Raw genomic sequence first — 57,671 nt, forward strand, 5'->3', positions numbered from 1 at the left:
GCATATTCCGTAGTCAGCAATAAAACCTACATCCTGGATTTAAGCCGCCCCTTTGACCAGCAAACGCCCGAACCGACACCCGATTTTCCCAATTCCAATGCCTATTTCATCGCCTGGGATTGGTCTCCCGATGGCAAATATCTGGTTGGCAATCAGGGCGAAAACGGCATCGATTCCAGAGGCATTTATATCTATTCGCTCGCCAACAAAACCTATGAAGCGATTTCCGATATCAACTTTTCGGAAATCGTCGGTCGTCCCTTGTGGCTCAATGATTCCCGTCACATCATGTTCAGCACCAGAGAAAAAATTCTGGTTGCCGATATGCAAACCAAAAAGCTTCAGGAAATTTATGCAACCGGTCGAAACGCAATCGAAGTCTATTCGCTGACTAAAGATAATCGCTACATCTATGCTTCGATTGCCAAGCCTGACGCCGACATCTGGATGCTTGCGCTTGAATAAAAAAGTCCGTGCTCGCTGGCATCGAGGTTCATCCACGACACCTCGCCGCAACCAACGGTACGGACTTTTGTTGAACTCGAAGCATTACGCAAACGCGCTGCTCATCGACAACCGGCGCATCAAGATTGGGTGTGAATTTCTACGGTGTACTTTCCGCTGGTTGTGCCTTTCGGAGCCGATACGCCGATGACGATGTTATAAGTATTCATCGTCGGATTTTGAAAAGCGATTTTGCGCTCGCTGGTTTGCACTTTGCCCTTCCACGGACGATCCCATTTGTGGTCGGCTTCGCAGGTGATACAGCGCGGCAAGTTGGGAACCAGGTCAAACGAGTTATTGCCCTGCATATAACCATACAAACTCATATTGGCATCGGCAGCATCGGGTTTTAAGGTTACGGTGAGAATCGAACGCGGCGGAATCGTAGTCGCGTACAACACATGATTGCCGCGAAACTTTTCGTTTTGGGTTGCCGGAAAACAGGCGTTGGAACTATTGGACGCCCAACTCAAATCTTCCATCAAGCTGCCTTCGGCTAAATCGCCAGAGGCTTTCACGGTTTCGTTTGCTTTACTCGAAATCACTTTGACCTGCGCGGGCCAGCCACCTTTTTGCCCGTAAGCCAATGATGAAATCAAAATCATCGTCAACAATCCGACAGTTAATAAACGTTTCATAGTTTCCCCTTTCCTGAATTGACAACTACACAAACACGCATTTGTAGTTTTTGATTGATTACAAACCGACGGCGAAACGAAAACCGCTTCGGCAATCCTACTGCGCCAACGGTTATCGCAACGGTTTATCGGCATCGGCAATCACCTTTTTGCATTTATCAAGCAATCGCAGATTTTGTGTAATCTGGTCTTCGTGTCCGGTTTTGGTATCGCTGTAGTAAGTGAGAATGGTTTCGGCATAATCAATCATCCGGCGATAAAATGCCTGCATCGCCGCCTCTTTGGTTTTGCTCAGTTTGCTTTCAAATATCCCTTTCTCTTTTTCTACACGTTCCTGCGCGGCATCAAATATTCCCTGAACCGTGTTGCGTATCTGATTGCAGTTCTCGGCGTTGGTCAGACGTTGTTCGCAAATGCCGCGAATCTCTTTGATTTTTTCCTTATCCTTTTTGATTCGCGCCTGCGCGAGTGGAATCGTCTGGTCATCACATTTGCGAACCATGCCGTTGTGGCAGAGGCGATTTTTTTCACTCACCAGATTTTTGCAATCCCGCTGAAAGGGAAAAGGAATGGTTTCACAGCCTCTATCTTTTGGTCGGTCTTTGGCGACTTGGGCGGCTGCGCTGTATGCCTTCTCCATCGCCTTATCGTCTGCAAGTGACATCGAGGCGCTCAGATTTACACTCATCAGCAGACCGATAGCCATCGCCATCATCAAAGCGGTCACACACATTCTGTTCATCTGGGGCTCCTTTCTCATTGCCGCTTATTTCGGCGGGACGACGGTGATTGGTTTGGTCACGGCATCGCCAAACCATTTGTTTTGCTTCACCATTTTCCATTCCAGCGTGTAGTTGCCGAGGTAATAAGGTCCGGTGATTTCATATTCAAATTCGTGTCTATCGCCCGGTTTGATTTTGTATTTGAGGTCAACAATCGGCGTCAGTTCATCTCTTTGTGCACTGCTGCCCGATGGACCTCTGAGAATTTTAATCGACAGACGTATGCCGCTGCTGGTGTCCCAGTTGCAACTTCCGTTATTAACCACGGTCACCCGCACGCGATAGGTTTTGTTCACCACGATTTGACTGGGGATAACCACATCGCTTGGACGCATCTGCGCATCCATTTCACACGATTGCGCGTTAGTGATTTGCGACAACAGGAAAATCATTCCCAAGGTTAAAATCGTAAAAGTAGTTTTCGTAATCAGGGTTTTCATTAAATTTGAACTGATTTGCATGCGCTTTCTCCTTTCATTTTCTCCATCTCTTTTTGATTTGAAATTTCTTTCTCTAATCGTTGCGACATTTTCTATGCCTGTAGATATGGCGCGCCAATATGGGCTATTTCGCCAATCCGCCGCCAAAGTCGCGCCAATAACTTCATCACACCATTGCGATAATTCATTCAACACTTTTCACTGTCCATCCGCGCTCTCCATCACTCAAAAAATCCGTTCGCAACCTAGTGCGGGAAGTTCGCGAAATGTATCAAAAATTTTTTTCAATTTTTTTTCGGCGCTTTGATTTGTCTGCCGCGTGTGCAGGCGGATAAATTGACGCGCCTTGCGAAGCCGTATAGAGTGCTCCTTGAAAGGTATGAACAATCAAGAGGTGATGGAATGAAAGCGCGCATGGAGGTTATACAAGGCGACATCACGAAATTGCAGGTCGATGCGATTGTCAATGCTGCAAACAGTTCATTGCTTGGCGGGAGCGGCGTTGATGGCGCGATTCATCGCGCGGCAGGCGCAGACCTGCTGCACGAATGCCGTTTGCTTGGCGGTTGTAAAACCGGGCAGGCAAAAATCACCAAAGGCTATCGCTTGCCCGCGAAATTCGTCATTCACACGGTTGGTCCCGTTTGGCATGGCGGGCATCAACGAGAGCCTGAATTGCTGGCTTCCTGTTATCGGGAAAGTTTAAAACTGACGGTTGCCAATCAAATTCTGACCATCGCTTTCCCGGCAATCAGTTGCGGCATTTATGGCTATCCAATTCCACAAGCCGCGCGCATCGCCATTAATGAAGTGCAGCAGTTCCTTGCCAACCAGCAAACGCTTCAAAAAGTTTTCTTCATCTGTTTTGAAGATGCGGTGTTTGAAATTTATCAGCAAGCCTTTGAAGAGTTGACTGCCTAGCTGGCAGCAATCAAAGCGTTTGCCCGTTGCCTCATTGGTATCCTTGCCAACGAAAAAATCACCTACGAAACAAACGAAAATAACGGAATAAACCAAACGAGTTTTTAATTTGCGCCTCTCCTTTTTTGAGTTGTCGAACCAGTTATTTTTTGTTGCTCTCGCGCATTCATTCATTCCCTGAATTGGTGAACAATCAATCTTTTTTGCAAAAATTTCCGCCAGGTTTCTGAAAATCAGCGGATTTTGAGCATATTCCATAAGCATCATGAAATCGCTGAAACCTCCGATTTATTGCTGTATTTTGCTTGTTTCTCTTTTCCTGAGTCTGAGTTTCTTTGCCCTCGGAACTCAGGGGAAACCAGAAGCGGCTGCTGCCGAAGCGCCAATTGCGCTTCAGCCCTTCCTCACAGGGCTTGCGCAGCCGCTTCTGATTACCAATGCAGGCGATGGCAGCCGTCGCCTCTTCATTGTCGAACGCCACGGCATCATCAAAGTTTTGCAATACGGCGAATCGCAACCCACCATCTTTTTAGACCTCACCGCAAAAGTCCTGATTGATAAATTAGGCGGACTCACGGGATTGACCTTTCACCCGCAATATCGCAACAACGGACGTTTTTTCGTTCACTATACGCGCAGGGATGACACGGCGGTGGTGACTGCCGAATACACAGTCAAAGAGGCAAATCCCGATGTCGCAGACCCGGCGAGCGAAAAGATTTTGATTGTCGAACCCAAGGATGCCGATGGGCATTCGGGCGGCGGACTGACTTTCGCTCCCGACGGATTTCTTTATATCGGCATGGGAGACGGCTCGCTCAGTCAAGACCTCAACAATAACGCACAGAATCTTGACTCGCTTTCAGGCAAAATTCTTCGCATAGATGTTGACCGCGAAAGTGACGGTAAACCCTATTCATCGCCTTCAAGCAATCCATTTTTCGGCGCGAAAACAGGACGTGATGAAATTTTTGCTTACGGCTTTCGCAATCCTTACCGAATCGCTTTCGATTCCGCGACCGGCGAGTTATATGTTGGCGATGTCGGTGAAACCATGCGCGAAGAGATTGATCTCGTGACCCCAGGCAATAACTATGGCTGGCGCGTGAAAGAAGGTACGAGTTGCACGAACTATGACCAGGCGTTGTGCGATTCTCTGCGCTCGGTTGCGCCAATTATCGAATATGAACACGGCACAAGGCGTTGTTCAGTAACCGGCGGTTATGTGTATCGCGGGCGACGCGCCACTTTGCCACAGGGAACCTATGTTTTCGGTGATCTCTGTTCGGGCGAAATCTGGAGCTATCAAGCGGGGCGAACAAGTTTGCTTCTCGACACCGGCATCTTTTTTCTCGCTTCGTTCGGCGAAGATGAAGAGGGCGAACTGTATGTGGTGTCAATCATTGATGGTCGGATTTATAAACTCGTCAATGATGCCGCGATAGAACCGCAAGTGCAGTTGCTTGCGCCCAATATACCGATGAAACTCAAAGGCAATTCCATCACTACGATTAGCTGGCGTACCACAGGCACGGGCATCTATCGTCACGATATTCAATGGACACAGGATGGCGGCGAAAACTGGCAGGACATTACCAGCGGTTTACCGGCTGAATTGTCGAGCTATGAATGGACAGTGCCCAACATCGCAACCAAGAAAGCCCGCGTGCGCGTCATCTCATATGGCAGCGTTACGACCGGACAAGATGAAAGCGATGCCAATTTCAAAATCAGACCGCGCGCTCAATAAAGCGAACGCCTGAACATTCATCGCAGAAATTTTATAACCGGTTGAGCAGCCGTCAAAGAATGCGAGCATTCTTTGCGATAGCCAAGCCTCAGTGAAACGACGTTCCCGACATGGCATAGTAAAAAAATCCGGTGCAGGCGGCATTGAGTAAAAAAACAATGGCTGCGCCGATGATGATGCCTTTGGCGGTCTGTTTTTTACCTTTCATAAAGGCGATGATTACTGCCGGAATCATATACAACAACTGGCTGACACCGACAAATAAAATCAACATCAGCGGTATCTCTTCATTGAACAGATAGGTAACGACAATCATCGGAATCTGAAACAGGTGAAGTAACAAAGATATTATAAAACCGATTAGCGCGTGACCTTCGTTTGGTTGCGCAGACATCGGCGCGCCGTAATAGGGATAAGGTGGTTGATTCGAGGGGTAAGGATTTTGTTCAGACATATCGGCTTCCTTCCTGCATCTCACGCAAAGCGGCAAGTCGCGTGCGCTCCAAATCATCGCGGTAAAACAGATTGTAAGTATCAAACGGAATCAAACGCCCGTCCGGGTGAACAATGTGAACGCACGATTTTTTCACCGAGCGCACATCGAACGAATAAGCATCAATAAATTCCATAATGATCACGCGAAAGAGATTTTCGTAACTGATGCCTTCGGGCACTGCCACTTGTGGCAAACAACAGAGCAAATCGCCGAGCGTCGTCGCCGAAGATTCAGGTGAATGATTCGTGGCAAAGAGTTTGAAAATGTAGTCGCGAATCGCCTGGTCTTCTTCATAGACAATCGTATTGCGGCTGCCGTTAATCAACACCTGCGGGTCAATCATCCCTGTAAGCGGCACGACTTCGCCGCCGAGTTTCAACGCATAAGCCATCGCCAGACTATCCGGGTGACACGGCACAGGAATAATATCTTCGGGGCGAAACACCTGAGTTTGTTCGAGAATTTTCCGGCGCACTTCGGTAAGCGTCAGCCGGTCGGTCGCCGGATTGAATTGCTCTAATCTTCCCGCTGCTTGAATCGGTTGCAAAGTTACGCCACGCACCGAGGGTTGTTTCAGCGCGTATTCGATGATGCGTCCGATTTCATTGTCGTTCAGCCCTTTTTTCAAGGTCACCACCAGCGTTGTCGAAATGCCTAGCTGATTCAAACGTTTCAAAGCCTGCTCGCGTATATCGCGCAAATCTGCGCCTCTGAGTTCCATCAACACTTCGCGCTCGAATGAGTCGAACTGTAAATAGATTTCAAAGCCCGGCATGTAACTCGCCAGACGTTCGGCAAAGGCTTCATCTTTGGCAATGCGAATGCCGTTGGTGTTGAGCATCAAATGGCGAATCGGACGGGCGCGCGCCATATCCATCACTTCAAAAAAATTCGGATGGGTGGTTGGTTCACCGCCCGATAGCTGCACGACATCCGGCTCGCCTTCGTTGCGCACTACCGCATCAAGCATCTTTTCGATTTCCTCAAGCGAGCGATGCGTTAAACGCGCGGGGCTGCTCGACGCATAACAAATCGGGCATTCGAGATTGCAATAATCGTTGATTTCAACCAGCGTCAAACACGAATGCTGTTCGTGGTCTGTGCATAAACCGCAATCATACGGACAGCCCCATCGCACGGGCGTGTTGTAAATCACGGGCATTTCCGGCGGTTTAATAAACACTTCGCGAGAACGGCGATAATAATCGACATCTGTGGCGATGAGCGTTTTTTCAAATCCATGTTCGGCGCAGCGTTTAGTTAAGAAAACTTTGTCGTCTTGAAAAATAATTTTGCCTTCGACTTTGCGATAACAGACCGAGCAAATCGAAATCGCAATATCATAATAGAGATACGGGCGCACGCGCTCTGTCATAAACTCTCGGACTCCTTGATGTGAAACAGATACGGTAAATCCCTCGCATAATACACGAGCGCCAGCAAGCACGCCCATTGAATTGCCGTAAGTCCGCCAAACGCCACCGCCGGTTTAATGAAATCTATCAACAGACGAAATCCCATATAACCGACCATAAACAATTTGAAGGGGTCGCCTTCGCGATGGGCGTGTTGTGACAGGCGATAAATCCAAAAGCCTAGCAACAACAAAAACCCCGCTTCATAAAGTTGAGTCGGATGCCTGCTTACCCCATCACCGAAATCAATACCCGTTGGTAAAGCGGTTGCGATGCCATAGGTTTCATCGCCCAAGCCTGAAAGAAAACAACCGATGCGTCCGATGGCGATGGCAAGCGTCAAGGGAATGGCAAACAAGTCGCCGGTGCGGCGCGTGATGCCGAGAATTTTTTTGGCGATTTCAACGGCGAGGAATCCGCCGAGGAGTCCGCCAACCACGGTTTTGCCTGCCATCAAATAAAATGGGTTGTTCCAGTTCTGCAAAGTGAGCGCGGGATTTTCCAACCAGTAGAGCAGTTTGCTGCCGAGCGCCGCGCCGACCGCTGCGGCAACCACAATCCACAAACGATTGCTGCTGTCGAGATGGTCGCCCGTGTTTTTGCGCAAACGCAGGTAGATGCGAAAGCCGATGAAATAGGCGAGACTTTCAAAAATCCAGTGCGGGTGGATTTGCAGGGAAGCGATTTTAAAATAGACAGGAAAGGTCATGCCGGGAGATGTAAAGGTACATTGATTGAATCAGTTTGCAGTGATTCAAAATAAATTGATGATTAGCTTTTGCATGAATTGAAAATTGATTTCCGCATCTTCTGCGTCCACCTCCGTGTCCTCTGCGGTTTTACTTTCATGAGTAAATTAACCGCAGAGGATACAGAGTTAGACACTGAGAACGCAGAGCATTTCCAGTTGGTGGCTGCTTAACGCCCTTGCGCCTGTTTCAAATAATCCTGTGCCTCGGCAACTTCTTTTATGCCGGCGTCGGCTTTCGACCAAATCTTCAAAAGCTTGGAATAGGCTGTGGTAGCCGCTTTGGTGTCGCCGCTCTGATCGGCGGCGCGCGCCGCGCCGATGAGTGAACGAACGCGATTGGGTTGTCGGGCAAGCGCCACCGAAAATGCCTGCGCCGCTTCTTTCGGGCGATTCGCTCGCAGCAGGATTTCGCCATACAGTTCATGCGACGGTTTGATCAGCGAAGGCGGACCCGATGGCGGCGACATATCTTCTTCCAAGGCGGTTGCCCGTTTCATCAACTCGATTGCCTGTTCGTGCGCGCCTTTCATCGAAGCGGCAAAGGCGCGCACTTCGAGTTGCATAATCTCAATGCTTTTTGCCTGTTGCCCGTTAAATAGTTTTGCGACTTCGGCGAGTTCCGCCGCGTTTCTTTCCGCCTCATCGGTTTTATTCATCGCCGCTGCCGCAAGCCCATTGATAAAGGTCGTCAAATAACGGAAACGTTGCGCCGTGGGTCTAACGGTTTTCGCATCACTTGAACCCATCGTGTGACCTGCGTGTTCACCGGATGCGGGCGCAGGGGTCGCGGCTTTTGCAGTCGATTTTGGCATGGCGTCAAATATTTGTTTGGCATCGCTCCAACGCTCGGTGCCGACAATCAAATCCGCCGACATGGTCACATAATTGTTTTCGTAATAATTCGGGCGCATATCGTTTTCATAATTTGATTTGCGCATGCTTTCGCGCATGACTTCCATAGTCTCTTCGGCTTTTTTGTAGCGCCCCTGTTCAAGGTAGGCATAATTCAACCAGTGGAGGCTGTGATAATCGCGCAAGTAAATCGGCAGATTTTTGCGCTTCACCCAGACATCAGAAGCTTCCCACGCCGATTCGTTCGAGGTGGCGACATTATCCCACATGCCGAGTTGCACGAAGATATGCGAAGGCATATGGCGGGCGTGCGATGATTCGGGGGCGATTTGCGCGTAGCGATATGCCGCAGGCAAGGCGAGGATGGCGTGTTCCGGGTCATCGAATGCATGAATGATGAAATGCGCCGCGCCCGGATGATTGGGATTTTTTTGATAGACTTCCAGAGCGATGGCTCCGGCTTTCATCTGTCGCGCATAGCCTTTATCACCGGCGCGCACGGTGCCAAGCAGCGACAGCGAATAAAAAATTGCTGCCTCAGAATCTTTCGGATAGTCATTGTAAATTTTTTCCATCGCCGCCGCGTAAGCTTTATCGCGTGTGAGTTTGTCGCCTTCGCCGTAAAGCGCGCGCGCCGCGCCGATGAAAGCGCGTTCTTTATCGGTCAGATTTTTCGCATCTTGCAATTTGGTTAGCACTTTGCGTCCCGATTCAGTGTCCTGTTCAGACCACAGCGGATGGTTATGCGCCATGGCTTCGCCCCAGTAACCCATCATAAAATCGGGTTCGATTTTCGTAGCGGCGCGAAACGCTTCGAGGGCTTCTTCAAACCAGAAGGAATGCAATGCCGCGACGCCGCGAATGAAATGTTTCTGGGCTTCGGGGGATTTCGCAGAAGTTGGAAAATCAACACTGCCAAGCGTCGCCTGTTGGGCGTTGGTTTGCGAAGTCAAACTCAACGTCACCAGCAAGGCAACCATCAAGGTGATTGAGCGAAAGTGTTTGATAAGCATAAGACCTCCGGTGCTGGAATATTTAGCGGGTGAAGCGGTGATTGTACGCCCGCCCGCAGGTAAGAGACAACTGCTTGATAGCTTGTCTCAACAGTCAAAGCCGGGTTACGTTTTCGACAAGTTAAAGAGTGGCTCGCCTGCACAGGATGAAAATTTATCTTCCCGAAGATAGCCTTATCTTTTCATTGCAGACAGCATGACTTTATCGAACCGGTTTTAACCCATCTTTTTCATTAACGCCTCATCTCGGTCAGATCATTTATCGATTAAACACAGGCGTCCATCCTTCTTCAAATGTGGTTCCCATCATGAGGCTGATGACTTCGCCGTAATTAGGGGTGGCGTTATTGGCTTTCAAAAATTGCTGGTACATTTCCCATTGAGCTTTGCTGATTTGTTCGTTGATTTGTCGCTTGTTCTCTTCTTCAGCCATCGCCAGCAAATCGGCTTCAACCTGCGGCGAAAATTTCGGCAAGGCTTGGCGCGTCGCTTCATCGGCATCATTTAAAATTCTTTGCAAAGGGATGTGCGAATAGAGCGCCAGCCATCCCGCGTAACGACAGGCGGCGTCTTCGGAACGCAGGAGCGCCAGAAGCCCTATGAAACTGGCTTCCGATTCGGTCGCGTAACCCGCCAGGTGTCCCCATTCGTGCGCTAAGGTAAAGGCGCGGTCGAGCGGATGAAAACCTCTGGCGACGATAGTTTCAAATCCGAAAGGATTCAAAAATCCGCTGATGCCGGTCGATTCGAGATATTTGTCAAACAGGGTTGCTTTGGGCTTTGCAAGCGTGAGGTTAGAAGTTCTGCCCAAGGCTTTCAGCAAGGCGTCATACGAAGGTTGAAGGCGACGCAGCCACTCGCGGTCATCGGGGAAAGCGGTTTGGTGAGCTTTATCGACTTCGGCGTTGGCTTGTTCAATGCACAGGCGAGCGAGTCTGAGTGCCGCGTCTTTATTGATGCGGTCATCGTGGTAATCAAGTTTTTGACTGAGCGGCTGGCGCGCATAGTTAAAGCCCCAGAGCAATTGAAAGAGCAAAAAAATCACTGCCGCAAAAACCATTGTGTTGATCAGCAATCTCGCAGCCGTTTTTAAACGCCTTCCCTTCCCGGCTTTCACCAGACGAACCATCCACCACGCGGGCGCGCCGAAAATGACTGCGACAATCAACAAATCATAAATCGCAAACGGCAGGAGGTTGGTGACGGGTGTAACGAATGATTGCAAGCGCGGATAAAACCCGTTTGCATAAACGCGGTCAACGAAGGCTACAGGCAACTGAAAAACCGTAAGTAAAATTGCGACCATAACGACAGCAATTTTTAAAATCGTTTTTGCCGAAAGTTGCTCTTTGCGAAACACAAAACGTCGCGCCTTTGCGGGTTTAAGTTCTTCTACCGTTGATTTGCTCATGCAGTTTCTATTTGGGTGTTAAAAAATTCATACTATGAGATGTCGCTATCGGTTCTACAAAATCGTGAATTGAATATTTTGCGGTTGTGCCGCTCGAAAAAAAATGCGCCGGCGACAGGGATTCACCTTTTATCATTCATCAAGGCTTACCAGGTACGAAAGAACCATTTTCATCTGCAAATCCGCAATCTGCAATCTGCAATTGGTCGGGTTGCCGCCGCTTTCCGTGCTAAGATAGAATGCCGCTGCCCAAACTGCCTACGACCCGGCGTACAATCGCGGAACCCAACGCATCAGAAGTTGTAGGTCGCGGGGCACATTCCCGCTGCAAAAATCAAAACGAGGTCTAAATATTATGGCAACAAATACCCAAATAGAACCGTCCATTCACACCGGTGCTGATATGGAAAAGCACCCGCCGGGACTTTACGCACTGTTTGCGACAGAGATGTGGGAGCGTTTCAGTTTTTATTCGATGCTCGCGCTCTTTACCCTTTATATGCAGGACTCAAAACAAGGTTTCAGTTGGACTCCCGCGCAAGCAACAGGACTTTATGCAAACTATCTGGCATTCGTCTATGCCAGTCCGCTGGTTGGCGGTTGGCTTGCCGATAAAAAGCTTGGCTATCGAAAAGCGGTAATGATTGGCGGCTTATTTTTTATCGCAGGACACGCACTATTAGCGATTCCAACTTTATGGGCGGTTTACGCAGCACTTTCATGTTTGGTCATCGGTAATGGCTTCTTCAAACCGAATGTATCAACGATGGTCGGCAACCTTTACCCGGAAGGCAGCCATTTAAAAGACCGTGCTTATAATATTTTTTATATGGGAATCAATATTGGTGCCGCCTCAGCGCCCATTGTAATGGAAATCGTCAAAGCCAAATTCGGATTCCACCCAGCGTTCACCGTAGCAGCTTTCGGAATGGTCATTTCAGTTGCCATTCTCTGGAAGTATAAAAATATTGTTGAAGACCCAGCTATGCTGAAAGTGCGTCAAGCAGGAAAGCCGGTCGTTGATGAAAATACTCCTAAACGGGCTATTGATATGGTGCCTGACTGGAAGCGGATCGGCGCACTTGTTGTCGTCTTTCTCATTGTTATTGTCTTCTGGATGATCTTCCATCAAAACGGTTCAACACTCACTTACTGGGCAGATGACAATACAGAATGGAATGTTTCCGGCACCATTTCAAATGCCATCAATCCGGGGTGGATTGTTATATTGACCTTTCCGCTGGTGTGGTTCTGGAAATGGCTTGACAAAAAAGGCAAAGAACCTTCAACACCTACAAAAATTGCAATTGGAATGCTGCTGACAGGCGTATCGTTTTCTATCATGTACGCAGCAGCCAAACAGGGCGAAGCCAAAGAAGTGCGACCTGATATGTATGCTTCGGGGAGGTTCAGAATCACCGAACGCGCACTTGATAGTTTGAAAACGGATGGTATTCCTGAAGAGATTTTGCAAAAGCTTGCAACAGCAAAAGACGTAGAGGAAAAATTCATCGTTAAGGATAAGAAATTTGCTACCGATAAATCCTTTTCAGCCGCCTTTGAAACTATCAAATATGACCTGAAATCCGATGGGCTACCTGATGATGTTTGGGGAAAGTTGAAGGATGCAAAAATTGAAGATGGGGAAATCAGCGGAGATGGTAAATTTGCTTCGGCGCTTGAAACCGCAATACAAAAGCTGCAAGACGAAAATGTGCCTGGTGGCGTTTTAGACAAAATACGTGGCTACAAAAACAAAACCTTTACCGCTCAAGAAAAGCTTCTGGACGGAATTAAAAAAGCGGTGGGCAGTAATCAAGCTGACAAATTTGAAGCGGCGCTTTTGAATCGCGCCTATATTTTCAGGGTTTCCTGGTTCTGGTTGATTCTCGCTTATGCGGTGATTTCACTTGGCGAATTGATGCTGTCGCCGATGGGGTTATCATTGGTGTCGAAAGTTGCGCCGCTTAGAGTGCGTGGGTTGATGATGGGCGGCTGGTTTGTCGCCACGGCAATCGGCAACAAGCTCACGGCAATCGGTGTTTTCTGGACAATCTGGAAACAATCCTCGTTCTTCATCGTCCTGGCTTGTATGGCTTTCGTAATGGCTGTCGTGCTGGCGTTTCTTTTGAAGCCGTTGAAGAAAGCCATGCCCGGCGTGTAAGCGCAAGTAAAACGTAAGAAGTAAACGGCAAAAGTGAAGCGGCAAACTTCAAGCAAGTGGATTTTGCTACCCGGCTTTTGCCTTTTTGTTTGGTCATCCGAATTTTCAGGGAGAAGAAATAATGAATCAGCCTCTGGCGCAAAAAACTTCGATTTTACTGGTCATTTTACTGCTTGCGAGTTCAACTACACTAACGTTCGCGCAGCAGAAACCCAATGCTAAAACCTCCGCTCCAACAGCAAGCACGGCGAAATTTAATCTCACCATTGATAACATTATGCGCGGCAATGAATTCGTCGGCTATGAACCGCGCGCCATTCGCTGGTCGGGCGATAAACTCTATTTTCAATGGAAACAATATAACGACGGGCGCGATAAAGATTTTGACACTTACATGGTCAATGCCGATGGCAGCGGGCTTCGTAAACTCACGGAAGCCGAAGCCAAACTTGCGCCACCCATCGGCGGCGTCGATTCCAAAGACAAACGCTTGACGCTTTACACCAACGCCGGCGACATCTATCTTTACGACCACAAAACCGGCGAGCGCAAACAGATCACCGACACCACCGACAACGAATCGAACGCGCGCTTTACCGCAGATGAAAAGAGCATCTACTTCACGCGCTCGAATAACCTTTTCGTCATGGCGCTTGATTCGGGTTCGCTCGTACAGATGACCAACATCGTCGCGGCAGGCGGCGCAGCGCCACCGGTTGCCGGCGGTTTTGGCGGCGGACGCGGCGGCGGTGGCGCACAAGCGCAACGCGACGGCGCCGGGCGCGGCACAGAAAGCCAGGAGTTCATCAAAAAAGAAGAGCGCGACCTGCTGGACATTACACGCCGTCGCGCCCAGCGTCGCGAAGAAGACGAAGCGCGACGCAAACGCGACAACCCGCGTAAACCCTTTCAACTCGCGCAAACCCAATCGGTCGCCAGCCTGCAACTTTCGCCCGACGCGAAATCGGTGATTGCCGCGATCAGCGAACAGGGCACAGGCGCGCGCAATACCCTGGTGCCGAATTATGTGACCGAATCGGGCTACACCGAAGACATCCCTTCGCGTAACAACGTCGGTGACACGCAAAACCGCAATCGCCTGGTCATCATCGATGTCACAACCGGCGACAGCAAATGGGTCGACCACGGACAGAAACTTATCGCAGGCGGTGAAGCCAAACCCGATACGCAAAGCGAGGCAGAGAGCGATTCAATAGAAGAAGCATCAGACGCGCCCGCCGCTTCACAACAAGGGCGCAGTGCGGCTGCAAATGATCGCGACGTGCAACTCTTTCAAGCCCTGTGGTCAGATGATGGCACCAAAGCCGTGATGATGGCGCGTTCTGCCGACAACAAAGACAAATGGATTTTCGCGCTCGACACTGCGACCGGCAAAACCCGTGTGATTACCACAGACCACGACGACGCCTGGATCAACGGTCCCGGCGCGTTTACCCTCGGTTGGCTCAAAGATAACCAGCGCATCTATTTTCAATCCGAGCGCGACGGTTATTCACATCTCTACACCGTAAACTATGACGGCTCGAACCTGAAACAACTCACCTCCGGCAGATGGGAAGTTACAGGGTTGCAACTTGCCAATGACAAATCGAAGTTTTATCTCACGACCAGCGAAGCGCATCCCGGCGAGCGCCACTTCTATACGATGAGCGTGGATGGCGGCGAACGCGCAAAAATCACGTCAATGCCGGGCGGCAACGCAGCGACGCTGTCACGCGATGAAAGCAAAATCGCTCTGGTCTATTCATTCAGCAACAAACCGCCCGAACTTTTGGTGATGGATAATCGCGCCGGCTCAGAAGCGAAAAAAATCACCTCGTCACCTGCGCCCGAATTCTGGAATTACAACTGGATAGAGCCGCCGATTGTCACTTTCAAAGCGCGCGACGGAGCCGATGTCCATGCGCGATTTTATAAGCCTGCGAATTTCAAACGCGGCGGGCCGGCGGTGATTTTCGTGCATGGCGCGGGCTATGCGCAAAACGTCCATCGTTACTGGGCAAGTTATTACCGCGAATATATGTTTCATCATCTGCTGATGGAAAACGGTTACTGTGTGATCGATGTCGATTATCGTGCATCGTCGGGGTACGGGCGCGATTGGCGCGCGGCGATTTATCGCCATATGGGCGGCAAAGATTTGGACGACCAGGTTGACGCCGCGAAATGGATGATTGCAGAGCACGGCGTTGACCCACGTCGCATTGGCATTTACGGCGGCAGCTACGGCGGGTTCATTACCTTGATGGCGCTGTTTACCGAACCTGAAGTGTTTGCCGCAGGCGCAGCGTTAAGACCGGTGACCGATTGGGCGCATTACAATCACGGCTATACCTCGAACATTTTGAACACTCCGCAAAAAGACGCCGAAGCTTACAGAAAATCTTCGCCGATTTATTTCGCGCAAAATTTGAAAGGCGCATTGCTCATCTGTCATGGCATGGTCGATACCAACGTGCATTTTCAGGATTCGGTGCGATTGGTTCAACGCTTGATTGAACTTCGCAAAGAGAATTGGGAACTCGCGGTTTACCCGGTCGAAGACCACGGTTTTCAGGAGCCGACAAGTTGGGCAGATGAATACAAACGAATTTTCAAATTGTTTGAAATGAATTTGAAAAAAGGCATGACGGCGATGAAGTGATTCTTCTACAATCACAGCCAGAGGGAGCAAATGATGTCAGCAATCGTCTCAACATTAATAGAGCTTGATGATAAGGGAGTTGCGTGGATTAGCGGCACGAAGGTCAAGGTCATTGAATTAGCTGCCGATAAACTCGCACACGGTTCAAGCCCTGAAGAGATGCGCTTTCAGTACCCATATCTTTCTCTGGCACAAATTCATGCGGCTCTCGCTTATTACTATGAGCATCAACTCGAACTCGACTCGGAGATTCAAAGGCAATGGCAAGAGGCGAATGAATTTGCCGCGTTTGAGGCAAACACGCCGCTTCAGCAACGCCTGCGGGAATTGAAACAGCAACGATGAGCGTAAAGTTTTATATGGATGTACACGTTCGTCGCGCTGTAACAGAAGGATTGCGGCTGCGCGGAATAGATGTTCTGACGGCTCAAGAAGACGGCGCAGCAGAATTTGAAGACCCTGCGCTCCTTGACCGCGCAACCGCATTAGGGCGCGTCTTGTTCTCACAAGATAATGATTTGTTACGCGAAGCCAAGCGACGGCAACAAACAAATGGACTTTTTGCCGGAGTGGTTTACGCGCATCAACTGAACATCACCGTAGGCGAATGTATTGCCGATTTAGAACTTATTGCAGGTGCCACCAAGCAAGAGGAATTGGTTAATCAAACAATCTATCTGCCCTTGTAACTGGATAGAGTTGGTCAGAAGTTGGGCAGATGAATACAAACGAATTTTCAAATTGTTTGAAATGAATTTGAAAAAAGGCATGACGGCGATGAAGTGAAGTTTGATTAACAGTAACCAACCGACGGTTTCAATTCCGGTTCTCCCACCGAGGCGCAAAGGACACAAAAGCATACAAACTTTGTGTCCTTTGTCGCATTCATCCGATTGGCTCAGGCAGCATCCGATGTCCGAGTGAATTTTACTTTCGCAAATCATTCACCGCTGCCATTAACTTTTCGACCCGCCGCGCATCAATTGTGTTATGCCAGCGTCCGTCTACTTTGAAATAGGAACCGATGATAAAGCCATCCGCCGCTTCGTAAAACAGGGCGAGATTTTCGGCATCAATGCCCGAACCTAAAACCACCGGCAAGCGGCAATGCGACCTGGCTTCACGAACATCTTCAACTTTCGGCGCTTCGCCTGTAACGTTGCCGGTGATAATCACCGCATCGGCGCGCATAAATTCGACCGTCTCGCAGGTCGCGCCGAGTGTTATATCGGCGGTGATTGCATGCGACGAATGTTTCTTCTTCACATCCGCCCAGACCGCTACACCTTCCGCGCCAATCATTTTCCGATAACGCAACAAACGCGCTGCCGAAGATTCAATCAAGCCTTCATCGGCAACGTGCGCGAAAGCGAAGCCTTCGGCGCGAATGAAATCCAAATTTGCCGCGTGCGCTACCGCCATCGCTTCGAGATTAGCGCCCGCGAGAATTTGAATGCCGACGGGCAAACGGCTTTCGTCTTTTACTGCCGCGCCAATCACGGTCATTGCGGCGACGATTTCCGCGCCGACCGCGCCTCTCAGATAAGGCACATCGTGCATGTTTTCAATGCCGATGGCATCAACGCCACCGTCTCGATAAATCGCCGCTTCACGACGCGCCAGCCGGGCGAGTTCCGCCACACTCAATGAATTTGCAGGCGTACCGGGCAACGCCCCGACGTGAATCATGGCGATGATGGGTTTTAGGTTTGAAAATAAATCGGTCGGCATCACTCATCAAATCGCGTAGCGGTTTCGCGCTCACGCTTCATTGTGTACTAATTTTGGATTGCCTCAAGTTTCAATCAAAGTGGTAGGAAACGAACTTGTCCTTCCCACTCTCCTTCGACACTGCATTCAGCCAACAAAACCAACTCTTCGAGAGCGTCGCCTATCGGTAATTCTTGTGGCACTTCAAATACGCCGGGCATAGGCAATCCGTTGGTAATGCGCTCATACGCCGGGCTTGTCATAGTCGTCACGTCGTGAGTCAAAAGAATTCTGCCTTCTTCGGCTGCCCAAGCCAATACGTCGGTATCTGAGGTTGATCGCAAGCCGACATCTTGCACACGCGCCAAGTCAATTTGCGGCAGGCGGCGCACCAATCCGCGCACAATGCGTCCATCAAAATCTTCATCGGTAAGAAAGCGAATCATGATTTTGCATTTCGGCGAGCCAGCAATCGTTCACGAATGCCTTGTGGAGAGAAGCGATTCTCAACCGCGTTTTTGAGTTCTGCGCGTTGTTGTTTTCGGGTTTGCAAATAATCATCAACCGTTGCGCGGTTCTGCAAATAATAACTGATGACCGCATAGACTTGAACCAGGTCGAGCGTTGAAAACCGCCAGACAATCTCTTCGGCGCTTGCGCCTTCATTAAAAGCGTGGATGACTGAATCCAGCGAGACTCGCGTGTTACCAACCCGCAACACGCCGTCATCATCCGAGCGCAAAGTGACTTTCGGTTCAACGATAGTTGTACTCATGGCTTTTCACCTCGCGCTTGATTGTAGCATGAAAAATTTACCCTTGTATGGTTACGCTTCGCCCGCCAATTCAACAAACCGTCTCATCGCGTTTTACCAGTCAACGCGCCGTCGTATTCCAACAAACCGCGCCGGATTGCCCTGTTGATGGACAAATCAAATTACAGGCGTTCAAATTCCTGTTCGCTCAAGCCTGCTTGGCGAAGGATGCTTCGCAAGGTTCCCGCAGCAATTTCTTTATGTTTAGGAACAATAGCCGCGCGTGTTCCTTCCTGTGTCGTTCGCGCAAACTTGATATGACTGCCGCTTTGCCCGACTTCAATAAAACCGGCGTTTTCAAGTTTGCGTTTGACGACGCGAAAGGGCAGAGCTTTCATGCAACCTTGACCTCGACTTCAAGCGCGTGCATTTGTGGCGTGATTGAAGCGACCGGCGGCGTAAAATGGAGTTCCAGCGCCTCGCGTAAATTCTCAAGGGCTGCCTGTTCGCTTGCGCCCTGACTGGCAACATCCACTTCCGCGCATTGCGCGATGAACCATTTTCCTTCTTGCCAAACGCTGGCGGTAAATATCCGTTTCATGTTTGCTGCATCTCCTTTTTCTTCAACATCACCCAACAGCTTTTTACCTCATCGGGTTTTGCGAATCAATGCGCCGTCGTATTTCAAAATCCCTGCCGCTTGTGAATATAGTCCTCCCTGACGGTCGGGCTACTACCACGCGCTATCAAGACGCGATCAAGCAGTAGCCCGACCGTCAGGGAGGGCTTAACGTCATTAGTCAAATTTTGGGAGTTCATCACCTTGCCCATATAAAACATAATCAATTGCCTGCTCAACCTGACGTTCCGTCCAAAGATAAGGCGTACTCCCATGTCTTGCCCATATCTTTTCATCTGAGGATAGAACGTCAGCTTTACGGAGATGACGAGTGGCATAGGCTTTGAACGCATTCAACACCGGCTCAGGCTTACAACTCGCCGATACCACGCTATGCACATGATTGGTTCGCACATTGAATGCCAACAAGCGATAGCCACGATGTTCGCACACTTCCTGAATGGCTTTCTCGATGATTGCCCGCCTGGAAGCATCAAGCTGCTTGGGAGAGTATTTGAGTTGCGCCGCTTCTTTTTTTGCCAGAGCGTGATTCGGCTTTATTTTAGGCGTACCATAGATATGGTGCCCGCGACGATCCATCGAACCCCGCACATCGCCATGCAACCAAGTGCCATAACATCTGAAGGAAATCAAATATGCCATAGGGAAATTGTGCATCCTCTACCTCCAATCTCCTACCTCAACCATCCGGCAGACATGAGCACAGCAACCCGATCATCAACAGGCTTGCTGAGTCTTGCAGTTGCAGTAGCCCGACTGTCAGGGAGGGCTATATTGGATAGAGACTCAGCCAAGCCCTCCCTGACGGTCGGGCTACTGCTCAAGCGGCACGCCGTAGAGCGCCGCGACTCGTTCATCAATCTCACGCTCGATTTTGATAATCGTTTCGGTGAACGCATAAGTTTCATCGCGGACGTTGTTGAAGAGTTTATCGAGTCTGTCTTGCTGTGAACGATTCGGTTTAAGGCGACGCATAAATTCCGTTTCTGTCAAAGCCCAAGGCTGTTCAAGCGGATTGCGACTGCTTGATGCGGCAGGCGATATGCCTAAATCTAAAAGGAATCGTTCAACCCGCTTGCGCCTTTTTGTATGCAGGTCTTGCGTCTCTTTCGCAAGCTTGGCAATCACATCCCGCTCGGTTGTCGACGCATCTGGGATTGGCAGATTCTCCATATATTGCCCAAAGAAGCGCATATAACCACCGCGGATTTCGCTACTGATTTCCCGAAAATAATTTTCTATCGCTGAAGAATTCAATACCCCTAATAGAAACCAATCTTCAAGCGGGATAAAATACGTTGTGTTACTACTGTAATAGCCTTTACTGTCCATCGCGAATCGAATTTCTTTGGCAATGTCGGGAAATATGATTTTTGGGCGGGTGAAGAAAGCGGTGTATGCTACTTGCGGCTGTTGTAATTCATACCATTTCTGTCGGGTAGCCCGATTCTCAAGTCTTTCTCGGAATGGTCGCAAATAATCACAGACTACAGGATAGAGTCGAATGTCTATACCATGTGGCAAATAAATCAAGTATGTGTCGTGAAATTGGATCTCGTATCGGCGAACATCATCCCCTTTTAGTAGAGGTTTAATCACCTCCTGGCAGTTTTTATCTTGAGCAATTAAATCTTCCCCTACTTGGCGATTAATGATAAACGCATCATTCAACCCGGTTTTAACACCCCAGCCTACAAGCACATTTATAATTTCCTTTAATCGTGTTCCTCGTACGCTCATTCCTGTAATATCGCTAGATACTGCAAGACGAGGTTTCCCATTTCTAAATTGGGTTGCTGAAATTCGTTGAGCAACTCGAATCACATACTCGCGAATACCTTCACTATAACAGGTTTGCAAATCTTCAACCGTTGCAGTCGTAGTTGGGACGTTATCTCGTTCCCGCTTTTGCCAAATAAAAATTGCGGGATATGCAGTTGCCTTAAAAACGGGCAAGTCTCCGAAATCAACGATGAGGTGAAATGCTTGTTTATCGAGCAAGTGTTGCCGAAGGTTTTCACCATATCCAGCGCGAAGCCATTTATTTGAAGAGATGAAAGCACCAACTCCGCCTTGTCTTAAAAGCTGATGTGCACGGTCATAAAAATAAACATATAAGTCAGCGCGTTCTGCATGAACATCAGGAAAATTTTGTTTCAATAGCGGTTTGATCGGCTTGAAAAGTTCCATACGAACATACGGCGGATTGGCAAGCACAATATCAAACCCTGCGTTGTTTTCATTCGCTGCGCGAATGGCTTCGCGCATTTCCGGCTCGAAGACTTCGGCAAACTCCACTGCCCAATCAAATCCCGGCTCGCCTTCGTCTTTTACACTCTCCCAAGTCTTCAATGTCCGCTTCAATACCTCTACCTGTTTTTGCAACGTTGCGGCTTTCGCATGATTTTTTTCGGCGACGGCTTTGCGTATCTGTTGATTCAATCCTTCGATTTGCGCTTTCGCCAAATCCAATTTCTCTTTGCCCGGACGTTTCGGTTGATGTTTGAGGGCAAGAGCAATTTCGGCTTTGAGAGCGTCAATCTGTTTGCGCAATTCTTTTTTTCGCTCAGGCGCATCGCAACGCATAAACTCGCTTTTCAATTTGCGAACTTCCTGAATCAGATAACCCCGACTCAAATCCAATTGCTGCTCGGTATCTTTGGGCGAAGGCGCAATCAAACTGTCGCCGCAACCGATTTTGAAATCAAGGTTGGGCAAAGGTTGCGGCTTCTGTGAATCAATCGCCAGACTGAGCCATAAACGTAAGCAGGCAATCTGCACCGCAAAACGGTCTTTATCTACGCCGTAAAGATTGTTTTCAATTATCGAGCGTTTGCGCTCGTAAATTGATTCATCATCGAGTTGATTGCTTTTGAACAACGCGCCGCGCAGCCGCAAAAGTTCCTGCATCATGCCGAGCAGATACGCGCCGCTGCCGCAAGCCGGGTCGCAAACGCGCACCCGTTTCAAAGCTTCAAGCGTGGCTTCTGCATCTTTCAAACCGCCGGTGTCTTCCTCATCAACAAAGCGCGCGACCGCTTCAACCGGCGTATGCGTCGCTTCAGCAAGGTAATACTTCAAAGCTTCGCGGCACATAAACGAAACAATCGGACGCGGCGTGTAATAACTGCCCGATTCATGGCGACCCGTAACAAGTTCTTCAAAGACTTTGCCGAGCATTTCCGGGTCAACTGCGACCTGCACATCGAGCGGCGTAGATTCCGTGACGGTGAAATTGTAACGCTCGAAAAGGTCTAATATTTGCGCGAATGCCTGATTCGAGATTTCAACATTGCCTGCCTGTAAAATATTTTCTTTCGATAAGCTTGTCTCATCTTCTTCAGCGTCGAATAGCCCGCCATTTAAGTAAGGCACAATGCCCCGTTTGCTTATTAGAAATTGTTCATGCTGGGGATTGCTCATTTGCCCGGCATTGCCCATGCCATGAAAGAACAGCCAGTAAAGCCGGTCATTCAAAAAATTTTCATTCGCATTTTGCGCGGCGTTAAACAAAGCGCGCAGATAATTTTTATCGCCTTCAAATAAAAGCCAGCCTTTTTTCTGAATGAAGTAAATAAACATCAGGCGATTAAACAGGCGTTGCGTGTACAGGCGACAGGGTTCTTCTTGTTTGATGGTTTTGCGGACTTCGGTTTCAACATCATTGAAAACTTTGCGATAGTCCGCGAAGAATTTGTCGGTGACGGCTTCAACATCAAACGCGGCGCGCCATTGTTTGAGCCATGATTCCTTATTGGTCGGGTCTGCCGGATAACTGAGCGCGGGCAGATTGTGTTCACAAAGCGTGCGAATGTGCGTGTCGCCTTGTTGCCAACCGAAAATTGCCAGCGTAGCGCGGTTGGTGTCTTCGCCGCGAAAATATGCAAAGTCGAATTTGTTGAAGTTGTGGCTGGTGAGAATGAACAGCAGGTCTCCGAGTTCAAATCGTTGTCTGTCCGATTCATTGGCGGAGGCGCGCTTTTTCTTGACCAGTCCGCGTAACACACCGCGCAACGCGACAACCGAAGGTTTCTGTTCACCAAAATCAATCCAAAAAATCCCCCACGGTTGATTGCTGTGCATTGGCGCGATCTGTTTAATGCTATTGATTTTCGCCGAGTGTTTGGCATCAAGTCGGAATTCTTCAGCCTCATATTCATAGAGCGCATCTTCAACATCTTCGATACCGTCTAATTCCCATTCGAGAACATCACGCAAATAGTCAATCAACCCGATGAAATTTTTGACTTGGTTAATGCGTTCGATTCCGTTGATCATCTTTAATTATCTCCTACGCTGAAAAGTAGCCCGACCGTCAGGGAGGGCTGATCAAAGCGGCAGTAGCCCGACCGTCAGGGAGGGCTGGCAGATACACTAAGCCCGCGCTGACGCTTGGGCTACTGCTTGGTCGCTGGCGCGACGTTTTGGCAATAGCCGTGCGCTCGAATAGCATCCCGCCGATTTTCTTTTCAAGGGCGCGCGTGCTCCATCTCTCGATGCGGCACATTTCTGCGTAGAATTCCCGTTTTAGTGGGTCATCTATGTAAGCGAGTCGGCGAAAATGAGTCCAACTCAATTGTCTACTCAGTGCGTAGACAATTTGTTCATCAGAGAAACCCTCTGCGACACGCATCATGTGAAAGAGGTTCTCTTTGGTGTAGCCCTTGCCATATGCAGCCGTTAATTGTCTCGACAGCGTTGAGACAATTTCTTCGCCGTATTCGGCGCGCTTGAAATTTAAAATCTCCGAGCGGATGCGCGAGCCGATCTGCCAGTAGAGCATCACGGTTCCGGCATTGACGGCTTGCGCGACCTGCCTGCGCGCTTCGTCAATCAACTGGCGGATGTCGCCAAGCAAGCGCGTCGCCATAACTTCCGCTTTGTCTTTGCGCGAAGCGCTTGCCGGTTTCAGAGATTGCCCATTTTTCTTTACGGTTTTCTTTGTCGCCATACAGATACTGCCCGAAACGGATTGCCCAATTATTTAATGAAGTTGAAAGTTGGTCAATGATTGCCGTTTGGTGTTTATCACAGTCATTGACTGACTCTCAACAAAAGCGCGATAAAAATATTGCAAACCGTTTTTGCCGAGCGGGTAAGTTTTATTTCAGGCAATCTCCATCCAGGCTTTTAAGACCGGCTTTATGCCAACCGGAGCCTGAACCTTTTTGAGGTACGAATTTTTGACATATTTTTCTACCTTTGCGCGAATCTCGGCAAGCGTGTCGTCAGTAAGGGCGCGTTGGCGCGGCGTATCGGGCGTACAGCGAATCAAATTGACGATAACCGAAGGCTCGTCTTCAATCTGTTCGCTCTGCAAATCATACAAATACCATGCGGTTTTGCCCTCTGCGGTTGACCAGGCGGCAGCGTCTTCATCTTTTTCGCTTAACTGAACCGGCAAGCGATAACAGAAAAAGACCGCTCTGGCATCAGGCGACGGGTGCGCTTTGCCGCTGAAAACCTTTTGCGGCAATCTTTCTAACCTTGCGGCTAACCCTTCATCTTTGAGCAATTCTTTGTATTCAAGGCGCAACTCTTCAACGGTCGTGCGTTCGCCTTCGTAAGCGTGAAGAAAATCGCGAAGGTCTTCAAAATCATCATCGGGTTTCAATAGCTTCCTGCCCTCAATGCCAAAGGTGCGCGAGATACGCAGGGTTTTACGGGCGACGCGATTATAGAGTTTAAGCAGATCATCGAGTTCATCGGGCGGCAGAAAATTCCAGTAAGCAACTTTGCCGCGCAAACGTTTTTGTTCGGGGTGGTCGGCAATGAGCCGGGTTTCAACCTGTGGATTCATGCGGCGGTCGATACGTCCGATGCGTTGCATCAAACGCACAGGATTCCAATGCAAATCATAATTGATGAGTCGCGTCGCGTCCTGCAAATTCAAGCCTTCGGATAATACATCGGTAGAAATCAGCACACGGATTTCTTCGCGGTCATCATTCGCCAAATTTGCGCTTGAGGTGCCATTGTAATAAGGCGCAAATCGCTCAATCAATTTGCCGCGCTCCTCTTTCGTGCCGCTGTCAATTTTTGCTGCGCCGGCGATTCCGGCTGCTTGCAACTGTTCAAGCAAGTATTCAGCCGTGTCTTTGAATTCGGTAAAAATCAGCACTTTATTGGTCTTCAAAATCGCATCGGTTTTCAACAGGCGAATCAGCGCGCGCAGTTTGTCATCATTTGATGGTTTGAATTTGTGGAGTTCATCGAGAAAATCAACAATCTGATCTAAATCCAAAAATGTCTCGTTAATGATTTCGTCAACTTTGTACTGGTCGCGGTCAAGTTCGGCGGTCGCCTCGAGAATCTCATCGGTTATGAGGTTGTCAAAATCTTCGTCGTCTTCGGTTTCGCCGAGGTCGCCTTGATTGGTGAACAGGTCGGGTTGAATATTGACACGCATAAATCCGAGACGTTCGTTCTTTTGCGCTTTCCACCTTTCGAGCCGTGATTGTTCTGCGCGGTTGCCGTTTTTTTCAATAAAAGCGAGCAGTTTGGCGAGCAGCTTTTCACACGATTTTTGAAAAGCGTAGGTCGAACTTTCAAAGCGTTTGAGGAAATTGGTGCGAATCAACGCCACCACCTGCTTTTGACGATTGTTGAGTTTGGTGTCCTGTTCACCTATTGAATACATCTCAGGATGATAAATCGCCAGGGAAAACAACGGGCTTTTTCTGGCAAAGGCTTTGTCCAAAACGCCGAGCAATCTGCCGTAGGTTTTTTTGACGGAATATTCGGCGATTTGCGGCGGCTGTTTTTGCGGAAAAAGCGTCAGCGCCGCGCCTTCTTTAATCTGACTTTCGCGGACATAAGAACGACTGCGTTGCACGACCAGCGCATTGAAAAGTTTATCGTTAACGAGAACCTGCTCGGCTTCGACCGCATTGGTTTCGATTTCATCAGGCAGCGTTTCGCCGGAGTTTGCGTCCGCGCTCAACCGCTCGCGGACGAGCTGTTCGAGAGCTTTCTCCTTTTCGCGGAAATATGACGGGATGGAATGAATGCCGAGTTTGTTTTTGAAATAATCGAGTTGACGACGCGAGAACAACTCAATCATATGTTGGAAATCACTGAGGTGATTATTGATTGGCGTAGCGGTGAGCAGAAAGAGTTGTTTGCCTTCGGCAAGTTCAAATAATTTTTGATAGCGCGACGTGCGATTGCGAAAATGGTGTGCTTCGTCTACCAGAATGACATCTGCCATCTCTTTGACACGCTCGAAATCTTTAGCTTTGCTTTCGCGATTCAAATCCGTGTGATTGAAAATAATGAGATTGGAAAAAACGCCGTGCAGATGCGGCAGATATTCATCAATCGTGCGTTCCCAAACCGGCACGCGCGCGGATTTTGGAACCACCAGCGCGACACGCTTGCGGTCGCGTTCAACCAGCCGTTCAATCAACATCAAGCCAATAAAGGTTTTGCCGAGACCGACGCCATCGCACAGAAACGCGCCCGTATACTCACTGGCGATTTTCATCAGATGGCGATAGCCTTCGCGCTGATAGCCATCAAGAATTTTATAAATGCGCGACTCGCGCAGTTCCCATTCGCCGACGGTCATCTCCGCGCCGCGAAAATATTCGTGTAGGGCTTTGGCATAAATTTCAAACGGTTGATAGTCGCGGGTGTGGCGTTCGATGACGCGCAGAATTTCCGGCGTCACATCTTCGGCTTCCATCCAGTGCCGTTCATACCACTGTTGTAATTCCTTGACGCGCTGTTTTTCGTGAATATTCAATTCGACATTATCCGTCAGACCGGGAAAAGTAAAATTGCTCGACCCGACGAGCGCCGCCGGTCCAACGACCGTCAATTTAGACTTTGTGATGTAGGCTTTGGCATGAAATTTCTTTTTCGTGTAAACCCGGCATTCAATTTTCTTTGTCGCCAGAGCCTGAACAATTGCCGGAACGCCTTTGAGAAATTCATTCTTCTCTTTTTCGTTTTCGATGCTGTCATCCAGTCGGTTTTCAATACTGCTTTTGAGCGCGTCAACAAAAGCTTTTTTCGTTCGTTGGGTCATTTCATCGCCCATCAAAATCCGCATCTTGTCGAGTTGTTGCCATTTGCCATCAAGCGCCAGCAACGCGCCGATCTCGAAATAGCCGGTAGCGATGTCGAATTGATGAGAAATCTCCGCCCATTCCTTGAGATAGTCACGGACTTTCCAATCGTCATCAGAATTATCAACGATGAAAAGTTCCGCGCCGGATTTGCTTTTTTGTTCGCTCATATAAATGCCACTGTCGGCTTGCACACGCGACAATTTATTTCATCCCTAATTTACTTTTCACCTGTCGGATGCTGTATTCGAGCCAGCCGCGTTCGTTGCTGTTTTTACAACGCGAACGCAACCCTTCCAAAGCTTTCAATTTCGCTGCAAGCGCCGGGCGATTCGCCGCGTCCGCTGCAAGCGCCATATCGCTCAGATGCAAGGCTTCGATGGCTTCGCCGGCTTCGGCTTTTTGCATCGCGAGTTTTGCCACCGCGTCCGCGCCGCCCGCAAGCTTCACAACATCCGCATACACCGACGACGCGGGCTTTTCATACATGGTCGCGGGGTTTAAATCGAAATAGCCGACATAACCTTCGTAAATGCCGCGCACCGACCAACTCAACTTGCCATAACCTTCGCCAACATCCAACGCCTGCGGCAATTTCACTTCGTTCATCAATGTCCACACATCTTTTCCGGCATTCATTCCCTTCACGGTTTCGTCATGCACATATTGAATGGCATCGCGATAGCGCGTCAGTTTTTTGACAATCTCACTACTGCCGTGAATCGGCATCCCATGCGAAGGCAAGACGATTTCCGGTTTGAGCGCCAGCACTTTATTGAGCGAGTTGATGTAATCGAGTGCAGGGCGTTGCTCGGTGCCGCGCAAGGTGTAGATATTCGGGAACGAATCGTAATAGTTATCGCCGATGAACGCCGCTTTGTATTTGGGAATCCATACCGTCAAATGATCGGGCGTTTCGCCCGGTGTAGAGAAAATTTCAAACTTCACGCCGCCGAGTTCAAATTCATACTTGTCATCAAAAAGAATCGTCGGTTCGATTTTCGCGCCATAATTGCCTGCCCACACCGTCGGCTCAGGAATTTTCAAGGAAAACTGCGCGGCATTGCGAAGGGCAAAAAATCTATTAAGCCGCGCTTGATAGTTCTGAAAATCGACATGTTTTTTCTGCGCGATGATTTGTGTGCCGGGTTGTTTCCAAGCCGAGATGCCGCCAATGTGATCGCCGTGAGCGTGCGTGAGGATGATGTATTTGATGGGCGCATTGCTTTCAGCAGTGAGCAATTGTTTATGCCGCGCCGCGTTAAACGCAATCGAGGTATCAATGATGACATTGCCCGCAGGCGTCACAACCATAAAACTGTTGCCGAAACCGATAGCTTGAAAAATCGCTTCGTTTACCTGCAAAGCTTTTTTCTGATCCTGCCCGGTTCTCAGCAGCACCAGCGGGTCATCAGCCATTTGCTCCTGTTGCGCAAATACGAAGTTGAAAGCAATGAGTAATAAAACAATCTGTGAAAAAATTTTAAGCGGTTTCATGCAGATACCTCGCTGATTTGGGAGATTAAGAAATCATGGTGAGCGTCAATCACTCAATCATTTAACCGGCAATCAATGGTAAAAATTATTTCAAAGTTATGACGGAATGCTATCGCGTCTATCATCAAGGTTCGTTTCCCGGCGGATGTGACGGATTGAGCGGATTCACGCGGATTTTTTGAAAACCGATAAATCCGTTTAATCGTTTATAAATCCCGAAAAAATTTATCCGTCCTCATCCGCAGTATCCGCCGCATCCGCTGGGAAACGAACATACAAAAAAATGCCCGGTGGTTTTCCGTGCCAACCTTTAGGCATCATCGGTGGGCACGAAATCACCAGAGGTCTACGGGCAAACTATCGCCTGTCGTTTATTGCCCGATAGGTTTCACCGGCGCGGGATAAATGCCGGCGTCCGCCATCTCTTTCAACAGCGCCGGCAAAGCGGCAATCACCGCATTGGTGTCCTGAACGGCTTTGTCGAGCAGCGGGCGAATTTCCGCGATCTGTCGCATCTGGGTTTCCGTCGGGCGCGATGTCGAACCCATAATACCGCCTTTGAGACCGCCGAAACGGAAGCGCAGATTTTCATTGATGCGCTCAAAATTGCCGGTTTCAAAGGGATTTTGCGCACCGATGCCGAATCGTCTGCCCACCGGTTCAAACTGTTTGGCAAACGCTTCGACTTTGGTCTTCAAAGCAGCGGGCGCGTTCGCATTATCTTTCAATGCCTGTTGCAGGGCGCGAATTTTTTCATTCAATTCACCGGCGCGTTCGGCGGCTTCGTTCAACGTCCGTTGCATTTTATGAACTTCCATCGCCGCATCAAAAGCGGCTTTGCGATCTTCGGCAGAGATTGCAATATCGGGGTCGCCTTGCACCGTAAACGAACCCGTCGCCACCTCTTTGCCGTCTACTTTCAATGTAACTTGATAAGCGCCGGGCAAAACGAAGGGACCTCCGAGTCCGCCGCCACCAAACCCGCCACCACCACCACCGCCTGCGCCGGGTTGCGGACGCGGGCGCGGCAGAGGCTCAACGCGCAAATCCCAAATCACGCGATTGATGCCAACTTTGTTTTTATCTTTCACGACATCGCCCGCGAGTTCGCGCACCACATTACCTGAGCCATCTTTTACCGCGAGTGCTAAATTTTTAGCACCGGCTTTGAGGTAGTAAGTAAACACTGCGCCTATCTCGGAATTGGTTCCCAGAAAATTCATGTCGCCTTCAAATTCACGCATGCGGTCGCCCGCCGGGTTCATCTGTATTGCCGGTTCGATGTCGAACAGGTAGGCATCTTTTTCGCGGGCTTGGGCAAATTGTTGAAGCGGCGTCATATCATCCAGAATCCAGATGCTGCGCCCGTGGGTTGCCAAAATCATGGCATTATCACGCGGATGCAGGGTGATTTCGTAAACCGGAACGGTCGGCAAATTGGCTTTGAGGCGCAGCCACTGTTTGCCTCTATCAAAAGTTACAAACACCCCGGTTTCGGTTCCAAGATATAAGACATCGGGATTTTTCAAATCTTCGGTGATGGTGCGCGCCACCTGACCTTTCGGTAAATCCCCGACGATGGATTTCCAACTCTGTCCATAATCGGTGCTCGCATAAACGTAAGCATTGAAATCATTCAAACGATGACCATCGAACGTCGTGTAAACCGTCGCTTCATCAAAACGCGACGGCGCAAGTTTGGAAACATAAGCATTCTTGCCTAAATCGGGAACCTTCGCGGTGACAATCGCCCAATTTGCCCCGTCATCACGCGATACACTGACCTGTCCGTCATCCGAGCCTGCGTAATACACCCCGGCTTTTTTCGGCGATTCGGCAAAGGTCACAAGATTGCCATAGGAACTCGCGCCATCGTTTCTCGCAAGCGTCGTGTCTTTGCCTTTGACGCCCATCAGTTCAAGCCCGTCGCGGTCTGTGGCGGTGGTTAAATCCGGGCTGATGGCTTTCCACGAATGCCCTCGGTCTGTGGATTTAAAGACGCGATTGGCGGCAACAAAAATGGTCGCGGGATTATGCGGCGAAAGCGTCATGGGCGTGTCCCAATTCCAGCGATAAGGTTTTTCGCCTGCGGGCGGTTCCGGTCGAATGGGTTTACGTTCATTGGTGGCGCGGTCAATGCGGCTCATGCGCCCGTCCTGCGATTCGGCATAAATGATGCGCGGGTCGGTCGGGTCAATGAGTCCGACGAAACCATCGCCGCCTTGCACCACAAACCATTCATCGTTGCCGATGCCGCTTGCCGACCGCACATTGCTTGGTCCGCACCAGGTGTTGTTGTCCTGCAAACCGCCGCACACCGTAAACGGCACTTTCATATCATAAGAGACGTGATAAAACTGCCCGATGGGCATATTCTTCAACCACACATAAGTTTTGCTCTTGTCGTAAGAGATGCCGACGCCACCATCACCGCCAATCATGGTGTGATTGGAATTCGCCGGGTTAATCCACATGGCATGAAAGTCCACGTGAATTTTTGCCGCGCCATCATTGCGAAAGGTTTTGCCGCCATCATCGGAAACGTGCAGTTGCACGCCGAGCACATAAATGCGCTGGTCGTTATTCGGGTCGATGCGAATCTGGCTGAAATACATCGGACGCGGATTGGTATTCGACATCTTCGTCCAGCTTGCGCCGGCATCGTCCGAGCGATAGACGCCGCTTTCGCGTTGATGTTCGATGCGGGCATAAAGAATGTTGGGGTTTTTGCGATAGACATCCAAGCCGATGCGCCCCTTTACGCCTTCGGGAATGCCTTGCGTGAGTTTCGTCCAGGTGCGTCCCGCATCGGCGGTTTTATAAATCGCGCTGCCATTGCCTCCGCCATTGAAGCCCCAGGTGGCGCGACGGCGTTGATAGGTCGCCGCATAAATCACTTTGTTATTCGACGGGTCGATCACCAGTTCGGTCGCGCCGGTATCGGCATCGGTCTTTAAAACATTTGCCCAGGTGAGTCCGCCGTCTGTGGTTTTGTAAACGCCGCGTTCACCGCCTGCGCCCCAGAGGCTGCCGAGCGCCGCGACATACACCACATCGTTATCGACAGGGTCAACGATGATGCGGGCGATGTGTTTGGAATCGCGGAGTCCCATGTCTTTCCAACTCTTGCCGCCATCAACCGATTTAAAAATGCCTTCGCCCCACGATGAACTTTGGCGGTTATTGTTTTCGCCGGTGCCGACCCAAACCAAATTGGCATCGGTCGGGGCAATCGCGACATCGCCGATTGATGAGGTTGATTCGTTATCGAAAACCGTTTCAAACGTGGTGCCTTGATTTTGGGTTTTCCAGAGACCGCCGGTTGCGGTGGCGACATAAAAGATTGCCGGGTTGCTTTCAAGCACCGCGAAATCATCTATGCGCCCGCCCGCCGATGCGGGGCCGATTTCGCGAAAGCGCAAACCGTTAAGCGGCGAACTTGATGCTGATTTATCTTCCTGAGTGAAGCTTGCGGGCGACCAGACAAGAAGCATTGAAAAGAGTGTGAGTAAACCAAAAGCGCGGATAAAGGTGCGGGTTTTGGGCATCGCAATTCCTCCTGATAAAAGCTAGGTTGGTTAATGAATCCACTGAAAGTTAAGAGGTGAGCAGCAAACTTATCAATGCCGATGGGTTCTGGCAAGCGCGTTAATGATGCTGATGTTTAAGGGTGTTGCCGCACTCATTATTTGCCTTTGAAATCCGGTTTGCGTTTCTCTAAAAAAGCGTTGATGCCTTCGCGATGGTCTTCGCTATCGAGACACCGATGCACGGCGTCGGTGGCGCGGGAAATATCTCTGCCCTCGTCAGCAAGCATCGCTTCCTGAATTTCAATCTTGTGAGCGCGGTGCGAAAGCGGCGCAAGCTCCGCCATCTTCAACGCATATTCGCGAGTAAAGGCTTCAAGCCCGACGCCTGCAACCACGCGATTCACAAGCCCCATCTTTAAAGCCTCTTCGCCATCAAAGGTGCCGCCCGAAAACAGTATATCGGCGGCGTTCGCCGCGCCGACAAGTTTCACCAGACGCCGCACTCCCATCTCAAACGGATAGGCGAGTCCCAATCTGGCAGCCGGAATACCGAACTTCGCGTGGTCTGCGGCAAAGCGTAAATCACAGGTCATCGCCAGTAACACTCCGCCACCAAAACAGACGCCGTTAATCATGGCAATCACCGGTTGTGGCGCATCCATCAACGCCTGCAAAGCGGCATTTGCCAGCCTGTCGTATTCAAGTGTGAGTTCGGCATTTGAACGCATATCAGGAAATTCGGAAACGTCCGCGCCTGACACAAAGGCTTTGTCGCCCGCGCCGCGAATGATGATGGCATGAATCGTGTCGTCGTTTGCCAATCGGTTAGTCTCTTCGGCAAGCCGGCTCCAGACCTCGCGGTTCACGGCGTTACGCGAAAACGGACGATTAATGATGAGCCACGCAAGCGGCGGCTCTTTGACGACGAGTAATGATTGTTCGATGGCTTCGTTCATAGACGTTAAAAAGGTAAAAGTAAAAAGTAAAAAGGTAAAAGTAAAAAAGTGTTTGGCTGAATTTTTGCCTTTTTACTTTTGCCTTTTTACTTGCTTTGCGTCCGGCATTCTCTATGGCGAGTCGGAGATTTTCAAGGCGAATCATCGCGAGCTTAAATTTTTCGAGTTATGCCACTATACTTTTATTTTGAACTCAAAGTCAGTTGGTTATTCTGTCTTCTGACTCCTGATTTCTGAATTCTCGTACAAGGAGTTTTAGCGATGAAGTGCCCGACTTGCGGAAAACCAACAACCTGGAAAGATAATCCTGACCGCCCGTTTTGTTCCGAACGTTGCAAGCTGCTCGATTTAGGCAAATGGGCAAGCGAAGATTATCGCGTCGAAATTCCGCTCACCGACAGCGAAGAGAGCATCACCACTGAAAAAGAGTAAAGCGAAAAGCCTGGAGAGATAAAGATGGCAAGTGAACAAGAGAATTTCTGGTCTACAGGTCGCATCATCGCCACGATTGTCGTTGTCGCGTTGATTGCGACCCTCGGCTATACGTTGTTTTCCCATGCCGACGAAGGCAAAGCCGTGTCCACTGTTGCTTTGCCCACAGCCGAGCCGCCCGCCAATAACTCAACATCGAATGCAGCCAATGCAAAAGCCGCTGCGCCACCCGATTTCGATGTAAAAAATCTCGACGGCGGTTCGTTCAAACTCTCCAGTTATAAAGGCAAAGTTTTGGTGTTGGATTTCTGGGCGGTGTGGTGTCCGCCGTGTCGCGAAGAAGTTCCGCAACTGGTGCGCATCGCCAGAGAGCAAAAGGAACGCGGCGTCGAAGTCGTCGGTCTGCACATTGATGACAAAGGTCGCACTTCGCAACAGGGCATTCGCAATTTCGTGAGTCAATTCAATATCAACTACACCGTCGGCATCGCCTCAGACGATATGTTCATCGCCTATCTCGGCGAAGAAAACGACACCATTCCGCAGACGTTAGTCTTTGACCGCAACGGCAAAGTCATCGCCCATTTGATTGGTTACGACGATTCGCACGCCGCCAAACTCGATGCAGCAATCAACAAAGCCATCGCCGGTTCGTAAAGTCATATTGTTCTGGCAAGTCTGGAGAGTCGGTTTGACTGACTATTTCCCAACATCCTTCGGGTACTTTTGCAGCAAGCCGTCTTCTTTCATCAGCTTTTCAATCGCATCCATTTCCATCGGCAACCAATCGCTGACAATCTCGGCTTTCTGGTTGCCGATGATGATTAAATCTTCCAGGCGAATGTAGATTTGTTCTTCCGGCACAGTAAGCGCCGGTTCAATCGTAAACACCATTCCGGCGCGAAGCGGTCCCGCATCAAAGCCTACATCGTGCGTGGACATCCCCACCCAATGACCGAGTGTGGTGCGCGGATTTTTCGCAGACTGTTCGTAACTCGCCACAAACTGTTTCGCCGCTTTTTCATAAGCCGGTTTGGAAAATTTCGCGGCGGCTAAAATCTTCTGCATCTCGGCGGCGGCTTCCTGTTTGATGACCTGCGCGGTGACGCCCGGACGAATGGCTTTTAAAATCGCCTGATAACAACCGAGATAAAAGCCGTACAACTCGCGTTGCCAATCGTTGAACTTGCCATTGACGGGCATCATGCGCGTGATGTCGCTCATGTAGTAACCGACATCAGGCGCGAAATCCATGAGCAAAAATTCGCCATCCGCCATCTGCTTTTTGCCCGCGTTATAATGCGGATACCAGGCATTGCGACCGCTGGCAATCAGCGAATAATAAGCCTCGCCCTGCGCGCCGTTGCGGTAGTAGATGAATTTCGCCAACCCGTCGAGTTCGTGTTCCATCAGTCCCGGCACGGTCGAACGCATCGCCTCTTGAATCGCCAAGCACGAAAGCCGCGTGGCTCTGCGAATCAATGCGAGTTCACAATCACTTTTAATCAGGCGGAGTTTATCGAGCGCCGGCGTGAGGTCTTGCACGGCAAATTGCGGAAAGCGCGTCTTCAGGAGATTAATAAAAGTGCCTTCACGCGACACCCGCGCGTCCCAGATATCCGATGCAATATCGGCGTTGTAACGCAGCGCCAAATCGCGGCTCACGGCAAAGCCTTCGGCGGGAGCAAACGCCGTGTAAAGGGTTCGCATACTGGCGCCGCGCGCCATTCGCGCCAGATGTTCGGCAAGCAGATCGCTTCCCGCGACCGCATCGATGCCGCTCAATTTTTTAATCAACTCCGCGTCTTCGGCAGAGAGCATTTTGCCTTCGCCGCGCTCTCTGCCTTCGTTGCGATGCGGCAAATAAAGCGTGGCGCGGCGCATCGCGCCATCCAAAAGCAGATAAGCGTGTGGCGCTTCGATACCGCAGAGATAATAAAACTCATTCGATTGGCGAAAGCGCGTGTACCCGGTGGGGCTTTCCGCGCCTTGAATGATGGCAATAGCGTTTTGCCCGATGGCATCGTAAATCGCATTGCGCCGCGCGGCGAATTCTTCGGGCGGAAAATCTTTGGTAAACAGCGGAAAACCTTCCTGCGCGAATGCGCCGCTTGCGGCAAAAAGCAAGATTGCCAACATTAAAAAAACTTTCGTCATTTCAATCATCTCCTGAATGGATTTGCGGTAAACGTGTACCCCTCGGCTGGTTCAGCATTAAAACCGAAACACAGAATACGGAACAGACGGAATAAACGGAACAAACGGAGTAGAGTCAACAAGCAAACTATTATTATTTAGGATTGATTTGCTTTTTATCGCTCTTAAACTTTCCGTCGGTTCGGTTATTTCCGTTTGTTTCGTCATCTTTTCCACTGTCGCGTGATTTATAACACTGCCTGAACCGAGGCGCAAAACATTGACCGCATCTTGCGCGTGCTCTAAATTGCTCTCTTATGCGTAGAGCAAAAATAGTCGCAACCATCGGCCCGGCTTCGGAATCCATCGAAAACTTGCGCGCCTTGATTGACGCAGGAATGAATGTCACGCGCATCAATATGTCACACGGCACACGCGAACATCACGGCGAAGTCATCCGCCGTATTCGTCAGGTATCAGACGAATTGAAAAAACCTGTCGCCATCATGATTGATCTGTCAGGTCCGAAAATCCGCACAGGCAATTTGCGCGAAGGCGCAGCGTTACTCAAAGAAGGCGCAGAGGTGCGCATCACCACCGAAGAAATCGAGGGCGACGCCACGCGCTTTTCGGCAAATTATGCTTTGCTTGCCAAAGAAGTAAAAACCGGCGACCGGATTTTACTGAGCGATGGTGAAATCGAACTGGAAGTTTTAAGCACAACTGAACGCGAAGTCACTGCCCGCGTCATTCACGGCGGCAGCTTGGGCAATCACAAAGGCATCAACCTGCCGGGCGCGCAGATTTCCATTCCTTCGATTACCGAAAAAGATGTAGCCGATTTGCAGTTCGGCATCGAAGCGGGAGCCGACTTAGTGGCGCAATCGTTCGTGCGCGCGGCTAAGGATTGTCAGCGCGCTAAAGAATTGATTAAGAAATTCGGCAGTCATGCGCGACTCATCGCCAAAATCGAAAAGCCCGAAGCGATTGATGATTTGCCCAATATTTTGAGCGTTGCCGATGGCGTGATGGTGGCGCGCGGCGACCTCGCGGTTGAAACTTCTACCGAACGTGTGCCGGTTTTGCAGAAACAAATTATCGCCGAAGCTTTGAAAGCCGATAAGACCATCATCACCGCAACCCAGATGTTGCAATCGATGATTGAAAGCCCGCGACCGACGCGCGCCGAAGCCTCGGACGTAGCGAATGCGATTCTCGACGGGTCAGATGCGGTGATGCTTTCGGGCGAAAGCGCCGTCGGGCGTTTTCCTGTCGAAGCCGTGAAAATGATGGACAAAATCATTCGCACCACGGAAGAGATGAATTCACCCGCGCAGACCGCCATGCGCCAGACGATTTTCGGAAGACAATCGGGGTCGCTCGGGCGGGCGATTGCCGAGGCATCACTTTTTGCCGCTGAAGAGGTCGGTTGCAATTTAATCGTGGTGATTACGCAAACCGGACATATGGCGCGGCGCATCGCGGCACTGCGTCCGCGTCAACGCATCATTGCGCTGACGCCGGTGGTTGAATCCTGTAAACAACTGGCGGTGTCCTGGGGCATCGAACCTTACCTTTTGGGAGGCTGCACCATTGAATCACAAGAGTTGCTGGCGCGCGCCGATTGCGCGATTTTGCAGTACAACCTCGCCAAACGCGGCGAAATCGTGGTGATGATGGCAGGTCGCTTAGAAGACGTGACGCTATCGCTTTCAATGAAAGTCCACCGCGTCGGCGATGTGGCAAATGCTTAATCGTTCGTTTCTTCATTATTTTTTCAATCAATAATTTTCAGGAGCCGGTTATGCAAAAACGCTTCTTATCTATTTTGTTCGCTGTCGCTTTTATCTCTTTATGCGGCGTTACGGTTGAGGCGCGCGCCAAACTTGCTCCCATCGTTCACACGATTAAATTTCCCGCGCCCGAAACCCACTTTGCCGAAATCGAAAGCGTCGTGCCAACCGATGGCAGGCATTTGGTTGAACTGATGATGGCAATCTGGTCGCCGGGTTTTTATCGCGTCGAAAATTATGCCGAGCGCGTGCAAAATTTCACGGCGCGCACCACTGATGGCAAATCGCTTACGGTTGAACAATCGCAAAAAAATCGCTGGCGCATTCAAACCGATGGCGCGGCAAAAATCATTATTTCATATCGGCTGCTTTGCAATTCGCGTTCGGTGACGACCAACTGGGTCGGCGAAGATTTGGCTGTGTTAAATGGCGCGGCAACCTTTATGACACGAGTCGGCGAACTCCATCGCCCGGCAGAAATTCGTTTACAGATGCCCGCGAAATGGCAAGCGATGACCGCGCTTGAATCCCCCCCCGCAAATCCGACGAATGATTTCCGTGCTGTTGATTTCGATGCGCTGGTTGATTCACCAATCGTTGCGGGCAATCTCGACATTCATGAATTCACGGTTGCCGGAAGCCAACATTTTGTCGTGAATGCGGGCGACAGGGCGAACTGGAATGGCGAACGCGGCGCTGAAGATTTACAGAAAATCGTTCGCGCCACACACCGGTTCTGGGGCTTTTTGCCGTTCAAGCGTTATGTGTTTCTGAGCATTTTCAGACAAGGCGGCGGCGGACTGGAGCATAAAGATTCAACCTTGTTTACCAGTTCGCCGAAAGACACCTTGCCGACGCTTCGCTGGCTGATGTTCGTCAGCCATGAATATTTTCACGCCTTCAACGTCAAGCGATTGCGTCCGGTTGAACTTGGACCCTTTGATTATGAAAAACCGCCGACCACCGCGAGCCTGTGGATTTCCGAAGGACTAACGAGCTATTACGGCGATTTAATGGTCGCGCGCGCCGGGCTTGCCAACACCCAGGATTTGCTGGCGCGAATGTCTGCGCAAATCGAACAACTGCAAAACAGTCCGGGGAGATTTTTGCAAACCCTTGAGCAATCATCGCTCAATGTCTGGACCAACAGTATGTCGGGCGTGAACGCTGCAAGTAACACCGTGAGTTATTATGTCAAAGGCAATGTTGTCGGTTTTTTGCTTGATGCGAAAATTCAACGGGCGACGCGGGGCAAAAAAAGTTTGGATGATGTGATGCGACTGGCATTCCGCCGGTTCAGCAAGGCGCGTGGTTTTACCGCCGATGACTTTCGCCAAACGGCGGAAGCGGTTGCCGGGACGGATTTGCGCGAGTGGTTTAGAAAAACGCTCGCCTCAACCGAAGAGTTGGATTATGCGGAGGCGCTCGATTGGTTCGGTTTGCGATTTGTAAAAGCAAGTGGACAAACGACGCAGAATTGGAAACTGGAAATCCGCGAAGACGCGACGCCAGCGCAGCAAAGCAATTTAAAAAAGCTGTGCGGGCAATAAACATTCAAGGCATTTAAATTCGGTTGTAAAGTGATCCAGGTCGGTTCAATCGGCAGGACGAGCGAAAGCAGGTTTATTAAGTTGTGAGTTCTGGCAAAGGCAATTCCATCCTCTTCTAAGCGGGCTTTGAGATATTTTTCAGCGCATTGTTGGGCGTGAAAACAAGCGGCATCATAAACCGGATTTTTTCGGGCACGCGCTTCGCGTTGAGCAGCAATCCAATCACCCTCCGCTTTATCAACCCATTCACCTGTGATTGGCTTCATAAAGAACCTTGCCGCGTTCAATAATATCGCGCATAAAGGCATCGCCGATTTGAATTCTTTCCTGCACCTGCTCAGGTGTGCGAATCAACAAATCAATCGGCGCAAGCACATTCAGTTTGTTCAGGATTTTGATTGCCTGTTCGGTATGTCGTCCTTCAAAAGGCATCACAACTAACAAATCAACATCGGAATCCGCGTGCGGGTTGCCAACGGCGTGCGAGCCAAACAGAATGATTCGCTCAGGGTGAAATTCCCGGGCAATGCGTTCACAAATCGCTTTGATTTCCAATGCGGTATTCATACTTTGTTACATCATAAAGCACCTCCCTCTTTACTTGGCAATCAAAAACTCTCAAGCTACACTCTGCGCGATAAAATAATTTTGAAGAGGCATATTAAATGTTTGAATGGCGCGTCGGTGAAAGAAAATTTTATATACGCGAAGCCGCGCAAGATAGCGATTATCACGAGGTTGAAGACATTCAGCGCGAAGCCTGGCAATGCAGCGACCTCGATATTGTCGGTTCATTGATGCTGGTTGCCAGTCAGCACGCCGGGGCGATTTTGCTGTGCGCTTTTGAAGGCGATGAGATGATGGGGTTTGCTTACGGGTTTCCGGCAATCGAAGCGGGCGAAGTTTCGCTGCACTCGCATATGGCAGCCGTGAGAGACAACTGGCGCGGTCGTGAATTTCAGGTCGGGTTTTATCTCAAACTCGCGCAACGCCAGGCGGCGCTTGAACGCGGCATCACCCATATCACCTGGACGTTTGACCCGCTGCAAAGCCTCAATGCCTATTTCAATTTTGTAAAACTCGGCGTCACCTGCAATCGCTACTACGTCAATTTTTATGGCGATTCGAGCACCAGTCCTTTGCATCAAGGCACCGGCACAGACCGTTTGTGGGTTGACTGGCACCTGACAAGCGACCGCGTCAAAGCCTGCATTGAAACCGATGCGACAACGCGGGAGAAAAAAGTTCTGACGTTGAATGCCGAGACCCCTTTGCTGGTGATTTTTGAAAACGATGAGCCGCGGGTGGTTGCGGATATAGAAAATAAATTTGCCGGCAATGTTTGTTTCATTGAAATTCCGCATAACATCAATGCTTTAAAAGCGTCCAATCCGCAACACGCCGCCAACTGGCGCAACGCCATACAGCAGGCGTTTCTTGCCGCTATCAAGGCGGGTTTTACGGCTACGGATTTTCTGAAAGCGCAAGGCGCAGGCCAACCGCGCTGGTTTTATCAACTCACACGATAAACGTGGCTCGCTTATTTGATTGCGTGAAAGCTTCCCCGTTTATGCACACGGTACTGACAACTGATTCTTAACCGCAGGCGAAAATGACCGGGCGTGACCCATTCAGACAGCAGGCACTGACGAAATGTTCATGAGGCAATGTTATACTCGTTGCCCGCGATTAAGGCTCGTAGCGAGGTTTTCCGATTATGCAAATCGCAATTGTTCTGGGGCTGTTGGTATTGGCGATTATTCTGTTTGCCTCAGAAAAACTATCGGTCGATATTATTACCTTCATCCTGCTCATCACCTTGGTGGTGACCGGAATTCTCACGCCCAATGAAACTTTTGCCGGGTTCAGCAATGACATCATCATCATCCTGGCATCCATTTTTGTCATCAGCGGTGCCTTGCAAAACAGCGGCGTGCTGGATGCCATCGGCTCGAAATTGCATACGCTGGCAAACCGCAGCGAAAACCGCCTGTTGTTTTATGTCATGTGTGTCGTCGCTGCGGTGTCGGCATTTATGAACAACACCACGGTGACGGCAATCTTTGCGCCGCCGGTTATCGGGATTGCCAGACAAGCAAAACTTTCGCCTTCAAAACTGCTCATGCCTGTGGCTTTTGCGTCGATACTCGGCGGCAACTGTACGCTGATTGGCACCTCAACCAATGTCGCGGTGAGCGGTTATATTGCCAAAGTCGGGCTTGAACCGCTCAGCATGTTTGAAATTACCCCTATCGGTTTGATTATCGGCGTCGTCGGCATTCTCTATATGATGTTAATCGGCAAGCGATTGCTGCCGGCTTACCGCGATGAAAGCCTCACCGAAGAGTACGCCATGCGCGAGTACCTGACGGAAATCGTGGTGATGCAAAATTCCGATTTAATCGGGCAGCGCATATTTGAATCCGATTTATCGAAAAAGGAATTCCGCATATTGGAAGTCGTGCGCGGCGCAGAGAAATTCTTACCGACGCCGCGCACCACCATCGAAGCCGGCGATATGTTGCTGGTTGAAGGCATGGTCGAAGAATTATTGAAAGTCAAAGAGACCGCCGGCATCGAGATTCGCGCCGATATTAAATTGGGCGATTTGGATTTGCAGAATGACGAAATCAAGATTGCCGAAGTATTGATTACCGCGCAATCCGAGTTGATCGGACAAACGCTGAAGGAAGTCGATTTTCGCGCCCGTTACGGCATGGTGGCGCTGGCGATTTATCGTCAAGGGCAATCCCTGCGCGACAAACTCGGGCACATTCGTTTGCGCTTTGGCGACTTGCTTTTGGTGCAAGGGCAGGCTGAACGAATCGATGCGTTGAAACGTAGCTCCGATTTATGGGTTTTTGAAGAGTTCAAACCGCGACCTTATAAACAACGCAAAGGCTTGTACACGGTCTTGTTTTTTTCCATTGCCATCTTTGCGGGGTCAATCGGGTGGTTGCCCTTATCCATCGCCTTTTTATTAGCGGCGGTGCTCACGGTGCTGCTTCGCTGCATCACGGTTGAAGAAGCCTACGAATTTATTGACTGGCGATTGCTGGTGTTGATTGGCGGCATGACGGCTTTTGGAACCGCGATGGATAAAACCGGAGCCGCTGAATTTCTGGCTACGAAAATCGTCAATGGTTTGAATCCGCTGGTTATGAGCGTACCGCAAAGCGTCGGCTTGACGTTGATTCTAAGCGGATTTTTTCTGTTGACGGTGATTTTGACGCAGCCGATGTCCAATGCGGCGGCGGCGCTGGTGGTGTTGCCTGTGGCAATCGAAACGGCTGAACGACTCGGCGCCAATCCGCGTTCATTTGCTATCGCGATTATGTATGCCGCTTCGGTGTCATTCGTTACCCCGTTTGAGCCGTCCTGCATTATCGTTTATGGCCCCGGCAAATATAAATTCCGGGACTTTGTGAAAGTCGGCGCACTGATGACCTTCATTTTAATTATTCTGACCTTGATACTGGTGCCGATGTACTGGCATTTTTGAACCCGATGAAGGTGTCATTCATTCTTGAAAAACTACTCGAAAAAGAGAAACATCTAGGGGTGCGAAATTTTTTCTTCATTCTTTCAATCATTTCATGCCTGATGAACCCGTTTGCCAAAGTTGGTCTGGCGCAGGTTGTCGAGCAAAGTCAACCTGCACCCGCAGCGGTTAAACCGCTGCCCGCAAAAGTACCGATGGTTGCAGAAGACGGCGCGGTTTCAACTTCGCGGCTCGCTTTGCCCTTCAAAAAAATCTGGCAATACCTGGATGATACGACGACGCTTGCGCCGAGCGTTGATGAGGCGCGAATTTATTTACCGTTGGCTCAGGGGCGGGTCATCTGCCTTGACCGCGCAAGCGGCTCAAGAGTGTGGATGGATGAAGTCGGTGGACAGGTTTCCGCTTCGGTGGCAATCGGCGAGTCGGCGGTTTTTATCGCGACGCGCAAATTTGCAGACGATGGCAGCGAAGCCGGGGCGGCGCTGCGGGCTGTCGATAAGCTCACCGGGCTAACCTTGTGGGCGCGGGATTATCCGCGCCCCTTCACCTCATCATTTGCCATCAGCGGCAAGCGCCTCTATGCAGGCAATGCCGACGGCTCGCTGTATGCGCTTTCCGCAGATGATGGCGCGATTATCTGGCAGGCAAAAACTTCGGATGTCATACGTTCGCGTCCGCTGGTCTTTGAATCGGTGATTTATTTTGGCAGTGATGATGGCGCGCTTCGCGGCGTTGAAATGGACAACGGGCATGAAGTTTTCAAATTTCAAAGCAAAGGGAAAATTGCCTGTACGCCGGTGATTGATGAAAAATATTTGTACTTGGGTTCCGGCGACGGGCAGGTTTATGCCCTTGAGCGGTTGACAGGCAAACTGAAATGGCAAACCCGCACCGGCGCAGGAATTGAAACCTCGCCGGTGCTGATTGGCGATCAGGTGTTGGTTGCCTCATTTGATAATTTCATTTATGCGATTGCGAAAACCACCGGCAATAAAATCTGGAAACGCCGCTTTGAAAACCGCCTGACAGCAACGCCGATTGTCGAAGGCGACGCGGTATTGATTGCTCCGTTTCGAGGCGACCACATTGCAGTTTTTCTGAACAGTGACGGGCGGCGAGTCAATTTCTATCAACTCGATAAAGGCAATGAAATCGTCGCCCAACCGGTGTTTACCGATAACCTTCTGGTCATTGCCACAGACAAAGGTCTGATTGTCGCGCAAGCTACGCTGCCCACCGACACCAACACCAATGCGTTAAAAAAACCGAAACCATAAATCGAATCTTCAAAGGTTGGTTAAGTATTGGTCAAAGGTTGCGCAGGTCATTGGACTTTGACTGTTACTCAGGGAATTGGCATCAGGTAATTTGATTATGCGGAAAGTGATGGCGAGGTTCCCCCAAATACCAACGCAGCGCCGATTGGAGGCAATCAAATCGGCGCTGCGACGTCTCACGTCGGCGGAACATTTGGGAGGCATCCTGCCCGACGGGTGAGGAAATGGGGCATGTATTCCTTAGAACCCGGCATTTATTGACGTGAGTAAATTTTTTAAGGGGCTGGGGGCTTATATCAAGCTCCCGAAGTTATCAAATTCAATCCGAAAAAGTGCAGGGGGCTGGGGGCACAGTTCGTTTTGCCACATACACCTAAGCAAACTGCTTTAAGGGTAATATTTCTTTCAAACGACATATTTTTATATACCACCTAAAACCCATTGTTCGTATTTACGCAGTGATAAATATCAATTCGCGTTCCACAACATGGCTCGTAAAAAGCCCAATAAATACGGGGTTTTTTTTATATTTTGCAGGCGGGTTTCAACCACAATGAAAGAAAGCAGTCAAGGGCGTTGACAGAGATTGACTGAATCTGACCTGATTCGTTCACTGACCGATTTCCTGCCTCCAATTCAATGAAAAATGACGGACACAAATTGTGAATTCCGATAGCCTAAAAATGTCACTCTGCATTCAATGCTAGTCAGCCCTTGCATCTCTTGATAAATTATTGGCGCTATGTTCAAGAAAAAGTCACTTCTACTAATTTTTTTGTTGCCGTTACTGGTCATTGCCTGTTCCAGTTCGACGCCGCAAACCGGTAATGAGAATCAAAGTAATCAACCGCCGGAAGAGGCGCGCGCCGACGGTTCAAAAGTCGTAAAGGCTGAAGGCACCGTCGCGGTCATTCCGCCGACACCACCACCGGTAGCGCCGACCCCGCAACCAGCGGTCGCGCCCGCCAACGCGCCGAAATTACTATTGCCGGTTACCAGTGCCAACTACGGCAAGGTGAAAACCGATAAAACCCTGGTGCGCACCTTCGATATTAAAAACACCGGCAAAAGTCCGCTCAATATCGAATCGGTATCGCCAAGCTGAGGATGCACGGCAGTGGACTTTCCCAAAGTCCTACGACCTGGTCAGGTCGGCAAAATCAAAATTAAAGTGGAAACCGGCAAAGCGCCCGGCCCGCATACCAAAAGCGTAACCATCATATCTGATGATCCGGCGCAAAAGACCGCCATGTTTCAATTCACTTTCGATGTCGTAGACAAATAAATCCGGCGAAGCGTTTGGCGTTCGACTTGATGCAGACATTTTCACGAACGCCAAAACCAAACACTGAACCATGATGATTGATTACCAAGAATTGCTTTCTGAAGTGGGGCGCACCTTACGCCCCAACGTCATACGCAAACTCACGGCGCTCGCCAACAGCGGCAAGGTAATTTCGTTTGCCGCCGGCGCACCCAGCGTCGATACCTTTCCGATTGCAGAGATTGCCGAAATTGCCATTCAAACCGTGCGCGACAAAGGCAAAGCCGCTTTGCAATACGGCGCAACGCGCGGACTTGGCAGTTTGCTTGAAGGCGTCATCGCGATTATGGCGGAGCGCGGCGTCCGCTGTTCGGCAGATGAAGTGGTGATGACTACCGGCTCGCAGCAAGGTTTGGATTTGATTGCGCGATTGCTGTTTAGTCCCGGCGACATCGCGCTCGTGGAACTGCCGAGTTATATCGGCGGCATCATCGCTTTGCATAACGGACAAGCGCGAATGGTCGGCGTCAAACAGGATGACGACGGCATGGTGATTGATGATTTGCGCGAAAAGCTCGAACAGGCAAAGGCTCAGGGGCGGCGCGTCAAATGTATCTACACGATTCCCAATTTTCAAAATCCGTCGGGGGTGACGCTTTCTTTTGAGAGACGCAAAGCGTTACTCGCGCTTGCCGATGAATATGATTTTCTGATTATCGAAGACGACCCGTACTATGAATTGTACTTTGCCGAAGACGCGACGGAACTCAAACCACTTGTAGCGATGAATCGCGAACGGGTGATTTATTTGAGCAGTTTTTCCAAAACGCTGGCGCCGGGACTGCGCACCGCCTGGGTGGTTGCGCCCAAAGCTTTTTCTGCGAAAATCGAAACCCTTAAAGAAGGCGCGGATTTGTCTTCAAGCGTTTTTGATCAAGCCATCGTTGCCGAAGCCATCCGTTCAGGACTGGTGGCAAAACGCTTGCCGGAAATTCGCCGGTTTTACCAGGTGCGTCGCGATGCCATGCTTGAAACTCTTGAACGCCACGCGCCTGCGGGCGCGCGCTGGACAAAACCCGTAGGCGGATTTTTCCTGTGGATGGAACTTGCGGGCAAGGTTGATACAACAGAAATTTTGCCGCAGGTCATCGAGCGCGGCATCGCTTATGTTCCCGGTCAGCCATTTTTCGTTGACGATGGCGGCACCAATACTTTGCGACTGGCTTATTCCAAAGAATCGCCGGAACGAATTGCTGAAGGCATCGAAATGCTTTGCAATATTTTGAAGCAAAGTTAATCAATGGTTGTCTTCAATTCCACAATCGTTGCGCCCCAACTGCCGGCTTCCATTGGCGCGTCGCGGAACTCTTTCACATAAGCTTTATCGGCTAAAATTGAGCGCACGATTTCGCGTTGCACGCCGATGCCTTTGCCGTGAATGATGCGCAGGTATCGCACGCGGCGCGCGCAGGCTTCTTCGAGATAATCTTCCAGAACGGCGCGAATCTGTTTTGGCGGTATCGAATGCAGGTCGAGCACATCGCGAAACTCAATCACCACGGGGTCAGGAAAGGGATTCATTGGGTCGAAGTCTTCATCCGTTTCATCTGCCACATCAGTTTTTTCATCAAGCGATTCGCGATTTTGCGATGCGGCAAATACTTTACGGAAAGATTTCAGCAGAGATGCCAGCGTCATAAAGCGATTCTATTTTCTCGAAGCGGATGATGGCAATCGGCTAATGCAAGATGAACGACCAGTAGAAGATTTAGAATGAAGATTTTTACGAAAGATGATGGCGCTCAATATCAATGGACATTCCCAGCGGATGCGGCGGATTATGCGGATATTTAAACGGTGTCGCTGGTTGGGTATAGGCTGTGACGAATTGTAAAATCGGTGGGCGTGAAAAATCCGCCCCCATCCGCTCAATCCGCTGGGAAGTCACCTTCAAGTAGAGAACCTGCGCGTCTGCGAAATAATCTTCCTATCTTCGACAACAGACTATTGAGGCAACGATCCATGCTTCAACAACAAATCATCAGCAGGAATACAACCGGACTGATGCATCAAGTCAATCACCCACAACCATGTTCAGCCGATGGTTGCCAATGGTGCGGCTTTCGATTATGTTATTTCTTTAGTAATCGAAGAATAAAATCAGGTAGCACGATTGATACGATCTCACAAACAACACAAGCCGGGGTGGTGAAATTGGCAGACACGCTGGTCTTAGGAGCCAGTGCTTCGCGGCGTGCGGGTTCGAGTCCCGCCCCCGGCATCAACTCATCAAAATTTCCAGTGACAAGCGACCCCTGAACTCATCAACTTCCCGCTTGTCATTTAGTGTTTAGAAAGGCGAATAAAAAATTGAATATCACCGTTACCGATAAAGAAAAATGTCAAAAGCAATTGCATCTGGAAATCCCTGGCGAAGTGATTCGCGCCACGGTTGATCGTTTAGCAAAAAAATATTCCAAACAAATTACTATTCCAGGTTTTCGTCCGGGGCACGCGCCGATGTCAATCATTAAAACCCGTTTTCACAAAGAGCTTCGCGATGAAGCGATGGCTGAAGTGTTGCCGAATGCCTTTGATGAAGCGGTAAAAGAGCACGATTTCAAAGTCGTCTCGGAACCGCATATGCACGAAGAACCGCATTTCGGGCTGGATGATTCCTTAAAAGCGACCTTTGAATTTGAAGTTGCGCCGAGTTTCGAGCTTGCCGATTATAAGGGGCTGTCGCTGACCAGACACCTTCATGAAACCAGCGATGAAGATGTCGAAAAATTCATCAATCGGTTGCGCGAAAATCAAGCCGAACTGGTTCCTGTCGAAGAGCGTGGCGCCGAAGAAGGCGACATCGTCACTGTAACCCTTTCCGGCAAAGCTGACCTTGAATACACACCGCCCGCTGAAGAGACTGACGAAACGCCAGCGGCAGCAGAGGCTAATGCCGATGAGGCTACAGAGGCTGCGGAGGTTGAACCGTCTGAAAATGCTGAAGCGGCAGAAGCGACGCCTGAAGATGAAGCCTCAGACAAAGCGGATGAAAAAGATGATGAGGAAGAAATCATCAATGAAGTTAGCGGGGAAACTCAGGATGTTGACCTCAGCAATCCGAATACTTTGAAAGAATTCAAAGACGCGCTTGCGGGCGCAAAAGCCGGGGATACGCGCGAAGTTACTATCGTTTATCCGAAAGATTATGGCAGCCCATCGCATAAGAATCGTCGCTGGCACTACACCCTGGAAGTCAGCGCCGTGCGCACCAAAGAATTGCCGGAACTTGACGATGAATTCGCCAAAGGCGTGAATGAAAAATACAACTCGGTTGATGAAATGAACGCCGATTTCCGCCAGCAGTTTGAAGAAGCGGCAAAAAAGACTGCGGAAAATCATCTACGCGACGAGGCTTTTGATAAACTGGTTGAGGCGCATTCATTTGAAGTTCCCGAAGGCATGGTGAAAAAGCAGATGGAACAGCAGATGAGTAATTACGTAAACCAATTGATGCAGATGCAGATTGACCCGCGAGCCTTGAATCTGGATTGGAAGAAGATGTACGACGATTTCCGCCCGGCTGCGGAAAATACCATTCGCGGATTTTTTGTGCTTGACCGCATCGCGGAAAACGAAAAAATTGAAGTGACGGACGATGACCTTAACCAGGAGTTGGAGCCGCTGGCGAAGTCTATGAATCAGACGGTTGCGGCGCTGAAGGCTCGCTTGACAAGGGAAGAGGGGCTAGATACCATCAAAGGGCAGATTAAACACCAAAAAGCCCTTGATCTGGTTATCGCTTCTGCCGATGTGAAAGACGCAGAAGAAGAAACAAAGGAAGAAACAACAAGCGGCAATGAGGAGAGTCAGTCTGAAGGGTGATTGAAAACTGGGTGGTCTGCGGCTCTCTCTAGTTGCAGCCTCCACAAACCCGAAGGCACACCCCTCTGCGCCAGATTTTTCTAAGGAACAATAAGCCATCATGAGCGACTATAACAAAACCCTCGATATGCACATGGCGCTTGTGCCTATGGTTGTCGAACAGACGGCGAGAGGCGAACGCGCATTCGATATTTATTCGCGGCTGCTGAAAGACAACATCATTTTCCTAGGCACGCCGATTGACGACACGATTGCGAATTTGATTGTCGCGCAGCTTCTTTTTCTGGAAGCCGAAGACCCTGACCGTGACATTTCGCTTTACATCAACAGCCCCGGCGGTTCGATTACCGCCGGCATGGCGATTTACGATACCATGCAATTCATTCGTCCCGATGTAACGACGATTTGCATTGGTCAATGCGCCTCAATGGGCGCGCTGCTTTTGACCGCAGGCACTGCCGGTAAACGTTTCGCCCTGCCGAATTCGCGCATCCTGATTCATCAACCGTCAATGGGCGGCATATCCGGGCAAGCCACCGATATTAAAATTCATGCGGAAGAGATTTTGCGTATGCGTCAATTGACCAGTCAGATACTGGCAAAGCACACCGGGCAACCGATGGAAAAAATTGAACTCGATGTCGAACGTGACCGGATTTTGAATCCGAATCAAGCCAAAGAGTATGGTTTGATTGATCAAGTCCTGGTTCACCGAGAATAAGACAAAAAAGCATTGAATAGAGCAGCCCTTTCGTAATTTAATAGATTCTTAGCAACCGCGGGGAAGATTTTTCATAAAAAGAGGTCTTGATGAGACGAAGTGACGACACACTGCGATGTTCGTTCTGTGGCAAATCCCAAAACGAAGTCAAAAAATTAATCGCCGGCCCAACCGTTTATATCTGCAATGAATGCATCGATATTTGTAACGAAATCATTACTGATGACCAGCAACAGGAATCCGCAGCCCGTCGTCCACCTTTACCCAAGCCCATCGAAATCAAAGAATTTCTCGACGATTATGTCATCGGTCAAGATGACACCAAAAAGAAACTCGCGGTTGCGGTTTATCAACACTATAAACGTATTGAAATCATGAAGCGGCGCAACTCTGATGTCGAAGTGCAGAAATCGAACATCATGTTGATTGGCCCGACCGGCACCGGAAAAACCTTACTGGCGCAAACCCTGGCGCGTATGCTCAACGTGCCGTTTACGATTGTTGATGCAACGACGCTTACGGAAGCGGGTTATGTTGGCGAAGATGTCGAAAACATCATTTTGAAATTATTGCAATCAGCAAACGGCGATATTGAACGGGCGCAGACCGGTATCATTTACATCGATGAAATCGACAAAATTTGTCGCAAAGACGAAAACCCTTCGATTACCCGCGACGTGTCGGGCGAAGGCGTGCAGCAAGCACTGTTGAAAATTTTAGAAGGCACGGTTGCCAATGTTCCGCCGCAAGGTGGTCGCAAACATCCCCATCAGGAATTCTTTCCGGTTGATACCACCAATATTCTATTCATTTGCGGTGGCGCTTTTGTCGGGCTTGAGAAAGTTATTGAAAAACGCATTGGTAAGAAAGCTCTGGGGTTCAATGCCAACGTGAAAAGCGTTCGTAAGCAGCGACTGAGCGAAACCCTAGCACACGCCGAACCGGAAGATTTAATCAGATACGGCTTGATTCCGGAGTTCGTCGGACGATTGCCGGTGGTTGGCACGCTGCATGAACTTGATGAGGCGGCGATGGTGGAAATCCTCACCAAACCAAAGAACGCCTTGACCCGACAATACAAAAAGCTATTTGAATTTGAGGGCGTAAAACTGAGATTTACCGATGACGCACTTGAAGCCGTTGCCCATATGGCCTGCACACGCAAGGTCGGGGCGCGCGGGTTGCGAATGATTCTCGAAGAAACCATGCTCGATGTCATGTATATGTTGCCATCGAACAAGAAGGTCAAAGAATTCATGGTCACCCGTGAAATGGTCGAAAATCGTCGCGCCACCTTCCCAGTTCTAGAAAAAGCGGGTTAATAGTCATTTAATTAGCAATAGATGCGGTCTTGATATTTGATGTCTTTGTTTGACCAAATCTAAAAGCTGAAAGGTCACACTTAACGGTCACCCGTTTGAGTAAGAAAGCGCGTGGGAAAATTCGTTTTCTGTTTCCTCAAACTTTCGGCATCCATTTTTTTTACAAAGAACAAGCCATGAATGAATTCACTGACAGCACCCCAACAGATGTCGTTCGTTGCCCGATGGTTCCCATCCGTGACGTCGTCGTTTTCCCCTATACAATGGTTGCCTTCGTCATTGGTCGCCCGGCCAGTGTCCGCGCTCTGGAAATCGCTTTGCGCGGCGATAAAACGATTTTTCTGGCAAGCCAACACGACGCCACCGTGGATGAACCGGATATCGACCAGGTCTATTCGGTCGGCACTATCGCGCGCATCACCCATAACCTTCGCCAACCCGATGGCAACATCAAAGTGATGGTCGAAGGCATTGAACGCGCCCGCTCCGTCCGTGTCGAAGAAGAAGATGGTTACTGGCTGGCGACGGTTCGCAAACCCAATGTCGTGCAGGAGCCGCGTTCGCGCCTCAATGCGCTCATCGGTCGCGTCGGCTCACTGGTTGATCAGTACGTTCGTCAATCCACAGACCTTGCCAATCCTGAAACCATCACCGCCGCGCTGCGCAATGATGACCCGGCGCGACTGTGCGACACGGTGGCATCGGCGCTTAAACTTTCGGTTGAAGATAAACAGGGACTCCTGGAAATCTTCTCGATTTATGACCGCCTCGTGCGTTTAACCGAAGTGCTTGAAGTCGAACTCGAAAAAATTCAGATTGACCGCGCCATTCATGGTCGTGTCAAACGCCAGATGGAACGCGCCCAGAAAGAGTATTATCTCAACGAAAAAATCAAAGCCATTCATAAAGAGCTTGGTCGCAAAGATGAAAAAGCCGAGCTTGAAGATTTGAAACAAAAAATCGAAGCCGCCGGTTTTCCGAAAGAAGTTCAGGACAAAGCCCTGGCGGAACTTCGCCGTTTGGAGATGATGCCGCCGATGTCTGCCGAGTCCACGGTTTCGCGCACCTACATTGACTGGTTGCTTGCTGTACCCTGGAAAGAAAAGAGCGAAGAGGTACGCGACATCACACATGCGCAGGAAGTTCTGGACACTGACCACTATGGGCTTGACAAAATCAAAGACCGGATTCTCGAATACCTTGCGGTGCGTCAACTGGTTGAACGACCCAAAGGTTCAATTCTCTGTTTTGTCGGCCCGCCGGGAGTCGGTAAAACCAGTCTCGGTCGGTCGATTGCCAGAGCCACCGGGCGCAAATTCGTGCGCCTCAGTTTAGGCGGGGTACGCGATGAAGCCGAAATTCGCGGTCATCGTCGCACCTACATCGGCGCGTTGCCCGGTCAAATCATTCAAATGATGAAGAAAGCCGAAACCGTCAATCCCCTCATCCTGCTTGATGAAGTGGATAAACTGGGCATGGATTTTCGCGGCGACCCGGCAGCGGCGCTTCTGGAAGTGCTCGACCCGGAACAGAATTCAACTTTCCACGACCATTACCTTGATGTTGAATATGATTTATCGAATGTGATGTTCATTGCCACAGCAAACGTCTTACATACGATTCCCGCTGCCTTACAAGACCGGCTCGAAATTTTGCGCCTTGCGGGTTACACCGAGCGCGAAAAACTCGAAATCGCCAAACGTCACCTGTTACCGAAACAACTGGAGATGAACGGACTGACGGCTGAACAGGTCGAGTTTACCGAAGCCGGTTTCCGCACGCTCATTCAACACTACACCCGTGAAGCCGGAGTGCGTAATCTTGAACGCGAAATCTCTTCGGTCTTAAGAAAGATTGCCCGAAGACTGCTGGTTTTAAAGACCGCCGATGAAACTAAAAACTTCCGCGAAGTGGTGACCGGCGAACTGGTCAAAGAACTTCTTGGGCCAATCAAATTCCGCCCGCAAGTGGTCGCCGAACACAATGAAGTCGGACTTGCGACCGGCATGGCTTGGACGGAAGTAGGCGGCGAAATTCTGCATATTGAAGCAACCTTAATCAAAGGGCGGGGACAAATCACCCTCACCGGAAAACTCGGGGAAGTGATGCAGGAATCGGCGCGCGCCGCACTCACCTGTGTGCGTTCACGCGCCAAACAACTTGGCATCAAAGGCGATTTTTACAAAAAGTACGATTTACATTTGCATGTACCGGAAGGCGCGATACCGAAAGACGGGCCATCGGCAGGCATTGCGATTTCAACAGCGCTGGTTTCGATTCTCACCGGCATTCCGATTCGTTGTGATGTAGCAATGACCGGCGAAATCACTTTGCGCGGTAAAGTGCTGGCGATTGGCGGCGTCAAAGAAAAAGTTCTGGCGGCACATCGCACAGGCATCCGCACGATTATCTTGCCGAAAGATAATGAAAAAGACCTGGTTGAATTGCCTGAAGATGTGCGAGAGGCATTGACCATTCACACGGTCGAGTATGCCGATGAAGTCTGGCGTCTGGCTTTGGAAGAAGACCCGATACAAAAAGCCCTGGAGATGGCAAAGAGCGAACCGCTCTCTCCCGAATTGCCTATCTGGAATCAGCCAACGGCAGGTGACGCAGCCAATCAGGCTTTGGAATAGTCCGTGTCCGTAGTCCGTAGTCCGTAGTTTGAGAGAATCCATTCAGCTACGGACTATGGACTACGAACTACGGACTACTGGCTATGAAAATTACGAGCGCAGAATTTGTCAAAAGCGCGACGGCTTCTGAGCATTACCCGCGCGATAGCCGACCGGAAATTGCTTTTATGGGTCGGTCGAATGTTGGCAAATCCAGTTTGATAAATAGTCTGTTAGGGGTGCGCGGTTTGGCGCGCACCAGTTCCACACCCGGACGCACACAACTGATCAATTTTTTTCTGATCAATCAGGCGTTCTATTTTGTGGATTTGCCCGGTTACGGATATGCCCGTGTGCCAACCGAAATCCGCGAGAGTTGGGGGCCGATGATTGAAAACTATCTTGCATCACGCAAAAATCTTGTGTTATCAATTGCAATCACCGATTCAAGGCACAGCCCCACAAAATTAGATGTCTTAATGCAAGAATGGTTAGCAGCGAATCAGAAACCTTTCATTGTGGTGGCAACCAAAGCGGACAAATTGAGTAACAATCAGTTGCGTGAGGCAATCAAACGGGCAGAAGCGGTAGCAGGGAAAGGGAAAGTAATTCCTTATTCAGCGATCACCCGTCGTGGAGCGGAACACATTTGGCGAGAAATTTCTGCTCGAATTCGTTAAACTAAACGTTGGTTGGATGTGTAGCGAAACGCCAGTCCGATTTTACGCTCAGCCGTATCAACAAAGTGTCTCTCGAAAACCGAACTTAGTGGGCACACATTTTTAATTCTACAGATTGATTTGATAACGTTGTTCTGAAAACTGCAATTGTAATCTACAAGGTGACACAACCAATTCCCCCTGAACATTTTCCCGCGCGCGAATCCGTGCACTATCGCACGCGGCAACCAAACCGTGAGGATTAAAGAAAACTTATGAGTGACGAAACTGAAGTAACCGAGTTATTAGACATTAGCGAGTTAAAAGAGATGTCGATCTCCAAACTCGCGCACATCGCTAAGGATTTAGATATACCGGGCGCTACGGGGATGCGTAAGCAGGAACTCATCTTCAAAATTCTGCAAGCGCAAACCGAAAAATCAGGGTTGATCTTTTCGGAAGGTGTTCTGGAAACCTTGCCCGACGGCTTCGGTTTCCTGCGCGCTCCCGACTACAACTACCTGCCAGGCCCCGATGATATTTATGTCAGCCCTTCGCAAATCCGTAAATTCGATTTGCGCACCGGCGATACTATCTCCGGGCAGATTCGCCCGCCGAAAGAAGGTGAACGCTATTTCGCCTTAATCAAAGTCGAGGCAATCAATTTCGAGCCGCCCGAAATGGCGCGTGACCGAATGTTTTTCGACAATCTCACGCCGCTCTATCCGCAAGAGAAGATCAAGATGGAAACCACACCCGACCAGCTATCGGGGCGGGTGCTGGATTTGATGACGCCGATTGGTAAAGGGCAACGCGCCTTGATTGTCGCGCCGCCACGCACCGGCAAAACCATGCTCTTGCAATCCATCGCCAATTCCATTACCCGCAATCACCCGGAAGTCACCTTGATTGTCTTGCTCATTGATGAACGACCGGAAGAAGTCACAGACATGCAACGCTCTGTGCATGGCGAAGTCATCTCTTCGACTTTCGACGAACCGCCGACGCGCCACGTACAGGTCGCCGATATGGTCATCGAAAAAGCCAAGCGTCTGGTTGAATACGGACGCGATGTGGTCATTCTTCTCGACTCGATTACCCGTCTGGCGCGCGCCCATAACGCCGTCGTGCCGCCATCGGGCAAGATTCTCTCTGGCGGTATCGATTCCAACGCCTTGCAAAAACCGAAACGCTTTTTCGGCTCGGCGCGCAACATCGAAGAAGGCGGCAGTTTGACCATCATCGCCACTGCGCTCATTGATACGGGTTCAAGAATGGATGATGTCATCTTTGAAGAATTCAAAGGTACGGGCAACCTGGAAATCAACCTTGACCGCAAGCTTTCCGACAAGCGCGTCTTCCCGTCCATCGACATCAACAAATCCGGTACGCGCAAAGAAGAACTGCTGCTGGCGTCCAAGGATTTCAACCGCATCATCGCTTTGCGCAGAGTGCTTTCGCAACTCTCGCCCACGGAAGCGATGGAGTTGTTGCTGGAAAGATTGGGCAAAACCAAATCCAACTCCGACTTCCTCGATTCCATGCAATCGTCCTAAAGCAATCTCTAACCTCACGGCAAATGTTTATAATCTGAGCTTCTCAAATTTGAGAAGCTCAGATAAATTTTCATTGCTGTGGTTCAAACTCACTGCACACTATCCTTTTCATCTTGACCAACCTCATCCGCAAAGTTTAAGTTGCTTACGATTCAACCGAGTTGAATCTATTTCTGGCGTTACCGGACATCAGCCCCCCGGAACCTTTGCCAGTCTCGGCTGATTGGATGTTCAAATGTCAAATCTGTGGTAACACCTCGCAACCTCGCACCCCGGCTTACAAAGTCGTCCTCGAAACCCGCAACGTAAAATATCCTTTTCGCGAAAAGGTCAATGCCTGTTGGAAATGGAAAAGTGACCGCCGCAAATTCGTCCACACAAACGACACTGGCGGCAGCGGGCAGGAATGTGTGCGGGAGGTCTTAGCCTGCGCCGATTGCGCAGCTAAATTTCCCTCTCGACTCAACAAGTATCAATCGAACGGTCTGAAGAACCGACGATGATTGACCGCTCAACGCGGCAGGTCGCCGCCTGAAAAAAAATTGACGAGCGCATAAAGTATCGCGCTCGTCATCAATCAAAATGGTTAATACCTGCGATTGACTTAAAAAGATTTGCTCAAGTTGAGAAAGCGGTCTTTGACCGCGCCTTAGAAAGATTTGCTCAAGTTGAGAAAGCGGTCTTTGACCGCGCCTCACTTATCGGGCATTGAACAGGAAAAAATCATGCGCGGCGCGGGCGATTTCGGCAATCACCCGTTCACGCGCTGCCATCTCTTTTTCCGATGATTTGATAAATACCGCAATCGCCACGTGTCCGGCATTATCCGGCAACGTGATAATGCCGACATCATTAGCGGTGCCGCCGATGGTTCCGGTCTTGTGCGCCACGACGGTATCAGCGGGCAAGATGCCTTTCAGCCGCGCCTGCCCGGTCTGACAACGGCGCATAATATCGAGCAACAACTCTGCCGAATCAGCCTTGTGCAATTCTTTGCGATGAATCTTGACCAGCAGTTCTGCCATGCCATCCGGCGTAGCGGTATCCTGTGGGTCAGCCTCAAAGCGCTTCCCTGCGGCTTTGCGTTCTTCGGGTGTGAGCGCGCGATAAAGTTTATCGAACATCGCCGGCGTCCATTCATTTTCCGGCGGTAGTTTCGCGCCAAGCCAATCGGAAATCAGCAGCGCCGTCGAACGATTGACCGAAATGCCTTCAATCCCGATAGAGCGAAGTTTGGCATTCACCGCGTCTGCGCCGCCCGCCGCGCGCAATATAATGTCGGTGGCGCTGTTATCGCTGATGAGCAACATCAACTCCAATAAATTGCGAACCGAAAGCGCCACGCCCGGTTTATTAAAGAGTTCCGAAAGCGTGCCACTGCCCGGATGCAAATCTTTCGCTTCAAGGGTAATTATATCGCTCAGTTTGACTTCGCCTTTATCAACGCGCGCCAGCAGTTGCACGGCAATCGGCACTTTGAAGGTGCTTGCCATCGCAAAGCGGTCGCCGCCGTTTAAGGAAACCCGCCTGCCGCTTTCAATATGAATGGCGGTTGCGCCAACCACGCCGCCGGAATTTTTCGACAGGCGCGCCAGTTCGCGTTCGAGCCTTAGCAGCGCCGCATCACCTGCGGGCGCGGATTTAGTCACCGTCGGCGCTTGGGCGAAAGCGACGAGTTGCAGGAAGAATGAAAGAACGACAGCAGGTGCAATGCAAGGTAGAGAATTCTTTTTCACGAGATTGGCTCCTTGGGCAATTTTTGGGATAGACAAGCTATCAATAACTTTTCGGGGTTGCAAATTATCGCGCAGCGGTTTGAGATTTTTACTAATCACTCATCCGCCCAATCCGCTTTATCATTCTCCGAAATGCCAACGGGCTAAACATCAGTGGACATCCCAGCGGATGCGGCGGATTGGACGGATGAGCCGCATAATCCGCCACATTCGTCTAATCCGAGAATAAATTTCCACTCCTCAATTGTCAGTGATGTACATT

49 protein-coding genes, 1 tRNA gene and 1 pseudogene (1 of these 51 running past the window's edge) are annotated in these 57,671 nt (G+C 50.0%); 25 read left to right on the top strand and 26 right to left on the bottom strand.

All coding sequences use genetic code 11. The features are described from left to right. Nucleotides 1-465, top strand: partial view of a protein kinase gene (locus AB1757_07640; protein MEW6126896.1) — the final stretch only. It extends 2,400 nt beyond the left edge of the window; only the last 465 of its 2,865 coding nucleotides appear in the window; its start codon lies beyond the left edge, outside the window; its stop codon occupies nucleotides 463-465. Between the two features lie 119 nt (nucleotides 466-584). On the opposite strand, the gene AB1757_07645 is transcribed toward AB1757_07640, so the two are convergent. From AB1757_07645 to AB1757_07655, 3 genes are all read right to left on the bottom strand, one after another. After that, nucleotides 585-1,142 (bottom strand): hypothetical protein, encoded by a 558-nt coding sequence (locus AB1757_07645; protein ID MEW6126897.1) that lies wholly within the window; start codon nucleotides 1,140-1,142, stop codon nucleotides 585-587. 112 nt (nucleotides 1,143-1,254) lie between these two features. Beyond that, nucleotides 1,255-1,884 (bottom strand): hypothetical protein, encoded by a 630-nt coding sequence (locus AB1757_07650; GenBank protein MEW6126898.1) that lies wholly within the window; start codon nucleotides 1,882-1,884, stop codon nucleotides 1,255-1,257. 24 nt (nucleotides 1,885-1,908) lie between these two features. Then, nucleotides 1,909-2,385 (bottom strand): NBR1-Ig-like domain-containing protein, encoded by a 477-nt coding sequence (locus AB1757_07655; GenBank protein ID MEW6126899.1) that lies wholly within the window; start codon nucleotides 2,383-2,385, stop codon nucleotides 1,909-1,911. Between the two features lie 381 nt (nucleotides 2,386-2,766). On the opposite strand from AB1757_07655, the gene AB1757_07660 reads away from it, so the two are divergent. Both AB1757_07660 and AB1757_07665 read left to right on the top strand, forming a co-directional pair. Further along, complete coding sequence (locus AB1757_07660) at nucleotides 2,767-3,285, top strand: O-acetyl-ADP-ribose deacetylase (GenBank protein ID MEW6126900.1); 519 nt, start codon at nucleotides 2,767-2,769, stop codon at nucleotides 3,283-3,285. Between the two features lie 265 nt (nucleotides 3,286-3,550). After that, nucleotides 3,551-5,035, top strand: a complete 1,485-nt coding sequence (locus tag AB1757_07665; protein MEW6126901.1) for a PQQ-dependent sugar dehydrogenase — start codon at nucleotides 3,551-3,553, stop codon at nucleotides 5,033-5,035. An 88-nt stretch (nucleotides 5,036-5,123) separates the two neighbouring features. Here AB1757_07665 and AB1757_07670 read toward each other — a convergent pair whose 3' ends face one another. The 5 genes from AB1757_07670 to AB1757_07690 form a co-directional block, all read right to left on the bottom strand. Beyond that, nucleotides 5,124-5,489, bottom strand: coding sequence for a hypothetical protein (locus AB1757_07670; protein MEW6126902.1), 366 nt, complete (start codon nucleotides 5,487-5,489; stop codon nucleotides 5,124-5,126). Further along, the gene (locus AB1757_07675) at nucleotides 5,482-6,906 is read right to left on the bottom strand and encodes a radical SAM protein (GenBank protein MEW6126903.1); all 1,425 of its coding nucleotides are present in this window, start codon (nucleotides 6,904-6,906) and stop codon (nucleotides 5,482-5,484) included. The genes AB1757_07670 and AB1757_07675 overlap by 8 nt, the downstream gene beginning before the upstream one ends. Next, nucleotides 6,903-7,655 (bottom strand): prolipoprotein diacylglyceryl transferase family protein, encoded by a 753-nt coding sequence (locus AB1757_07680; GenBank protein MEW6126904.1) that lies wholly within the window; start codon nucleotides 7,653-7,655, stop codon nucleotides 6,903-6,905. Before AB1757_07680 ends, AB1757_07675 begins: the two co-directional genes overlap by 4 nt. A 209-nt stretch (nucleotides 7,656-7,864) precedes the next feature. After that, nucleotides 7,865-9,562 carry a tetratricopeptide repeat protein gene (locus tag AB1757_07685; protein MEW6126905.1) on the bottom strand — a complete coding sequence of 566 codons (1,698 nt, stop codon included), beginning with the start codon at nucleotides 9,560-9,562 and terminating at the stop codon, nucleotides 7,865-7,867. Nucleotides 9,563-9,821: 259 nt separating this feature from the next. Beyond that, nucleotides 9,822-10,973, bottom strand: coding sequence for a DUF3810 family protein (locus tag AB1757_07690; GenBank protein ID MEW6126906.1), 1,152 nt, complete (start codon nucleotides 10,971-10,973; stop codon nucleotides 9,822-9,824). 403 nt (nucleotides 10,974-11,376) lie between these two features. On the opposite strand from AB1757_07690, the gene AB1757_07695 reads away from it, so the two are divergent. The 4 genes from AB1757_07695 to AB1757_07710 all read left to right on the top strand — a co-directional run bounded on the left by AB1757_07695 (nucleotide 11,377) and on the right by AB1757_07710 (nucleotide 16,491). Next, entirely contained in the window at nucleotides 11,377-13,137 is a 1,761-nt protein-coding gene (locus tag AB1757_07695) for a peptide MFS transporter (GenBank protein MEW6126907.1), read from the top strand. Nucleotides 13,138-13,258: 121 nt separating this feature from the next. Beyond that, nucleotides 13,259-15,802: a prolyl oligopeptidase family serine peptidase gene (locus tag AB1757_07700; protein MEW6126908.1), complete on the top strand. Its 2,544-nt coding sequence runs from the start codon at nucleotides 13,259-13,261 to the stop codon at nucleotides 15,800-15,802. Between the two features lie 30 nt (nucleotides 15,803-15,832). Then, a complete protein-coding gene (locus AB1757_07705; GenBank protein MEW6126909.1) occupies nucleotides 15,833-16,147 on the top strand; it encodes a DUF433 domain-containing protein in 315 nt (104 codons plus the stop codon). Further along, entirely contained in the window at nucleotides 16,144-16,491 is a 348-nt protein-coding gene (locus AB1757_07710; GenBank protein MEW6126910.1) for a DUF5615 family PIN-like protein, read from the top strand. The genes AB1757_07705 and AB1757_07710 overlap by 4 nt, the downstream gene beginning before the upstream one ends. 238 nt (nucleotides 16,492-16,729) lie before the next feature. Here the strand turns inward: AB1757_07710 and AB1757_07715 are convergent, their stop codons facing one another. The 12 genes from AB1757_07715 to AB1757_07770 all read right to left on the bottom strand — a co-directional run bounded on the left by AB1757_07715 (nucleotide 16,730) and on the right by AB1757_07770 (nucleotide 32,961). Beyond that, the gene (locus tag AB1757_07715) at nucleotides 16,730-17,533 is read right to left on the bottom strand and encodes a BtpA/SgcQ family protein (GenBank protein MEW6126911.1); all 804 of its coding nucleotides are present in this window, start codon (nucleotides 17,531-17,533) and stop codon (nucleotides 16,730-16,732) included. 74 nt (nucleotides 17,534-17,607) lie between these two features. Then, entirely contained in the window at nucleotides 17,608-17,958 is a 351-nt protein-coding gene (locus tag AB1757_07720) for a DUF5615 family PIN-like protein (GenBank protein ID MEW6126912.1), read from the bottom strand. Further along, entirely contained in the window at nucleotides 17,955-18,287 is a 333-nt protein-coding gene (locus tag AB1757_07725) for a DUF433 domain-containing protein (protein ID MEW6126913.1), read from the bottom strand. Before AB1757_07725 ends, AB1757_07720 begins: the two co-directional genes overlap by 4 nt. A 161-nt stretch (nucleotides 18,288-18,448) precedes the next feature. Then, nucleotides 18,449-18,664 carry a type II toxin-antitoxin system HicA family toxin gene (locus AB1757_07730; protein ID MEW6126914.1) on the bottom strand — a complete coding sequence of 72 codons (216 nt, stop codon included), beginning with the start codon at nucleotides 18,662-18,664 and terminating at the stop codon, nucleotides 18,449-18,451. Beyond that, nucleotides 18,661-18,867: a type II toxin-antitoxin system HicB family antitoxin gene (locus AB1757_07735; protein MEW6126915.1), complete on the bottom strand. Its 207-nt coding sequence runs from the start codon at nucleotides 18,865-18,867 to the stop codon at nucleotides 18,661-18,663. Before AB1757_07735 ends, AB1757_07730 begins: the two co-directional genes overlap by 4 nt. Before the next feature lie 195 nt (nucleotides 18,868-19,062). Beyond that, nucleotides 19,063-19,563, bottom strand: coding sequence for a transposase (locus tag AB1757_07740; GenBank protein MEW6126916.1), 501 nt, complete (start codon nucleotides 19,561-19,563; stop codon nucleotides 19,063-19,065). Between the two features lie 156 nt (nucleotides 19,564-19,719). After that, nucleotides 19,720-23,184, bottom strand: a complete 3,465-nt coding sequence (locus tag AB1757_07745) for a TaqI-like C-terminal specificity domain-containing protein (protein ID MEW6126917.1) — start codon at nucleotides 23,182-23,184, stop codon at nucleotides 19,720-19,722. Between the two features lie 37 nt (nucleotides 23,185-23,221). Then, on the bottom strand, nucleotides 23,222-23,857 hold the full coding sequence (locus tag AB1757_07750) for a DUF1016 N-terminal domain-containing protein (protein MEW6126918.1): 636 nt from the start codon (nucleotides 23,855-23,857) through the stop codon (nucleotides 23,222-23,224). 156 nt (nucleotides 23,858-24,013) lie between these two features. Further along, entirely contained in the window at nucleotides 24,014-27,148 is a 3,135-nt protein-coding gene (locus AB1757_07755; protein ID MEW6126919.1) for a helicase-related protein, read from the bottom strand. 34 nt (nucleotides 27,149-27,182) lie between these two features. Further along, complete coding sequence (locus AB1757_07760) at nucleotides 27,183-28,475, bottom strand: alkyl sulfatase dimerization domain-containing protein (GenBank protein ID MEW6126920.1); 1,293 nt, start codon at nucleotides 28,473-28,475, stop codon at nucleotides 27,183-27,185. Nucleotides 28,476-28,846: 371 nt separating this feature from the next. Next, complete coding sequence (locus AB1757_07765; protein ID MEW6126921.1) at nucleotides 28,847-32,023, bottom strand: glycosyl hydrolase; 3,177 nt, start codon at nucleotides 32,021-32,023, stop codon at nucleotides 28,847-28,849. 137 nt (nucleotides 32,024-32,160) lie between these two features. Next, the gene (locus AB1757_07770) at nucleotides 32,161-32,961 is read right to left on the bottom strand and encodes an enoyl-CoA hydratase (protein ID MEW6126922.1); all 801 of its coding nucleotides are present in this window, start codon (nucleotides 32,959-32,961) and stop codon (nucleotides 32,161-32,163) included. Between the two features lie 261 nt (nucleotides 32,962-33,222). On the opposite strand from AB1757_07770, the gene AB1757_07775 reads away from it, so the two are divergent. Then, complete coding sequence (locus AB1757_07775; GenBank protein ID MEW6126923.1) at nucleotides 33,223-33,393, top strand: DNA gyrase inhibitor YacG; 171 nt, start codon at nucleotides 33,223-33,225, stop codon at nucleotides 33,391-33,393. A 24-nt stretch (nucleotides 33,394-33,417) separates the two neighbouring features. Beyond that, nucleotides 33,418-34,050 (top strand): TlpA disulfide reductase family protein, encoded by a 633-nt coding sequence (locus tag AB1757_07780; protein ID MEW6126924.1) that lies wholly within the window; start codon nucleotides 33,418-33,420, stop codon nucleotides 34,048-34,050. Nucleotides 34,051-34,092: 42 nt separating this feature from the next. Here the strand turns inward: AB1757_07780 and AB1757_07785 are convergent, their stop codons facing one another. Next, on the bottom strand, nucleotides 34,093-35,550 hold the full coding sequence (locus AB1757_07785) for a Xaa-Pro peptidase family protein (protein ID MEW6126925.1): 1,458 nt from the start codon (nucleotides 35,548-35,550) through the stop codon (nucleotides 34,093-34,095). A 296-nt stretch (nucleotides 35,551-35,846) separates the two neighbouring features. On the opposite strand from AB1757_07785, the gene pyk reads away from it, so the two are divergent. Continuing rightward, entirely contained in the window at nucleotides 35,847-37,283 is a 1,437-nt protein-coding gene (gene pyk / locus AB1757_07790) for a pyruvate kinase (GenBank protein MEW6126926.1), read from the top strand. Nucleotides 37,284-37,333: 50 nt separating this feature from the next. Next, the gene (locus AB1757_07795; protein ID MEW6126927.1) at nucleotides 37,334-38,872 is read left to right on the top strand and encodes a hypothetical protein; all 1,539 of its coding nucleotides are present in this window, start codon (nucleotides 37,334-37,336) and stop codon (nucleotides 38,870-38,872) included. A gap of 68 nt (nucleotides 38,873-38,940) precedes the next feature. On the opposite strand, the pseudogene AB1757_07800 reads toward AB1757_07795, so the two are convergent. Together AB1757_07800 and AB1757_07805 are read right to left on the bottom strand one after the other, a co-directional pair. Next, a pseudogene (locus AB1757_07800) lies at nucleotides 38,941-39,180 on the bottom strand (HEPN domain-containing protein). After that, on the bottom strand, nucleotides 39,119-39,439 hold the full coding sequence (locus AB1757_07805; protein MEW6126928.1) for a nucleotidyltransferase domain-containing protein: 321 nt from the start codon (nucleotides 39,437-39,439) through the stop codon (nucleotides 39,119-39,121). Before AB1757_07805 ends, AB1757_07800 begins: the two are co-directional and overlap by 62 nt. 98 nt (nucleotides 39,440-39,537) lie before the next feature. On the opposite strand from AB1757_07805, the gene AB1757_07810 reads away from it, so the two are divergent. The 6 genes from AB1757_07810 (at nucleotide 39,538) to AB1757_07835 (ending at nucleotide 46,212) form a co-directional block, all read left to right on the top strand. Beyond that, complete coding sequence (locus tag AB1757_07810) at nucleotides 39,538-40,401, top strand: hypothetical protein (protein MEW6126929.1); 864 nt, start codon at nucleotides 39,538-39,540, stop codon at nucleotides 40,399-40,401. 188 nt (nucleotides 40,402-40,589) lie between these two features. Continuing rightward, on the top strand, nucleotides 40,590-42,374 hold the full coding sequence (locus AB1757_07815) for an SLC13 family permease (GenBank protein MEW6126930.1): 1,785 nt from the start codon (nucleotides 40,590-40,592) through the stop codon (nucleotides 42,372-42,374). A 5-nt stretch (nucleotides 42,375-42,379) separates the two neighbouring features. Further along, the gene (locus AB1757_07820; GenBank protein ID MEW6126931.1) at nucleotides 42,380-43,651 is read left to right on the top strand and encodes a PQQ-binding-like beta-propeller repeat protein; all 1,272 of its coding nucleotides are present in this window, start codon (nucleotides 42,380-42,382) and stop codon (nucleotides 43,649-43,651) included. Nucleotides 43,652-44,393: 742 nt separating this feature from the next. Next, entirely contained in the window at nucleotides 44,394-44,756 is a 363-nt protein-coding gene (locus AB1757_07825) for a hypothetical protein (GenBank protein MEW6126932.1), read from the top strand. Between the two features lie 12 nt (nucleotides 44,757-44,768). Next, complete coding sequence (locus tag AB1757_07830) at nucleotides 44,769-44,936, top strand: hypothetical protein (protein MEW6126933.1); 168 nt, start codon at nucleotides 44,769-44,771, stop codon at nucleotides 44,934-44,936. 70 nt (nucleotides 44,937-45,006) lie between these two features. Beyond that, nucleotides 45,007-46,212 carry a PLP-dependent aminotransferase family protein gene (locus AB1757_07835; GenBank protein MEW6126934.1) on the top strand — a complete coding sequence of 402 codons (1,206 nt, stop codon included), beginning with the start codon at nucleotides 45,007-45,009 and terminating at the stop codon, nucleotides 46,210-46,212. Here the strand turns inward: AB1757_07835 and AB1757_07840 are convergent. Together AB1757_07840 and AB1757_07845 are read right to left on the bottom strand one after the other, a co-directional pair. Beyond that, on the bottom strand, nucleotides 46,209-46,613 hold the full coding sequence (locus tag AB1757_07840; protein MEW6126935.1) for a Smr/MutS family protein: 405 nt from the start codon (nucleotides 46,611-46,613) through the stop codon (nucleotides 46,209-46,211). The genes AB1757_07835 and AB1757_07840 overlap by 4 nt on opposite strands. 85 nt (nucleotides 46,614-46,698) lie before the next feature. Then, nucleotides 46,699-46,869, bottom strand: coding sequence for a hypothetical protein (locus AB1757_07845; protein ID MEW6126936.1), 171 nt, complete (start codon nucleotides 46,867-46,869; stop codon nucleotides 46,699-46,701). A gap of 245 nt (nucleotides 46,870-47,114) precedes the next feature. Here AB1757_07845 and AB1757_07850 point away from each other — a divergent pair. The 8 genes from AB1757_07850 (at nucleotide 47,115) to AB1757_07885 (ending at nucleotide 56,176) form a co-directional block, all read left to right on the top strand. Next, nucleotides 47,115-47,196 (top strand) — tRNA-Leu (locus AB1757_07850). Nucleotides 47,197-47,285: 89 nt separating this feature from the next. After that, nucleotides 47,286-48,800 (top strand): trigger factor, encoded by a 1,515-nt coding sequence (gene tig, locus AB1757_07855; protein ID MEW6126937.1) that lies wholly within the window; start codon nucleotides 47,286-47,288, stop codon nucleotides 48,798-48,800. A 133-nt stretch (nucleotides 48,801-48,933) separates the two neighbouring features. Then, a complete protein-coding gene (clpP, locus tag AB1757_07860) occupies nucleotides 48,934-49,521 on the top strand; it encodes an ATP-dependent Clp endopeptidase proteolytic subunit ClpP (GenBank protein ID MEW6126938.1) in 588 nt (195 codons plus the stop codon). Nucleotides 49,522-49,610: 89 nt separating this feature from the next. Then, a complete protein-coding gene (gene clpX / locus AB1757_07865) occupies nucleotides 49,611-50,843 on the top strand; it encodes an ATP-dependent Clp protease ATP-binding subunit ClpX (GenBank protein ID MEW6126939.1) in 1,233 nt (410 codons plus the stop codon). A gap of 176 nt (nucleotides 50,844-51,019) precedes the next feature. Next, on the top strand, nucleotides 51,020-53,479 hold the full coding sequence (gene lon / locus AB1757_07870; protein MEW6126940.1) for an endopeptidase La: 2,460 nt from the start codon (nucleotides 51,020-51,022) through the stop codon (nucleotides 53,477-53,479). 83 nt (nucleotides 53,480-53,562) lie between these two features. After that, nucleotides 53,563-54,138 (top strand): ribosome biogenesis GTP-binding protein YihA/YsxC, encoded by a 576-nt coding sequence (gene yihA / locus AB1757_07875; GenBank protein ID MEW6126941.1) that lies wholly within the window; start codon nucleotides 53,563-53,565, stop codon nucleotides 54,136-54,138. A 254-nt stretch (nucleotides 54,139-54,392) separates the two neighbouring features. After that, nucleotides 54,393-55,673, top strand: coding sequence for a transcription termination factor Rho (gene rho, locus AB1757_07880; protein MEW6126942.1), 1,281 nt, complete (start codon nucleotides 54,393-54,395; stop codon nucleotides 55,671-55,673). A gap of 227 nt (nucleotides 55,674-55,900) precedes the next feature. Continuing rightward, nucleotides 55,901-56,176: a hypothetical protein gene (locus AB1757_07885; protein MEW6126943.1), complete on the top strand. Its 276-nt coding sequence runs from the start codon at nucleotides 55,901-55,903 to the stop codon at nucleotides 56,174-56,176. A gap of 195 nt (nucleotides 56,177-56,371) precedes the next feature. Here AB1757_07885 and bla read toward each other — a convergent pair whose 3' ends face one another. Further along, the gene (gene bla, locus AB1757_07890) at nucleotides 56,372-57,508 is read right to left on the bottom strand and encodes a class A beta-lactamase (GenBank protein MEW6126944.1); all 1,137 of its coding nucleotides are present in this window, start codon (nucleotides 57,506-57,508) and stop codon (nucleotides 56,372-56,374) included. Between the last annotated feature and the right edge of the window lie 163 nt (nucleotides 57,509-57,671).

The organism is Acidobacteriota bacterium, assembly GCA_040754075.1.
GTDB lineage: Bacteria > Acidobacteriota > Blastocatellia > UBA7656 > UBA7656 > JBFMDH01.

Excerpts from the sequence above, each read along its gene's own strand:
- AB1757_07780 (MEW6126924.1), top strand. The coding sequence starts at position 33,418 with ATGGCAAGTGAACAAGAGAATTTCTGGTCTACAGGTCGCATCATCGCC.
- AB1757_07825 (MEW6126932.1), top strand. The coding sequence starts at position 44,394 with ATGTTCAAGAAAAAGTCACTTCTACTAATTTTTTTGTTGCCGTTACTG.
- clpX (MEW6126939.1), top strand. The coding sequence starts at position 49,611 with ATGAGACGAAGTGACGACACACTGCGATGTTCGTTCTGTGGCAAATCC.
- AB1757_07730 (MEW6126914.1), bottom strand. The coding sequence starts at position 18,664 with ATGAAAGCTCTGCCCTTTCGCGTCGTCAAACGCAAACTTGAAAACGCC.
- AB1757_07750 (MEW6126918.1), bottom strand. The coding sequence starts at position 23,857 with ATGGCGACAAAGAAAACCGTAAAGAAAAATGGGCAATCTCTGAAACCG.
- yihA (MEW6126941.1), top strand. The coding sequence starts at position 53,563 with ATGAAAATTACGAGCGCAGAATTTGTCAAAAGCGCGACGGCTTCTGAG.
- AB1757_07735 (MEW6126915.1), bottom strand. The coding sequence starts at position 18,867 with ATGAAACGGATATTTACCGCCAGCGTTTGGCAAGAAGGAAAATGGTTC.
- AB1757_07670 (MEW6126902.1), bottom strand. The coding sequence starts at position 5,489 with ATGTCTGAACAAAATCCTTACCCCTCGAATCAACCACCTTATCCCTAT.
- AB1757_07660 (MEW6126900.1), top strand. The coding sequence starts at position 2,767 with ATGAAAGCGCGCATGGAGGTTATACAAGGCGACATCACGAAATTGCAG.
- AB1757_07720 (MEW6126912.1), bottom strand. The coding sequence starts at position 17,958 with ATGATTCGCTTTCTTACCGATGAAGATTTTGATGGACGCATTGTGCGC.
- AB1757_07760 (MEW6126920.1), bottom strand. The coding sequence starts at position 28,475 with ATGAAACCGCTTAAAATTTTTTCACAGATTGTTTTATTACTCATTGCT.
- AB1757_07745 (MEW6126917.1), bottom strand. The coding sequence starts at position 23,184 with ATGATCAACGGAATCGAACGCATTAACCAAGTCAAAAATTTCATCGGG.
- AB1757_07775 (MEW6126923.1), top strand. The coding sequence starts at position 33,223 with ATGAAGTGCCCGACTTGCGGAAAACCAACAACCTGGAAAGATAATCCT.
- lon (MEW6126940.1), top strand. The coding sequence starts at position 51,020 with ATGAATGAATTCACTGACAGCACCCCAACAGATGTCGTTCGTTGCCCG.
- AB1757_07700 (MEW6126908.1), top strand. The coding sequence starts at position 13,259 with ATGAATCAGCCTCTGGCGCAAAAAACTTCGATTTTACTGGTCATTTTA.
- AB1757_07785 (MEW6126925.1), bottom strand. The coding sequence starts at position 35,550 with ATGACGAAAGTTTTTTTAATGTTGGCAATCTTGCTTTTTGCCGCAAGC.
- AB1757_07675 (MEW6126903.1), bottom strand. The coding sequence starts at position 6,906 with ATGACAGAGCGCGTGCGCCCGTATCTCTATTATGATATTGCGATTTCG.
- clpP (MEW6126938.1), top strand. The coding sequence starts at position 48,934 with ATGGCGCTTGTGCCTATGGTTGTCGAACAGACGGCGAGAGGCGAACGC.
- AB1757_07805 (MEW6126928.1), bottom strand. The coding sequence starts at position 39,439 with ATGAATACCGCATTGGAAATCAAAGCGATTTGTGAACGCATTGCCCGG.
- AB1757_07695 (MEW6126907.1), top strand. The coding sequence starts at position 11,377 with ATGGAAAAGCACCCGCCGGGACTTTACGCACTGTTTGCGACAGAGATG.
- rho (MEW6126942.1), top strand. The coding sequence starts at position 54,393 with ATGAGTGACGAAACTGAAGTAACCGAGTTATTAGACATTAGCGAGTTA.
- AB1757_07815 (MEW6126930.1), top strand. The coding sequence starts at position 40,590 with ATGCAAATCGCAATTGTTCTGGGGCTGTTGGTATTGGCGATTATTCTG.
- AB1757_07740 (MEW6126916.1), bottom strand. The coding sequence starts at position 19,563 with ATGCACAATTTCCCTATGGCATATTTGATTTCCTTCAGATGTTATGGC.
- AB1757_07765 (MEW6126921.1), bottom strand. The coding sequence starts at position 32,023 with ATGCCCAAAACCCGCACCTTTATCCGCGCTTTTGGTTTACTCACACTC.
- AB1757_07665 (MEW6126901.1), top strand. The coding sequence starts at position 3,551 with ATGAAATCGCTGAAACCTCCGATTTATTGCTGTATTTTGCTTGTTTCT.
- AB1757_07820 (MEW6126931.1), top strand. The coding sequence starts at position 42,380 with ATGAAGGTGTCATTCATTCTTGAAAAACTACTCGAAAAAGAGAAACAT.
- AB1757_07725 (MEW6126913.1), bottom strand. The coding sequence starts at position 18,287 with ATGAGTACAACTATCGTTGAACCGAAAGTCACTTTGCGCTCGGATGAT.
- AB1757_07795 (MEW6126927.1), top strand. The coding sequence starts at position 37,334 with ATGCAAAAACGCTTCTTATCTATTTTGTTCGCTGTCGCTTTTATCTCT.
- AB1757_07840 (MEW6126935.1), bottom strand. The coding sequence starts at position 46,613 with ATGACGCTGGCATCTCTGCTGAAATCTTTCCGTAAAGTATTTGCCGCA.
- AB1757_07685 (MEW6126905.1), bottom strand. The coding sequence starts at position 9,562 with ATGCTTATCAAACACTTTCGCTCAATCACCTTGATGGTTGCCTTGCTG.
- AB1757_07690 (MEW6126906.1), bottom strand. The coding sequence starts at position 10,973 with ATGAGCAAATCAACGGTAGAAGAACTTAAACCCGCAAAGGCGCGACGT.
- AB1757_07680 (MEW6126904.1), bottom strand. The coding sequence starts at position 7,655 with ATGACCTTTCCTGTCTATTTTAAAATCGCTTCCCTGCAAATCCACCCG.
- AB1757_07715 (MEW6126911.1), bottom strand. The coding sequence starts at position 17,533 with ATGCCGACCGATTTATTTTCAAACCTAAAACCCATCATCGCCATGATT.
- AB1757_07645 (MEW6126897.1), bottom strand. The coding sequence starts at position 1,142 with ATGAAACGTTTATTAACTGTCGGATTGTTGACGATGATTTTGATTTCA.
- AB1757_07705 (MEW6126909.1), top strand. The coding sequence starts at position 15,833 with ATGATGTCAGCAATCGTCTCAACATTAATAGAGCTTGATGATAAGGGA.
- AB1757_07755 (MEW6126919.1), bottom strand. The coding sequence starts at position 27,148 with ATGAGCGAACAAAAAAGCAAATCCGGCGCGGAACTTTTCATCGTTGAT.
- AB1757_07655 (MEW6126899.1), bottom strand. The coding sequence starts at position 2,385 with ATGCAAATCAGTTCAAATTTAATGAAAACCCTGATTACGAAAACTACT.
- AB1757_07810 (MEW6126929.1), top strand. The coding sequence starts at position 39,538 with ATGTTTGAATGGCGCGTCGGTGAAAGAAAATTTTATATACGCGAAGCC.
- pyk (MEW6126926.1), top strand. The coding sequence starts at position 35,847 with ATGCGTAGAGCAAAAATAGTCGCAACCATCGGCCCGGCTTCGGAATCC.
- AB1757_07650 (MEW6126898.1), bottom strand. The coding sequence starts at position 1,884 with ATGAACAGAATGTGTGTGACCGCTTTGATGATGGCGATGGCTATCGGT.
- AB1757_07885 (MEW6126943.1), top strand. The coding sequence starts at position 55,901 with ATGTTCAAATGTCAAATCTGTGGTAACACCTCGCAACCTCGCACCCCG.
- AB1757_07770 (MEW6126922.1), bottom strand. The coding sequence starts at position 32,961 with ATGAACGAAGCCATCGAACAATCATTACTCGTCGTCAAAGAGCCGCCG.
- AB1757_07710 (MEW6126910.1), top strand. The coding sequence starts at position 16,144 with ATGAGCGTAAAGTTTTATATGGATGTACACGTTCGTCGCGCTGTAACA.
- AB1757_07835 (MEW6126934.1), top strand. The coding sequence starts at position 45,007 with ATGATGATTGATTACCAAGAATTGCTTTCTGAAGTGGGGCGCACCTTA.